The following is a 50,488-nucleotide window of genomic DNA, read 5'->3' as shown; positions in this document are numbered from 1 at the left end:
CCCCATAAAAACACACAAAATCGGCTCGCCCCCTTTTTTTTTTAATACCACCCCCGGCGCCACCCACAAAAACGGCCCCCGGGGGGGGGGGGGGGGGCCCCCCCCCCCCCCCCCCCCGGAAGGGGATCAGCCGGTGAAGTTGTTCAGGATGTAGGTGATGAGCTCCTGCACCGCATAGCCCGGCAGCGCCTTGATGGCCCACTTCGCCGGGTTGAAGTTCGACAGGCTGTCGACCCACTTGGTGAAGCCGGTCTGGCCCTTCTTCGCGGCGTTGAACGCCTTCTTCGCCAGGCCGGCCTTCTTGATGGCATCCCATGCGGCCTTGATCAGCGCGCCGACGCCCTGAGCTCTCACTTCGCCGCTTGCGGAGTTGATGGCGGCCCCGCTCGTGGGCCCGCTGAGGCCCGACGCTGCGGTGCTGCCGGCCGTGGAGAGCGAGAGGGAGCGCGTCGCCTGCTGGGCGTCGGTCGTCTGAGTAATCGAGACGGTCCGGGCCGGTGCCTCTGTGGCAGCGGTGGCTGCGGGCGCGGCAACCCCGAGAGCAACAGCAGCGAGCACCGAGATACCGGCCGCGCGCAGAGTGGTGCGCTTCACGTAGACTCTTTGGTGCGTAGCCGGGGGAGAAGGCATGGCGGAGCGCAGGCGATGGTTCCAAGCAAAACCAGCGCCCCGCAGTCTTCTTCCCCGTTTTATTTCCCCCTGTGTGCCAACCCGGTTGGTCTGGCCGGGGGCGAACTCCAGGAAGATATCCCGCCGTTCCGCGTCTCAGCAATCGAGATGCCGGTGAACAAGATCACGCATGCAAAATCTTGAAACGATTTGCTTTTGCGGCCGCATGATGTGAACCAGGAAGCGCTGCGCGACCATTTGTTCACAGGCGGATCTTATTATCGGCCATCATGGCGCAAAAACGTCTACAGCGCCCTCACGGGAAACCGAACTGGCCGGAATCGGCAGGCTCAATTTGAGCCGTTGCTGAAATTTCGCCTTCACGCGGGCGTGGTTTTTCGCCAGCCGTCTGAGCGTCCAACGGGTCCGACGCGCGCGCCACGACTGCGCGGCAGCCCGACCGGCGCCGCTGTGCGACCTGAGCGCGGGAGGCTGCGCCCTCCGGGTCATGCGGGTCGAGTGCCACCCACTACCTCAGCTGTCTTGCAAAGCAAGACAATCTCTGGCTACCTTGTACCGCATGACAAAGGGACCACCTGCAGCTGGTGACCAGCGACGCAGCCAGCTGCTGCGCGGGGTTCTCGATCTCTGCCTGCTGTCGCTGATCGCTGAACAGCCCAGATATGGCTTCGAGTTCGCAGCAGCACTCAACGCCGACGGGCTGGAACTGGTCAGCGAGGGCAGCATTTATCCGCTGCTCGCCCGGATGGAGCGGACGGGGCTCATCACCTCCTACCGCGCTCCTTCTCCGAGCGGCGGTGCCCCGCGGAAGTACTACCGCCTGACCGAGACAGGCCACGCCGAACTGAGCGGCGGCAGGCGCGATTGGCTTGCCTTCGCCGGACAGGTGACTCACATCCTGACCACTACACACCCCACGGGGGGAACCACACCATGACGAACGCGCAGATCCTCGCGGCGTGCCGCAGCAATTGGGAGTACCGGGGAATCGATGACGCCTCCGTACGCGAGATGCTTGAGGAGCTCGCCGCCCACCTGGAGGATGCGCAGACCGCCGGCCGTAGCGGGCAGGACGTCGTCGGTCAGGATGTTCGCAGCTTCGCCGCAGCATGGGCCCGGGCCCGTGCCCCGTTCTCCCGCCGGGTTGCGCGCACCGTGTCCACGACCTGCTTCGCAGTCGGCTGCGTCCTCATCCTTGCCTACCTGCTCCGGTGGACGTCCGAGCTCGCTGTGACGCCCGCCTACCTGGCCTTCTGGTCCTCCCTTGGTGTGGCCACGGTCGTATGGGAGCTGCGCCGAGGCAGCCTGGGAATGCGTGCACGCTGCGCGGTCGCTGTCGCCATCGCTCTGCCCGCCGCGATCCTCACCGGCCTGCTAACAGGCGACGAGGTGCTCTTCGCCCTGCCGCTATGGGCTGCGCTGGCTCTCCTGGTGCCCGGACTGCCCTACGCCGCAGCCGATGCGCGCGCCAGGAGGAGCAGCCACACGGCCGACGACACCTCAGCCTCTCCGGCACGGTAACGAGTCCCGAGCCCCGCTGGCCGCTACCCGCCACGCATCCGCTTGCTTCCGGAGCGGTACGCCCGCTTCGGCATCGACTCGGCGCCCTCAGCTTGTTCTTCATGGTCCGAGCCGCCTGCAGGCGTGCGGCAAGGCCAATCCATCTCCTGGTTAGGGTTATGGCCAAGGGAATGGGGCGGCGGCCCAAGGTGGATGTGGACAGCGGCGTCGAGGACTCGACGATGCTCATCCTGGAATGGCTCGGTGAGCAGGGGATAGGTGCCATGATCCGGATCGACGCGGAGCGCCTGCGTGACGGTCAGCCGCCGTGGACATTCGCAGCCTCTGGTGGGCCCCTGGAGGGTGGGGTGAGGGCCGATGGTGCCTCGGCCGCCGAGTGCATGGGCAGGGCACTGCTTGAATTGCGAGAAGCCGGGCTGGTCGTTCCTGCATCAAGAACGGCTGGTCCCTGCAGGCTCGGCGCGCTGCGGGCAGCGCGAGTGCCGTGCCCGCGCCTAAGCCAGCGGCTCAGCCGAAGCTCCCGGCCCAGGGGAAGGAGACCAACGCTTCGAAGAGTGCCTGACAACGGCGGCAGGGCCCAACACTGAAGGCCGGCGCCCGGGTCCCCAAGCCCGACACGGCACAACGCGTTCAGCGGCTTGCTCTGTCTGCCCTGTCCTCGACTTCGACAGCCCACACAACGTACGCCCACGGCGTGCAGTCCTCCACCGAGGGCGGGCCGTTGGCGGCGATGTCTTCCAGGGCGGCGTACAGGTCGACGTCCGTGCGCCTGCGCTCCGCCCGCCCCGGAGCCCAGCGACGGTCGTGGAGTCCAGCTGCTGCCGAGTGCTATTGGCGGGGGCCGGCAGATCGGTCGCCGGGGCCCTCCTGGGCGGTCGCGTAGCGGCCTCGCCACGATAGTGAGGGCGTCTAGGGTGTCGGGGCCCGCTTCCCAGCGTGGCAGGGTCGGCAGGATGCCTAGTGCTGGACCGGCGACCACTCCTCGCCGGTCCAGCCCTCCATGCTGGCTGACTAGCGGCCTCAGGTTTTACGGCGTCAAGATGAATTACGTATAGAGCTTCATCTCGTCCCATCCGGTGCGTTCCCACCGCCTGCCCCAGTTCGTCCCGTTCGGTCCGCGAGCAGCAAGACGGCCGCTCCAGCCTGCTTTGGGACCGGTTCGCAGGGTAGGCCGTCAAGGGGCGCCCATGACCAAGCCCTCGATGGTGTGCTTCTGCCTGATAGGCGTCAGTTCATCGACGACCGGGCAGTGAAGATGGTTGCGAACCCTCTGCGGCAGGCTGTCCCAGAAGCCCCGGGTGACGGCCGCGTCGTGGCGGTCATCATTGTGCGCGTCGGGCCCGTCGAGTCCGAGCACAAGGACGGGCCGGGCCTTCAACGACTCGTTCTTGGTCCCGCGGTGCATGGTGAGCGCGGACCGGGCTGAGATGTCGCCGCGCTGGGGGTACTTGCGCACCGCGAGTTGCTCGTAGCGGCTGTAGCGCTCACGGGGCGGGAACATTCCGTGTTCGAAATCGGGTTCCTCGTCCCATTGCGTGCCGGGCGCAATTTCGAAGGGGCCCATGTCCGGGGCTGTGTCGACCGCGGTGAGGTTGAACGCGAGCGAGGTGAGGCGGCGTTCCGTGCGGGTGTGCTCGGGGATAGAGAAGTCGCGGTGCCATGGCTGGTTCACCGCACCTTTCAGCGGTACATCGAATCCGAGTTCGACGATGCGGTAGTCAGGGCCGAGGACAGCGGTGGCCAGCGACCGGACCCAGGGGTGGTCGACGAGTTCGACGAATCCTCGAAGCTGCTCGGGGTGGATCTCCACGTAGTAGCGTTGGGGTCCTCGCCCCACAACTCCGCCAGTCCGGGAGCGCGCCTCTTCGAAGGCGGTCTCGATGTCCTCGCGCAGCCGGTCGGCCCATGCCGCAGTGAAGCCCCCCTTCCTCGCGGTGATGCCGTCCCTGTAGAGGTCGGCGACGTTCTGCGCCACATCGACAGAAGCGTCGGCCGGACTGAGCGCGTCGGCGCTGTCGACGGCGGGCTTTTCGGGGGTCGCGGGCATGGCCATCCTCGCCTTGTTGTGTGGGAGCAGCTATCTCTTTAGATTTACATCGATGCATGCAACGTTGCAATACCCGTGCTGCGGCTCTGTCAGCCCATCGGGTACATGGCAGGATGCAGAGGTGAGCAGTCGTCTGAAGGACGTGGCAGCCCGGGCCGGTGTCTCCGTACGCACCGTGTCCAACGTGGTCAGCGGAGCAGCGCCGGTGGCCGTCGAGACCCGTCGCCGCGTTCAAGAAGCGATCGACGCGCTCGGCTATCACCCCAACCTGGCAGCCCGCAGTCTGCGTGCCGGGCGCACCGGCATCATCGGCCTGGCCATCCCCGAGCTGCACTCCCCCTACTTCGGCGAACTCGCCGGCCTCTTGGTGGATGAGGCCCGGCGCCGCTCATGGACTGTTCTCATCGACCAGACGCGGGGAGACACAGAAGCCGAGCGCCGACTGCTCACGCCGGGCGGCGGACGCGTCGTCGACGGACTCATCATCAGTCCCTGGGCACTGGATCCCGCCGAACTCGCGGCCGCCCAATCGTCGGTCCCCCTGGTCCTGCTCGGCGAGCGCGATCCGCACGGTGCAGCCGACCGGGTCGCCGTCGACAACGTCGCTGCCGCCGACGATGCCACGAACCACCTGATCGGCCTCGGCCGACGACGCATCGCTGCTATCGGCAGCCAGCCCCATCTGGGTAACGGCACCGCACAGCTGCGTACCGAAGGCTACCGGCGTGCTCTCGACCGGGCTGGACTATTCCACGACCAGGAGTTCCAGCGCCCCGTCCGCGCGCTAAACAGGGCGGACGGGGCCCGAGCCATGAACGAACTGCTGGATGGGCCGGCGGTCCCTGACGCCGTGTTCGCCTTTAGCGACGAACTGGCCCTGGGCGCCCTCCACACAGCGCACCAGCGAGGCCTGCGCGTGCCCGAGGACCTAGCAATCGTCGGATTCGACGACATCGAGGACGGCCGCTTCAGCAACCCCCCGCTGACCACTGTCTCCCCGGACAAACAACAGATAGCCGAGCGATCCCTGCAGTGCCTGGCCGACCGCATCTACAGCCCCGGCAACAACGTACCGCCGCAGGAACTCACCGTTCCGCACCGTCTGGTGGTCCGCAGCACCACCTGAGGCCCCTTCTGCAACGTGCCTCCCGGGCCCGGAAGAACCAGCAAGACCTAGGCACTGTCCGGCGGATCATGCTTCGGGGTCGAGGGTCCGGAGGTCGTAGAGGTAGGAGCGGTCGCTTTTGAAGCTGCGCCAGACGTTGGCCGGGGGTTCGGGTTCGTCGCCGTGGGTGTTGAGGGGGTGGGCGGTGACGAGGCCGTCAGCGATCTCGCAGTGCCAGCCGTCGGTGGGCGACCAGACACACCGCACGTTCCCGTCTGCTCGGCGGTAGGCGGGGCGGCCGTTGTGCTCGCCGTCGCGTTCGAAGTGGTAGCGGAGCCGGTCTATGTGGCGCACGAAGGTGAAGGATGCAAGTGCCGTCATACCTTCGGCACTGTATGGGACAACGCTGCTGACGGCTAAGCAGTTCTTGGTGTAACCAGATGCAGGGCGCATTTCACGGGCGGAGCCAGAGCCGGATTGCGGCGACGGTGACGGTGCCGTGGAAGACGTAGGCCCTCTTGTCGTAGCGGGTGGCGACGGCCCGGGAGTTCTTGAGCCGGTTGATCGTTCGCTCGACCTCGTTGCGGCGTTTGTAGATCTCGCCGTCGAAGCTGGTGGGCCGACCGCCCTTGCTTCCGCGTCTTGTGCGGTTGGCCCGCTGGTCCTTCGGCTCGGGGATGGTGTGCTTGATCTGGCGTCTTCGCAGGTAGCGGCGGTTGCGGCGTGAGCTGTATGCCTTGTCGCCGCCGAGGCGGTCCGGCCGGGTGCGCGGCCGGACCGCCCAGCGGTCGGGGAACGGCGATGCGTTCGAGGACCTCAATCATCTGCGGCGCGTCGCCCCACTGGCCCGGCGTGACGAGGAAGGCCATGGGCCGGCATCCACCCTCACCGGCGAGGTGGATCTTGCAGGTCAGGCCGCCCCGGGACCGCCCGAGTCCCTCGTCGGAGCGGTGGTGCCGGGGCGTTCTCCTTTTTTCGGGAAGCGCGGCTTCTGCTTTCGGGCCCCGGCCGCATGCTGATGAGCACGGCAGGACGTCGAATCTACGCTGACCATGCTCCAGTCGATCCGGCCCGCGAGATCGGCGTCCGCCTGGACGGCACGCATCATCCGGTCCCACGTGCCGTCCGCCGACCAACGCCGGTGCCGCTCGTAGACGGTCTTCCAGCTGCCGAAACGCTCCGGAAGATCCCGCCACGGTATGCCCGTTCGCACACGGAACAAGATTCCGTTGATCACCCTGCGGTGATCGCTCCACCGGCCGCCACGCTGCCCCGACGCCGGGAAGTGCGGCTCCAGCCGGCCCCACTCGGCATTCGTCAGATCACCCCGCCCCATGCCGGGAACAACGAGTCAGCAATCCGACAGTCACATGATCCGCCGGACAGGCCCTAGGCGGTGGACCGGTTCGTCGGTGATCGGACGAATCACGGAGCGGGCTCCTCAACGTCACTGGCGCGGATCGCGATCTGGGCGAAGGTGGGCATCCCGAGGTCGACGACAGTGCCGCGCCGAGTCTGCTCAGCATCAAGCTGGGCGAGATTGTCCTCCGCCCGGCAAAACTCACCTGGAGCCCTTCCACCTCGCCGAGCCATCCTTCGCGTTCGGCCTCGGCAACGCGGGCGAGGAGGTTGTCTCGGATCTCGACGAGCCGGTCACGTTGGGCGGGGTCGGGCCAGAGCATAGGGCAGCGGACGCAGGCGTGTTCGTGGATGCAGGGAGTGCCGAAAGCGCGGCCGCATGCTCCGATGGAGACCTTGCGTCGCTCGAAGTGGCCTAGGAATTCATGCCAATCATCGCCGGTGGGGACGCGGTATTCCTCGCTTGGGCGAAGGGACCGGCGGCGGGCGAGGAAGGCCATGGGCGCCTGGATCGCCTCCTCGGGGTAGACGGCCTTGTAGCCGAGAGTCACGTTGATGTCCTGGTGACCTGCGATTACCTGGGCGATCTGCGGCGTAGTCCGCTGAGGATGGCATCGGTGATGAACATCTGTCGGAAGTCGTGCGGTGTGTATCGGAGTGGTTCGCCGACGGCATCGGTCAGCCCGGTGTCGATGAGCGCCTGGTCCAGCATGGTGCGGACGGTTTCGTCGGTGAACGCCCGGTCCTCTCCGCAGATGCGCCGTTGGAACAGCTCCGCAGATGCGCCGTTGGAACAGCAGTGGGGCGGGCTCCTGCCACACGCATTCGCCGCGGTCGTAGGAGGGGACCAGGGAAACGGCGCCGGTGGTGTTCCGGACTCGGCAGATGATCGCGCTGAGGACGTCGGCGAGCTCGGGGCTGACCAGCAGGAGCCGCTCAGTGTCCGTCTTGGACGGAACGATCTGCAGAAGGGGACGAGTTCACTGGTCGGTCACGCCAGGGCAGCCGGGGTGGGGTCGAGGGCGCACCAGTCTCCGTCGAAGAGGGGGGCGATGAGGGCTACGTGGTGGGCGGGGAGTTGGCCTTCGCGGTGTGAGAACGGTACCGGTGACTGCGCTGTGCAGCGCGAAACGCGACGGCAGTGGCAGGCCGGGCAGGTCCGCGGCGAGAACGTCGTGCCGCAGGCGCCGCACAGCCAGTTCGGTCTCGAAGCGCTGGTCCGGTCAGATCCACAGGCGACGCAGCGTGCCGTACCGGAAACGGGCGACCAACTCTCCGGCGTCATGGCGCTCCTCACTCGATTCGCGCTCTGCGCAGGCCGCAATGGCACCGGGGCACGCACCTGCCGTCATGAAGGCGAAACAGGCAAGCTCCCCGCTGTCCAGCACATGTGACTACACCCATCACGGTCCGCAGGTGTGGCACGCCGCTGAGGTCGTCCCTTGGTGTTCGCGGAAGAGGTTGCCGAAGCCGTCCGTGCGGTCGGGACCGAGTACACCGAGCAGCTTCACCAGCTGCTGTTGACAAAGCGGAGTGAGGCTGGTTGCGCACTGAAACTGCAGAATCCTGTCCTAGGCCACGCTGCCGCCACCACTCAGCGGGGGGACGCTCAGGCCTCCCTGACGGCCTGCTCGCCGACCTCGGCCGCCCGATCTGTGTGTAGGTACGGGGCTCTGCCTGAGCATGGTGGGCGACGACATCAGAGGGCTGATTCGGTCCCAGCAAGATGCCGTCAGGGACGGGGTGCCGGTCAGCAGCGCGCATTTCGAGGACCAAGCGGCTTGGGGCAGATGCGGCTTCAGTACCGGGCCTCGGGGGTGAGCACGACGAGTCGCCCGCCGACCAGCCGGACGCCGGCTGAGGTGCGCCGAATACGGCCGGCATCTGCGGTCGGGCGCGGCGGCGGGGTCGATAAGCGCGCGATGCGAGCAGTGAGGATGCCGATGCAGCTTCGTCGGCTGGCGGGATGCGGCGATCGAGGGGACTTGCAAAGTTTCAGGAGGAAGGCGACCGCCCGCCGGAACTGCCCCCGGGTTGAAGGCGGCCGCACCGGCGCAGAGTGTTCGCCGGTACAGCCAGCCATGACCGAGGGTCCAGCCTCGGGCCGGATCATTTCAAGGGGTCGCTTCCCCGGTTCATCAGGAAGTAGCGCCAACGCCTGCTCTCAGTGTCACCGCTCGGACGCTGTTCGGAATGACCGTTCACGTAGCCGACGACTTTGCGCATGTAAGCGAGGTCGTCACCGCTGAGGTCGTCTTTTTTCGTTCACAGGAGGTCGACGACCCGTCTCTCCGAGGCGCTGCCGACGCTATCACCTCCGTTGCTCTGCCCAGCCTTCTTCGAATATTTCGTCTCCAGCCAGCTCTCCAACTCGGCGGGAGGTAGAAACTCTGTCACGGAACTTCTTCCGCCAGTGGTCCCGGTCGACGTTGCGTTGCTGGGGGTCACGAGTTCCTGTCCTTTCTGCGCAGAGCACTGGGCTTATGCACCGCGTCGCGGCCAGACTTATCGCTCTTCACCTCGTACTGAGGCTTTTCCTTGGAGGCCTCTACGGTGCGCCCGGCCGCCTCGGCTCGGCCGGCGATCTTCTTCTTGATCTTTCCGGTGACGGTATGGCCGTGACTTTTCCAGGAGACCTTGTCACCCTTACTCAGATCGTCATTGCTCGGCACAGTGTTCTCCATTCTTTGCGCGCCCTCAAATACTGATGCGGAAGGGAGAGTCGCTGGAAGGATTTTCCGTTTCCTCCGGCAATCCGCGTACCTCGGCCTGCGAACGGCCGCATGGGCTTCCCCGGAGACGCCTCGGCACGCCCGCAAGTCGCCGAGGCGAAGAGCATTTGCCAGAGGACCGCTCCGGCGCACACGTCCAGGATCCACCACTCGGCCTATGCGTGCACCCTGTGCCGCGAGGGACCACGGACTGGGCACGGAGAGCAGAGCCTCTTTCCGTTGGGTGAAGGCGGAGAAGGCAAGTCGGCGAGAAAAGCCAAAGGACCACGTGCGAGCGAGCTGTTCTCGGCGCTGCCCGGACGACGACCCTGCCCACGGATCAACAGTCCACCCCAGGTTGCCTCTCCTTGTGATCTGCTTCGAGCCGCTTGGACTCCTCGAGCAGTCGACGGGCGTGAGGTCCGGCGCGCACTACCTCGACGTAGGCGTGCAGCGCCCGGGTTCGGATGGCCTCGGAGCGGGCCGCTGAGGACAGTTTCTCGGTGGCTCGGTCAGGGCCGCCGAACTGGAATCCGAGCTGAGTCGTGTAGCACTGTGCAGCAGCGGCCTTGTCCGCCAGAACAGCCCCGATGTCGCAGGTCACTTCGCTTGTTTCGCTGCGCTCGCCGCGTGAAGATCCGGAGTCCGGGTTCGGTGCGTGTGCTGCGTAGGGCATGTCGCGCCACCAGACGGTCCGTGAGGGCGGGGCCTCGGCGGCGACCGCCTGAGCGGTGATCACGTGGTCGAGATGGTTACCGATCGCCTGAGGGGCAAGGACAAGGTCTGCGAACTGCAGATGCCGGCGGAGCAGACGTGGCAGCTCGGCAGCGGCTCTGTCGTCGCGGTGCGGTGGCATGAAGAGTTCGCGGGGGCTGTTGTACCCGCGGTGAGGGGCCTCGGGCAATGGCAGGTGGATCGGGGCGAGCAGGCCCAGCTTCTCCTGGGCGGCGTGGTCTTCGGCGCGGCGAAGTGCCATGTAGTCGACGTCGGCCGAGAGCCCCTTGTCGAGCTGGGTGGACAGCGCGAAGGGGCAGGGGTCGTCGACCGACGCGGTGAAGCAGGTGACGACTCGTACGTGCCAGCCCCTTCGGGCCAGCAGTGCCAATACGCCTCCTGCGGAGAAGACCGCGTCGTCGAGGTGCGGGCTGATGGCGAGAGCGGTGCGAACGCCTGGAGCGGTCACAGCAGGTGAGGTTCGCGACGGAACCGGCAGGAGAAGTCCGTGGCGGGTTCTGGAGACGAGTCGGCCGTAGGTCTTTTGGGCGTTGTTCTCGTCGGCCATGCGGCACGGACTTCGTCGTACACGGTGCAGATGCGGGCGGCGGCCACGGGCCAGGACCATTCGTCCGCTACTTGTCGAAGTGCCTCGTGTGCCAGGCGCTGGCGTAGTGGTGCGTCTTCGAGCATCCGGGCGACGGCTTCGGCCAGGGATTCGGGGTCGTGCGGTGGAACCAGGAGCCCGTTAAGGCCGTCACGTACGCAGTCTCTGACTCCGACCACGTCGGTGGAGACAACGGGGAGCCCGGTGGCCATCGCTTCCAGGATGGTGTTGGAGAAGCCCTCGGCCCAGGTGGGGCTGACGAAGATGTCCCCTCTCCGGTAGACGGCCGGAGCGTCATGGTAGGACGTGGGGCCGAGGACCTGGACTGTATCGGCCAGGTCGGGTTGAAGTGCCCGCTGGGTCAGCAGGTTCAGGTCGGGGCCGGTGCCGGAGACCAGCAGCCGCATCCGCCTTCCTCCCGCGCGAAGGAGCCGTGCGGCTTCCAGCAAGTCCATGACGCCTTTACGGGCGTCGATCCGGCCGTGGTAGAGGAGCACCGGGGGGTCGCTGAGGGTTCCGATCTGCCGTTCGGTCGTGGGGTGGAAGAGGTCGGTGTCGGTGGCTCCGGAGATCACGGTGAAGCGCTCGGCCGGCACTTGGTGGCGGGCCGCGACGTCGGCTCTGAAGGAGGGGGAGCCGATCAGCAGGGCCGGTGCTTCCTCAAGAACCCGGCGGATCGCCCTGCGGTGGGTGGTGCAGCAGGTGCCGATCCAGTGGCCGTCGCCGCCCTGGATGGAGACGACAGCCGGGATCCCGAGTTGTTCGGAGGCTTCGAGTACGGCCAGCCCTGTCGGATAGCCGTACTGAGCGTGCAGCAGGTCCAAGGGCTCGTCGGCGTGCAGGCCGGCGATCGTGTCGCGCAGGGTGGCCACATCCGCCTCGAAATCGGCGGGCAGCCCGGCCCCGACGGCCTGCTCTCCCAGAGACTCCAGGGCTACCAGCGTTACGCCGTCGGGAATCCGCTCGGGTGGAGGAGGGCCGCCGCCGTAGACGGAGCGGCCTTGCTGGTCGCCACGGTACTGGGACACCAGGGTGACGTCATGGCCTGCACCGGTGAGCGCGCGCAGCAGGTTCTCCGCGTAGGCGCTCATGCCCGAGACGGCCGGCCAGTAGCGTCGTGAGACGAAGCAGATCCTCATCGCGTCACCTCCGGTACACCGGTGGAGGTGGAGATCGAGGGGGCCAGGCACCCGACGCTTCCCATGCGTTCGGCGTCCTGAAGTGCTGCGAGCGCGGAGCGCACAAGGGTGTCTGCGCGGTGGGAGTCACGGGACAGTTCCAGGCTCACCAGTCCGCCGTACCGCACGGCGGACAGCGCTCCGAGGACTGCGGGCAGGTCCATGTCGCCCTCGCCCGGCGCGCGGTGTTCATGTCGCCCCGAGGGCATGTCCTCCACGGCGACCGCGCCGAGATCCCCTGCGTGCCGCACCACCGCCTCTTCGGGGGTCAGGTCGCCGGTGACCAGGCAGTGTCCGGTGTCCAGGGCCAGCCGCAAGCCGGGAACCAGGGCCGAGAGCCGCAGCCAGTCGGCGCAGTCCTCTACGAGCATCCCCGGTTCCGGTTCGAACGCCGCCGCCACGCCCCGCTCGGCCGCGTACGCCGTCACGTTCCGCACTCCCTCCACCAGGTGGCTCCATGCCGTCCCTCCGGGTGAGGTGTCCGTGCCCTTCGCGGGGACGCCCGCCCAGAACGAGACGGCTTCGCTGCCCAGGTCGGCGGCGATGTCCACGCACCGGCGCAGGAAGGCCACCCGGCGGGCCCGGCCCGCCGGGTCCGCGGTGACCAGGGTCGGCTCGTGCTTGTGCCGGGGGTCCAGCAGGAATCGTGCGCCCGTCTCGACGGTGCTGCCCAGACCGAGGCGGTCCAGGCGGCGGGCCAACGCCGCCGTGCGGGCGGCCAGGTCCGGTGCGAACGGGTCGTGGTGGGCCACGTCCACGGTGAGCGCGACCCCGTCGTAGCCGGTGTCGGCCAGCAGCGCCAGCGCGTCGTCCAGGCGATGTGAGCTCATGCCGTTGGTGTTGTAGGCGTAGCGCAGCTGGTGGTCGGTGGGTGTCATCTCGTCGCTCCTGCGTCAGTGCGGGCCAGCGTGTGCCGGTCGGGTTCGCGGTACAGGGGGTACAGCGCACCGACTGTCCTGCGTGCGTGGTCGATGTCGAACCAGGCGGGTCCGCCCAGCCGTTCGCGTGCTTCAGCCGTGAGGTGCACCGGCCGTGCTCCGCGGTGAGGGAGGGGGCCCACCCCGGCCAGGGGGTGCTCACGCTCCTGGAGCCTGCGTACGCCGCGTTCGCCGATCCGCGCGTACGACATGGTCTCTACCTCCATGCCGGGGACGAGCACCTTGACGGTATGGGCCCCTTGAGCGCTCGCGTCGACCACCAGGACATCGAAATCTCGAAGGCGTCCCAGCAGGTCTTCCAAAAGGTCGCGGGGGGCGTCGAGCGATCCGGCGGACACGGTGGGCAGGGCGGAGAAGGCGATGGTGGAGCGGCGGGACAGCACAGTGGGCTCCAGCAGCTCGCGTAGGCGCGGGGCGTCCAGGGTGCTCCAGGTCCTCATCGCCGCCAGTGCCGCCGGTTCCTGGGACTTCATCGGAACGGACAGCTCACGCTCCAGGTACCCGGGCGGGGCGATCCGGGCGACCGTCTCCAGCGGGCTGTGCGAGAACACCTTCCGCGCGCGGGACGAGACGTACTCCGTCAGCGCCTTGCGCAGCGCCGTTTCGCGGTCGGGGTGTGCGGCCTCGCCGCACGCGGTGAGCGCCAACGCCGCGCTCTCCGCCTCCTGCGAGGTGTCGTCCGTGCCGACGACATGGATGTCGGCGAGGCCGAACTGGGTGGAGGCGAGCTTGGGCAGAACCTGGATGCCGACGTTCCGGAGCCGGTCCAGGATGTGGCGGGTGACCGGGTCACCCACGTCGTCCAGGTCGATGACCACGCCTTGGTCCATGGCGCGGTGGGCGGTGGCGTTGCCGTCGCGCTGGAGGATCTCCAGCAGCGCGTGGGACAGAGCCCGCTCCGGGGAGTCGCCGGCTCCCAGGCCGTTGCAGACCGGAGTGGTCAGCCAGCCGCCGGGCGGGGGGCCGCCGGGCAGGTCCGCCGCGCTGGAGGCGACGAACTCGGCGGGCACCATGACCTCTTCGCCGGTGCGGTACCGACGGGCGGGCACCCAGTCCAGCGGACGCTCGGGGGCGTAGTCCGCACCGGCCGGCAGCACGAGGCCTACGGGGTCGGCGACCCGGTCCCGGCCGCGGGCACGGACCAGTTCCGTGTAGGAGGCGCGACTGCGCTCGGTTCGGGCGAGGTGCCGTGCCAAAAGCACCTCCTCGGCGAGTTCGCCGTAGGCACCGATACGGGCCTGGGTGAGGTCCGCTCCGTATCCGCAGGAGTTCTTGAGGACGCCTGCGGCGTCGGCGTGGTCGGCCGAGACGACCGGGAGACCGGTGCGGTCCCCGGTGCTGATGTCGAAGTGCTGCTGCTCGCCGGGGGCCATCGCGTCCCGGTAGGCGCTGACCACCGGGTGCTCGTCGGCGGCGCTCACCGGTCGGCTCCCAGGAGGAGAGGGGCCGTGTCAGGCCGGCCGGTCAGCTGGTGGTCGAAGAGGCGCAGGACGTCCGCGGTGGTCACGGGGGCGGCGAACTCGAAGGGCGTGGCGACCGCTTCGAAGTCCAGCGCGCCGATCACCGACCGGTAGTGGCGCACTTCGTCGTGGGAGAGCGGGATTTGGGCGTGGTAGGCCTTGTGGCAGGACAGGGCGCGGGGCACGGCGCCGTCCAGGTCGACCTTCAGGGCGTCGCCGCAGAAGAGGATCTTGCGGCGCTCGTCGTGCAGCACGCAGTGACCGGGGAAGTGTCCGCCGGTACGGTGCACGGTCAGGCCGGGCGCCAGCTCGAAGCGCTCGTCCACCGGCCAGGTGACCTGGAACGCCTTCGTCCACACCAGATCCCGCACGCCGACGGCCACGACCGGCGGGGCGAAGCGGTCCTGCAGCTGCCACAGGGCCCCGTAGCCGTGGACATGGCTGGCGCCGAGCCGGCCGATCCCACCGAGCCGCTCGATCTCGGCCAGGGCGTCCGGCGGATAGTAGGGAGCGCCCTCCCAGGCGACGTTGCCGCCCTCGGCCTCGATCAGCCAGCCCGTCGAACCCAGGCCGAAGGAGGGCAGGGTGCGAAATCCGGTGACGCCGGGGACGGGGCGGTGCCAGTCCGCGACCAGCAGGGCTTCGACGGCCTTCTCGTCGGGGAAGCTCCAGCCCTCCTCGGGCAGCGCGTTGCGCACGTCGCAGCAGACCGGGCAGGCGGGTGGGGTGGCGAACCAGCGCTGCCAGTGGCCGCAGTTGGCGCAGGCGTACATCGTCAGGGTCATCGTCAGCCTTCCTCGACGGTGGACGGGACCGGCATCGGCGGAGCGGCGGGCCGGCGGGTGGTGCGGGGCAGGGCGTCCAGCAGCAACCGGTGCAGGGCCAGATCCCGAGTGAGCGGCCACGGCCAGGCGGCCTGCACCGCCTGGCCGTCGCGCACGGCGACCGCGGCTTCGGAGAACTCCCTGACCTGGACGGCGAAGGGGGACGCCGCGGTGTCGAACGGCACGGGCACGCGGCGCGCGCTGTCCACGCCGGTGAACCAAAGCTCTCCCCCGGCGTCCTGGCCGAGTGTGTCGACGGCGGTCAGCTGGCCGAGCGTGCCGATGACCTCCAATCGGCGGCGGGGCAGCGTGTCCGGGGTGTTGTAGGCGACGTGGAGGGAGACGAGGACCCCGCCACCGGTGCGGCCGGCCAGTACAGCACCGTCGTCGACCGCGTAGGGGTGCACCTGGTGTTGCACCAGTGCCGTCAGTTCGGCCACGTCATCCCCTCCCAGCAGGACTCCCACCAGGTCCAGGCCGTGCGGCGCGAGATCGAGGGCGGCACCGCCGCCCGCCCGCACCGGATCGGTGCGCCAGTTGTCGTAGGGGCGTCCGTCCGGCGACCAGGCGGGTGGCAGCCAGCAGCAGTAGGTGATCCGCACCGCCGTCACGGTTCCCAGAGCGCCGGAGGACACCACCTCCCTCCCCGCGCGGTGGCCCGGATGGAAACGCTGGTCGTAGGCGGTGGCCGCCAGGATGCCCGCCTCGTGGCATGCGGCGACCAGGCGCTCCGCATCGGTGAGGTCGGCGGCCAGCGGCTTCTCGCACAGCACGGCGACCCCCGCAGCCGCGGCCGCCGCGGCCACCGGGAGGTGGGCGTGATTGGGCGTCGCTACGTACACCGCGTCGGGCCGGTGTTCGGCCAGCAGGGAGGCGAGGCCGGCGGCTGTCACGGCACCGGGCGCCCGGCCGGCAAGCCGTGCGGCGGCTGCGGGATCGGCGTCGGTCACGGCGACCAGACGCGGCACCACGCCGGCTGTTCCGTCGGCGGCCGCCAGGAGTCCGGGCAGGAAGTGATCCCGGGCGACCCATCCGCATCCCGCGATCGCCCACCGGCACACGGCGGCGGCTCCGTGTCCCGTATTCACCATCCCTCCGGAAGGTCCAGGAGCACCCGGCGGCGGGCCAGGTCGACAACCTCCGGCGTCAGCCGCCCGGCCCGGGCATCGGTGAGCACGGTAGGAGAGAGATCGACACGGTCGGGCAGAAAGGCGCGGGCGGCGGCTTCGTACTCCGCTCGCCAGCGTTCCCCCGGCCAGCGCAGCGAGCCGCCGCTGTAAAGCGGGTTGCGGCGCAGAGGCCGGCCGGCCACGGGCCGGTCCACGGACAGCGGGCCGTACCCGGGGGGCGGAGACGGGACGCTGACCACGGCCATGGCTTCGCAATCGGTCAGCGCCTCCGGCGTGCGAGCACGTGGGCGGGTCCCTGCCAGTGCGGCACGGGTGAGGTCGGCGTCGTCGTAGCAGACCGCCCCTGGCAGGAGGGCAGACCATCCGGCCGGATCCAGCGGCAGGCCGGACACCGGCCCGGGAACGAGGGCGTTGTGGCAGTGGCCCAGCACGACCCCGCCGCCGGCGGCGTACGACAGTGCGCGGCCCACCATTTCCTCCTTGTGCGGCAGAAAGTACAGCGCGTCGTGGCACGCCACGTACGCCGGCGTGCCTGGAGGTTGCAGCGGCCAAGGAGCGGTGACGTCGGCGCATACCAGCCGTGCTTGCGGGACGACGAAGCGACGGGCCAGCCACAGCTTGGCGAAGACCACGTCGATCCCGGTCACGTCCCGGTGCCCGCGCAGCCGCAGTTCCCTCAGCAGATGTCCCGTCCCGCAGGCCAGTTCGAGTACCGGCAAGACACCTGGGGAATGCCGTGCGGTCAGAGCGAGCACAGCCAGCCAGGTCGGATCGCTCCACCGGTGCAGGAAATACGCGCCGACCCTGCCCATACCCAGCAGCGTCACCGCCTCGCGCAGGGTCCGCGCCGTCAGAACGGCGCGCAACGCCTCGGGGGTGGGGGCCGGACCGTCCCACCAGTCGTCGCTGTCGGCGAGCAGAACAGAAGCGGCACCGTCCGGATCGCCCGCCTCGATACGACGTACCGCCTGCTCGCGCAGTTCCTCGCGGCCGGTGCGCAGCCAGGGAATGCCCGCCACGACGGGCCAGCGTCGTTCACCGTCAGACAGCAACCCCGGTCCGCAAGAACGCAGCGGGGCCCCGTTGCCGGGGCTGACCAGAGTGGTGGCCCGGCCCTGCGACGTCGCCTCCGCGACCGTCCGGTCTTCGGCAGCCGCAGAGCCGGCCGCCGCGCCTCCGGCCGCCGCGTGACGGGCCGTACGGCTCATTTCGTCTCCACCGCGTCCAGTACGGCCCGGTGAAAGCCGGACACCGGCGAGGGGTGAACCAGGTCCAGGTCTTCCAGGGCTTGTTCGGCGGTGAAAGCGGCGGCCCGCGCGTGGTGGCGAACCTGAAGGACGCGGTCGAGGACGTCAGCGGCGTGGAAGGCGCGTGCGGCCGGTGCGTCGGCTCCATCGCGCAGTGCGAGCAACGAGGCCACGCGCGCTGCGAGGGTTTCGGGCAGGCCGTCGAGTTGCTGCCGGGTCAGCGCCGAGAGAACGGCGGGCAGGTGTTGGCCCAGGAGTTGTTCTCCGGCGAAACCCGCGTCGGGCAGGACGGTGTTGTGCAGGTGGTGGGCCAGGCCGAGAAGGAAGACGTCGCCAGGAGCGGCGCCGAACGCATCGGCCAGCAGAACTCCGTAGACAGCCACCGCCCAGCAGTGGTCGCCGTGGCTTTCGGGCGGCTCCGCCATCAGCCGTGGTCTGCCCGGGCAGGTGGCGCCCGCCCGGGGCTGGGTGCAGAGCGCCGACGCGAATCCCGGGGCACGGTCCTCGTCAGTGCCCTGCACCAGATCCGGCAGGGCTTCAGCAAGGAGGCCGGCGGTCACCGGGTCGACGAGGCCCGCGTGCTGGGCGACCGACCGTTCCAGCACAGCCACCGCCTCACCGGCGCTCAACCCGCACCGTCGCAGGACCTGGCCGTCGATCCCCGCCAGACGCGCACCGGCAACGGCGGCGGCGCACTCGCGCACGGCAACCCGGTCGGGCTCCTCGTGCCGCACCAGCTGCGCCCATGAGCGGCAGAACGCTCGTTCGGCCATCGAGGCGCCGCTGCCGGCCGTACGCACTCGCTTGAGGTCGCCGATCTCGCGCAACAGCGGAACGACCGCCCGCAGGGCCCCGCGCGGCACTTCCCCGTCCCGCCGCGCGGGGTGGGGAGGAGCCTGCGTCACGACCGCCCGTTCGTCACGGCCCGGCCCGCGTCGTCCAGCCAGTCCAGAAGAGTCTGTTCCTGGATGTGCAGGGCGTGCTCGGGAACGCTGCCGTCCGAGGTCATCGGGGCCTTGAAGAAGAACCCGAACTGCTCCTGCACTCCGCTCTCACCGCGGCGCCGTGCCTCGGCCAGCAACCGGATCAGCTCCAGCACCAGCGGCGCGGCCAGGACGGAGTCCCGGCACAGGAAGTCGATCTTCATTTGCATACGGCGGCCGAGGAAGCCCACGAGGTCGATGTTGTCCCACGCTTCCTTCTCGTCACCGCGCGGCCGGTAGAACTCGATGCGCACCTGGTGGTCCTCCACCGGGTAGCCGAGCACCTCGTCCAGCACCGACTCCTTGGTGGCCATCTTGCTGGCCATCGAGTCGGGGTCCTCCAAGGCCCGTCCGTCGCGGTTGCCGAGCAGGTTCGTGGAGTACCACCCCTCGACCCGCAGCGCACGTGATCGCAGCGCGGGGGCGAGGACGGTCTTCACCATGGTCTGCCCGGTCTTGCCGTCCTTGCCGGCGATCGGGACGCCCTGCTCCTCGGCCATGCGCATGAGAGCGGGAACGTCGGCCCCGCTGCTGGGGGTGAAGTTGAGGTAGGGCATGCCCTCGCGGAGTGCCGCGTAGGCGTAGAGCATCGCGGGAGTGATCGCCTCGTCGCCGGTGTCCAGCGCCGCCTCGAACGCCTCGGTCGAGGCGAGAGCAGGCGAGGCGGGATCGGGCAGGCGTTCGGTCGAGGCGAGATTGACCACGACCACCTCGTCCAGTCCCTGTTCGTCCCGGAACCGCCGCAGGTCCTCCCGGATACGTTCCGTGCGCTCGCGCAGGCTGTCGATGGGCACGACGTTGGCGCCGGTCACCCCCCGGCAGTACTCCCTGTCCGCCACCGCCGGCCACGGCTTCAGCTGCTGCAGCCTGGGCGCGGCAGCTTCGATCTGCGCCGGTTCCAGAACGCCGTGCAGGTGCGCGGCCTTGGCCAGGTCGTCGGCCGAGAGGTCCCAGCCGCCGAACACCAGCTCCTCGTAGGGCACCAGATCCGTACGCGAGGCCAACGGCAGGCCGTCCCGGCCGCTGATGCCCAGCTTGAGCAACTCCACTCCCGCCACGGCTGTGGTCGCGACGGCTCCGCCCAGGCCGACGATGGCGGCACCAAGCCGGCCCGTCGGAGTCTCCGAGCTCTCGTGCCGGGCGGATTGTTCCTTGGTCGCTCCGTGCATCACTTCTCTCCGTTCGTCCGGCCCACGGGACACGACCCAGCTCCGAGCACCAGGCGACGGGCACGGGCAACGGTCCTGCGCGGTCCAAAGAAGCCTTCTCCATGCGGCAGAGGATTCGCCGCACGACGCGACTCAGATTTCGCGCGACCACTGATCGGTGCAACCGCAGAAAAAGTGGCCCTCGCTCGACGTTTCGTCATGTGCTGCGCACCGGATAGGCGCTGCGCGGGGCCCGTAGCCGATGTGCTACGACCAGTCACTCACCTTGAACGGGAGGGCCGAACGGGTGAAGTCCGCCTTGCATGCACGACGGCGGCCCGCATGCCGACCCGGACGGTCAGCATCACCTCGAAAGGCGCGGCATGAGCGGCCGTACGCTGGTCAGATGCACAGTGCTGAGCTGCTGCCGGATGAGAGAACCGAGCGGGCCGTCGGCGACATGTGGTGCCGACTGCTGGACGCCGGCTGTCGAGCCAGGCCGCACATCGGCATCTGGCGATCGCCCGTACCTCGCCCTCGCCACGGTTGAGCACGGGCCGGCGGAGGTGCGTGTGAGGTTGAATCAGCCCCTCGCCGTCCTGCTTGCCCGTGCCCTTGCAACGGGGCGGCACGGTGCGGTTCGCCAGCAAGGTCAAGGTGCTGCCCGAAACCGAGCTGCCGGGTCTGGAGGAGACGGTGTGGCGAACGCTGCAGCGTGCGGACGGCTTACAGCGCCTAACAGAATGAGGTGACGTTGCTGTCGCTCCAGGTAGGAGATGAGTGTCCGGTCCCTCGACGTTGGGCTCTATGAGTATCTGTACGGGTAGCAGCGGTCCGTGCAGCTAGCGAATCATGGCCGTCATGACGACCACCTTCTGGATCGTGATACTCGTCCTGGCTGTTCTTCTGGCTACCATCGCTGCGACCTGGCCCGGTTCGCCGACTCTGAGCCGACAGCGGAGACCCTGGATACGCCGCGTGATCGACTTACCTTTCACTATCGTCTTGGTGCTTGTTCTCGCAGCGTGCGGGCGCGCGACCAGCGAGAAGACCGTGCGCAAACTGGCTGGCAGCCCAGAAGCCCTGAAGGCGCGGCAGGAGGTGGAGTTGGCCAGCCGGGACGTCATCGCCGTCTGGGACGCCGAAACGCCGCTCACGCTGGGGCTGGTTGTTCTGGAAGATGTGTGTGTTGGCGGGAGCGCGAAGGAGCTGTTCCTCCCGACAGGCTCCGACAGGTACAAGATCAAATGCATGATGTCCGTTGCTGCCTACTTTGGGGCAGATCCCCGCCGGATGGCCGACACCATCGACGGAGTGCTCAGCGCAGGAGACCGTACGGGACCTCCCATCCCCTTCAACCATGAGTTCCACTACGCGCGCGCAGTCGTCGACTACTACCGCGGGAAAGCAGGCGACCCGCAAGGACCAGGAACCGGGGAACCAACACACTTTTCCGGCGGCACCACTCTCACCCTCAGCTGGGACCAGGTGCGCAGTGGGAACACAGGTCAGCTGATTGAAGAGCCACGCCCATGCAGCCCCCATGATCCGCCGGTGCGACGTTGCCTCAACGAGCCTGCCTTGACCAGCGTGGCGGATCTGCGACGCGAGTACGGGATGGTTTTCAAGATCACTATGCCTGTCGAGAACTACTTCACCGTCTGGAAGTAGCCAGATTGGTCTCACGGGCCGGCATCGGCCTTCGCAGTGAGTCGATCTGTCGATGGGTGATGAGGCAGCAGGCGAGTTTGAGGAAGGCTTCGTGGATGTCTGCTCGGCGTTCCCAGCGGATGCGGAGGCGTTTGAAGCCGTGGAGCCAGGCGAAGCTGCGTTCGACGACCCAGCGGTATTTGCCCAGTCCGGTGCCGTGGAGGGTGCCGCGGCGGGCGATTGCCGGGACGATGCGGCGTTGCCGGACCTGGTCGCGGTAGATGTCGTGGTCGTACCCGCGGTCGGCGAAGAGTGAGTCCGGCCTACGTCGCGGATGCCCGACCCGGCCCCTGATAGGTGGGATGGCGTCGATCAGCGGCAGGAGCTGGGTGACGTCGTTGCGGTTGCCGCCGGTGAGGATCACGGCGAACGGTGTGCCGTGTCCGTCGGTGATCAGGTGGTGTTTCGATCCGGTTCGGCCACGATCGACCGGACTCGGTCCCGTCTGGCTCCCCCTTTTACGGCTCGCACGTGGCTGGAATCGACCACCGCACGCGACCAGTCGAGACGGGCCGCCGCGTTGAGCTCGGCCAGCAGCACTTCATGCAGCTGCTGCCAGACGCCGGCCTCGTTCCAGTCCCGCAACCTCCGCCAGCACGTCATGCCCGACCCGAAGCCCAACTCCTTTGGCAGGTACTCCCACTGGATGCCGGTGTGCAGCACGAAGAGGATGCCGCACAACACCTGCCGGTCGGGCAGCGACTTGCGTCCAGGGTGCCGAAACCGACGCTTCTTGCGCGGCAGCAGGGGCTCAATTCGCTCCCACAGGTCATCTGACACGATCCACGGCGAAGTCCCGATGCCCGGACAACGCCCAACTCCTGACGCGGACACGGTCAACAGCGCCGATCCGCGTCATTGTGTTAGCCGTTGTTAACCCCTACACGTCACCGAGCGCTGGAAGCCGCACATCACGCTCGACCGCGGACGCTACGCCGCCTGGTCCGGTCCCGACGCCACCCCGCTCCCCCGAGCATTCGGCGGCTCCGAGGCCGTCGTGACCAGCCGGTGGGTGAGCGCCCGGGCATACACCTTCGTCGTTCACTTCGCGCCTGCGCTCGCGACTTCACCTTTCGCTTCCGTAGAAGGAATCCGTACTTCCCACGACCTGTGGTCACGACGCCACCGACAGGCGAGAAATGAACCATTCTGTTCTTCTGAGAGGACCCGCACATAACCAACTGAGGGGTATCACCGTGCCATCAGAAAGTTCCCAGATCCCGTACACCGTGCCGGGAATGAGCACTCAGGACAGCACCAAAATCATCGTCGAACTGCAGATGCGTCCGCACGCGCTCAACGACCTGCACCTCACCTTGAAGCACGTGCACTGGAACGTGGTCGGCCCGCATTTCATCGCCGTGCACGAGATGATCGACCCGCAGGTCGAGCAGGTGCGTTCCATGACGGACGACCTCGCCGAACGTATTTCTACCCTCGGCGGTGAACCCAAGGGCACCCCTGGCTCCCTGGTCGACAAGCGCACCTGGGACGACTACTCGATCGGTCGTGCCGAGGCCATTGAGCACCTTGGCGCCCTCGATCTCGTCTACACGGCTGTGATCGAGGACCACCGCGAGGTGATGCAAGCCACCGAAACGCTCGACCCGGTGACCCAGGACATGCTCACCGAGCAACTGCGCGGTCTGGAACTCTTCCAGTGGTTCGTCCGCGCCCATCTCGAGTCCAGCGGTGGCACGCTCAGCACCCGCGGTGCCACCTCGGAGAGCAGCGCTGCGGGCGAGGCCGCCGATCACGCCCGCCGCCAGCCCTGACGGGTCTCCTTCACCGGGGCGACGCCGGTTCCGACCGGGGATCCCGCCATGGGACCGTCGCAGTCTTTCGCCGACTGGGCCTGGTGAGCCCGGACCGACGGGCCGACGGACCGGTGCCCGGCAGCCGCCCAGGCCGCGCTCTGCCGCATCGCGGGATGAGGGGAGGCTGCGATGGTCACGTATGAGGCCCCGAAGAGGATCTATGCGACTGCGTACCAGTCACCCGTCGGAGCCCGGATACCGGCGTATCAAGCAGGGGCGCGGCTTCCGCTTCGTCGATGCCGATGATCTCCGGATCACCGATGAGCCGGAGCGCCGCAGGGTCAGGGAACTGGTCATTCCTCCGGCATGGCGGGAGGTATGGATCTGCCCTTGGCCCAACGGCCACGTGCAAGCGGTGGGCACGGACGACGCGGGACGCCGTCAGTATCTCTATCACCCACAGTTCAGGGCGCAGCAGGAACAGGCGAAGCACGACCGGGTGCTGGAGGTGGCGGCCGCACTGCCCGCGGTCAGGCGGCGGGTGGCACGGGACCTCGGCGGCCGGGGGCTCACCCGCGAGAGGGTACTGGCACTGGGGGTGCGGCTGCTGGACCTCGGCTTCTTCCGCGTAGGCGATAAGCAGTACACACGCACGAACGACTCGTACGGGCTGACCACGGTGCGCCGGGACCAGGTCACCTGCCGCAGCGGGGAGATCGGCTTCGACTACCCGGCCAAGAGCGGGCGGCAGTACTGCAGGGAACTGGTCGACGACGAATCCTTCACCGTCGTACGGGCTCTACTGAGGCGACAGGGCGGCACCGACCGGCTGATCGAGTACTGGGAAGAGCGGCGCTGGCACCAGGTGGAGGGCAGCGACCTCAACGAGCACCTGCACACCCTGTCCGGCCACTCCATCACGACGAAGGACTTCCGCACCTGGCACGCGACAGTGCTAGCCGCCGTCGCGCTCGCCGTCTCCGCAGAAGCGTCAAAGAACTCGAAGGCAGCCCGCAAGCGCGCGGCTTCACGTGCAGTGCGGGAAGTAGCCAACTACCTCGGCAACACACCGGCCGTGTGCCGCGCCTCCTACATCAACCCGAGGCTGTTCGAGCTGTTCGACGAAGGGGTGACCATCGAAGCCGCACTCCCGGATCTCGGCGCCCGCGGCCGGAAGGGGCCGCTGGCCACGCAAGGTCCCGTGGAGAAGGCCGTCCTGCGCTTGCTGAGCTGAACCAGAAACTTGGTCGGCGCGGCTGTCACCGGGCATACGCGCTGGACGGTCCGCTGCCGCAGGCTGACTTCCCGTGCTGACGGCAACGGCACGGTGCGCATTGCTGCCGCGCCCCTCGTTCGGGCCGGCAGGATTGCCGTCACCGTCGGCCGCAAGCCGAACCGCTGCGTCGTAGACAGGTAGTGGAACACCCAGCGTCCGTGAGCGAGCGAAGCGCGGTCACGGGCAACAGACCTGTGGTGCGCCGCCTGCTCGCAGCCCGCGAAGGGTGTCCGAGAGACTCCTGCATACCGGCCTGGCCCGGGGGCACAGGGGGTGCGTCAGCGGTGCGTGGGCCGACGGTGCTGCGGGTGGCCGGTCAGCTTGCACCGGCACTCGCTCGGAGTGAGGAGACGCGATGCGAGACACCAACCTTTACCGATACCGAGCTCCCCGTGCTCCCGGCTCTCCTCTGTGCGGGCGCGTTGCGGTCGTCACTGGCGCCGCGCGCGGTGTCGGTGAAGCCCTCGCACGAAGCCTCTCGGATGCTGGGATGCACCTGGCTCTGCTCGGACGGGAGAGCAAGACCCTGGAGGAGGTCGCCGCGAGTCTGCCAGGTCCGAGTATCTGTATCGAGGCGGATGTCACCGACTGTGCGGCGCTCGTGGGCGCCGCCCGTCGGGTAGAAGCGGAGCTCGGCCCCGCCAGTGTCGTCGTGGCCAACGCCGGCATCGCGGTGAGCGGCCCATTCAAGGGCACCGCCGCCGAGCTCTGGCAACGGGTCATCGACGTGAACCTCATCGGCTCCGCCAACACGGCCCGCGCGTTTCTGCCTCAGCTCACCGCCACCCGGGGGTACTTCCTGCAGATCGCCTCGACCGCCGCGTTCGGCGCAGCGCCCATGATGAGCGCCTACTGCGCCTCCAAGGCCGGGGTGGAGTCGTTCGCCCTCGCGCTGCGCGGCGAGGTCGAACCTGACGGGGTCCAGGTCGGTATCGCCTACCTGCACTGGACCGGCACCGACATGCTCACCGGCATCGATGGCCACCCCGTCCTGGCGGCACTGCGGCGTAACCAGCCCCGCCCCGCCCGCCGCGTCCACACCTCCGGCCAGGTCGCCCAGTGGCTCACCCGGGGCATCACCCACCGCGCGCCGCACACCTACGCCCCACCCTGGCTCCGCTGGTGCCAACCCCTGCGCCCGCTGTTCCCCGCACTCGTCGCCCGAATCACCCGGCGCGAACTACAAGAACTTCCCAGCGACACGATGCACCTTCCCGCTCAAGTCCTCGGTAGCGGAGGGCGTGCGGACTGGGAGTCCTACCAGGCCTCCCGCTCCTCCTCCCCGGACGGCGAATAGCCCGGACGAGGCGACGGTGGGCCGAGCAGGAATCCGGCGTGGTGACCTACTGGGCGAGGAAGGCGCTGACGGTCTTGCCGCCGGAAGGGCGGTGGATCACCGCGGTGGTGCGTGCGAGACGGGTGACCATGCGCCAGCCGCCGGTGGCACCGCTCTGGTCGGGGGTGCGCAGGCACGGGACCCGTGAGCTGGCGTCGTCGACGGCCACCTCGATGAGATCGGGGTGGACGCCCAGTCGGAGGGTGTAGGTTCCGCCTCCGTGGCGAAGGGCGTTAGTGACGAGTTCGGAGACGACCAAGACCACGGAGCCGGCCGCTTCCGGGGCGACGGCCGGCTTCCGGAGGCTGTCGAGGAAGCTCCGGGTCCTCTCGCGCGCACCGGCGACGGTGGGCGTGGGGCGGATGGCGGTAGCGTCGACGCACACCGTGTTCGTCAGGTTTACCCTGGTCTCCTCGGCTCGCCGCTGCACCGCCGACCTACCCGGGAATCTCCATCTGCCCCGCCCCCGCCTCCCTTACCGCGCAACACTCGACTTCCTCTGCGTCAGGCAAGCGAAAAACTGTCTTGGCCGCAGTAGACATTGGGCTTCGGGTACGGCTTCTCTCGTAGTCGAGATCAATAAGGCTCGGCAGAGACGAACTGGCAAGCAGTCGTGCCGCAGTTGCCCTCCTGACGATGCGAGAACCGGGCTATAGAGGTAGGAAGTGCCCTATGTCTGATATCAAGCCTTTGGCCGTGGTCACCGGTGCGTCGAGCGGGATCGGCTTCGAGCTCGCGCGGCAGCTCGCGAAGCGCGGCTTCGACCTCGTCGTGAACGCCGAAGATCATGACCGTCTGTACGCAGCGGCGCAGCGGTTTCGCGAGGCGGGCGCACAGGTGGAGGTCGTCCAGGCGGACCTGCGCGCCTATGACGAAGTCGAGCGCTTGTACGCGGTGGTGGCCGCGGTGGGGCAGCCGGTGGCTGTCGCGGCGCTGAACGCGGGCGTCGGATGCGGCGGGGCGTTCCACGACAACATGCTTGCCGACGAGCTGGAGGTCGTCGACCTCAATGTCCGGTCCACCGTGCACTTCGCCAAGCGCGTGCTGCAGGACATGGTGGCCATCGACGCCGGCTACGTGCTCATCAGCTCCTCCATCGCGGCGATGATGCCCGGCTCCTACCAGGCGGTGTACAACGCGTCCAAGTCGTTCCTGCAGTCCTTCACGCAGGCTTTGCAGAACGAGCTCAAGGACACCGGAGTCTCGATCACCGCACTGATGCCCGGCCCCACCGAGACGGACATCTTCCACCGCGCGGGCATGGACGACACCACGGTCGGCCAGCAGGTCAAGGACGATCCGGCACAGGTGGCCGAGCAGGGCCTGGACGCTCTCTTCGCCGACAAGCACCGGATCGCCGCCGGGTCGGTCAAGACCAAGGCGCAGGGACTGGCCCTCTAGCTCTCGCCGGACGCGTCCAAGGCCGAAATCCACCGCAGGATGGCAGAGCCCACATCGCGCGACCACGACAGCACGGACTGAGGGAGAAGCCCATGAAGGCGTTGACCTGGCACGGCAAGCGCAACGTGCGTATCTACACCGTGTCCGACCCGGAAATCCAGGACCCAACCGACGTGATCATCAAGGTCACGACGACCAGACTTTGCGGGTCCGACCTGCACCCCTACGAACTGTTCGGACCCTTCCTCGAAACCAGCGACATCCTGGGCCACGAGCCGATGGGCATCGTGGAGGAAGTCGGCTCGAAGGCGACGAACGTCCGGGCCGGCGACCGCGTTGTCGTCCCCTTCGAGTGGGAAGCCTTGCCGCCGGACGTAAGGCCTTTTCCTGGGACTCTCAATCAGTGCTGTTCACGTATTGACTGAGGGCTGCACCCGGCCGCAGAGCCGGCTGCGTTTCCTCGATGTGGAAGTCCCCGAAACCGAGAAGAGCGACTGTCTCTCCCCTCCTAAGGCCTTCCGCGATGGCTCCGGCCCTCTCCACCGTGCCGAAAAGGGCATCGATAACCTGACCGATCGTCTCCGGGGGCACCTCGGCACCGTGATCTGCCGTCTTGCGCGCGACCGTCTCAACCAGCTCACTCTTATCCACTGCTGCTCTCCCGTTCTGGGTTCTGCCAGTTCAACGGTTTTCCCCTCATGGTGTTCGGAGGTTGCCGCTGGACGCCGCGGCAGGTTCGGGGGCGGACGAAAGCTGAGGTCGGTCAGGCCACCGGCTCGGCGGCGGTTTTCGCATGGAGGCCCTGGCCTGCCGACCTACCGTCGGCCTACTCTCGGCCGGATGGCAAGCCGCTTGCCGCTTCGTTGTTTCGTGAGCGTTGACAGCGGCGGAATGCCTAGTGCTCGGCGCTCTCGACGGCGGACTTGATACCCGTCAGTGCCTCCCGCAGCCCGTCTTGTACCGGCGGGCCGTCCGTCTGCTCAGTATGCAGTTCGACGGTCAACACGGAGTGGGATGCTTCGTCGCCGGGGGCGACATGCAGTCGGCCACGGTAATGGTGCGGACCGGCCGCACCCCACTCCAAGCTCTTGCTTTCCTCGACGACGCGCACCCAGGCCTCGCTGGTGACGTCCTGTTCCGGAGCGTCTGGCGGGTCGATGTGAGCGGTGACGGTGACCTGCTCGCCACCGTGAGGGCGCGCGGATGTCAGACGGGGCATATAGGCGGGCAGGTTCTTCACGTCGGCGAGGTAGGAGAAGAGCCGATCGGCTGGAACCGCAACCGTGATCTTGTTGTCGTAGTCACCCATGGATTCCGCAGTCCCCCGAGCGGCAGACGACGAAACCCGCGCCGCACCAGCGCCCTCCGTATGGCGTACGACACGGCGTCGCCCGGTCGGCAAAGCAGCGCCATCTCCCCCGGAGGCCAGCCAGTCGGTCGGGGATTGCGTACGTGCGGTCTTCTGGCAGACGTGGCCTGACGACGACGGGCGCGTATGCAGAGTGATCGTCTTCGGGCGGCGCTCCCGTGTGCGGAGACCCGAAAGCCCGAGAACCTTGCCCGGGTCGCCGCGTGGGCGACGGCCTCGCTGTGGTCCTATTTCGCGGGGTCGTGTCCCCAGTTCATCAGCGAGTAGCGCCAACGGGTATCGCGGACGTCCCCTCCGGGACGCTGGGCAAGGTGCCTCCGCACGTAGCCGGAGACCTTACGCATGTGTGCAAGATCGTCGTCCTTGAGCTCGCCTTTGCGGGTACGTAGCAGCTTCACGATCCTTCGGCCGGATGCATGGCCGGTGGACTCTCCACCGTCCTTCTGACCGACTTCACGGGACTGATCGGTATCGAGCCATTCCTCCAGCTCGTCCGCAGTCATGTTGACTGCCTCGCCGAAGTGGTCGAGAGTTTCCTGCCGCTCCTGGTCGCTCCCTGCGCTCATGATCCACCCCTGTTCTTCTTCCGGGTCAGAGACTCCGGACGGTGGACGGCCCTCTTTTCCGTCTTGGCACACTTCACCTCGTACTGCGGCTCCTCCAGCGACGCGCCGACCATCTCGCCGGTCGCCTCGGTCCGCTCATCGACTTTCCGAGTCCCAGATCGCTCGACGTCGTGCCCGTGGCTCTGCCAGGAGACGTCGAGTCCCTGGGACAGGTTCTTCCTTGCCTTCACCATGGACAGCTGCCTTCCGATCATTGACTGTTGCCCGACTCCGGGCTGCCGGGTGCTTGCGCGGCTCTGCCAGGATCTTTACGGAGCGCCTTTCTCGCACGACGAGCGAACGCGAGCCTCCGCTCGGTTCACCACGCCGCACAGCTCTCTCACGGCGGATATAGGGGAATCCGTGAGCCGAACACCGTACGGCGAACGAGGCTTTTTGTCATCGTGGCGGACCGGGGTACCCACCTCCAGAAATACATGCATCCGACCTCCGCGCGACTCCCGACGCCTTGCCAGGATTCTGCCTGCAGCTGCGAGCACCCACCGGCTCCGGGCTCACGCCTTGCGGCAGCCAGCCGCGGGTCCGCCGGCCCTATCCGTATGCGTGCTCTCGGGCGGCGGCTGAACGGGGACCGGGTACCCGTCGACCTGCGACGTGCCGGCCCCGGTGCGCCTACCCGAGGAAAGGAGTGAGCCCATGCCGTCGACCCATGCCACCCGAGTGACACCGGTGCGCCGCAGGAGCTGGCCCACGCTCGTTGTGCTGCTCGTGCTCTGCTACGGCGTTGCCGCCGTCGGTGCGACCGCGACCGGTGACGCGGGCAGCACCTACGCTGCGCTCGACAAGCCCATCTGGGCACCGCCCGGTTGGCTTTTCGGCCCGGTCTGGACCGTGCTGTACGGGATGATCGCGGTCGCGGGCTGGCTGGTCGCCCGCAACCCGGTCCCTGCCCGTCGGCCGGCGTTCGCCGCCTGGGGTGTTCAGTTGCTGCTCAACGCACTATGGACCCCATTGTTCTTCGCCGCCGAGAAGTACGGCCTGGCCTTCGTCGACATCTGCCTGCTACTGGCAGCCATCGTCGCCACCGTGCTGATCGCGGGCCGGGTGGATCGCCGGGCGGCCTAGCTGCTGGCGCCCTACCTGGTCTGGGTCGGCTACGCAGCAGCTCTCAACCTCGCGCTCTGGCTGACCAACTGAGGCGACCGTCTCTCCCCGCCGTCCCGTGCCGACTGCTTCGCACATCGAAGCGGATCGGGTCCGCGCCTTTCCGGACTCGGCGCATCCCGCCCGCCCACGTCACATCGGTTCGCGCCCAGTGTTCATCTGCTTGATCATCTGCTGCCTGCGATTCTGTCTACGCCCCATCTGCGACCGTTGACCTTCCATGATCAACTGAAGTGGTTTTGTTCCTGGTGTCAGGGGTTCCTTCTCTTGGATGGTCACTTCTCTCCGCGTTCGTCCACAGTCGGAGGCAGTTGGTCGTGGTCCTGTTCTCTGCCAATCCCTGGGGGCACCAAAAGTGGGGCAGTTGATGCGACAAACGCTCGAAAGGGAACAGCGTGGCGCGGGAGGCGTGGTGGATGGTCGCTTGGCGGTGGGCGGGTCTCGAACTGGCGGAGGTACGCCGGTCAGTCCGCAGCGCGTGTGTTGAGCCCGGTCCGGAGCGGGACACGCTCGTCCAGTCGCTGAAGGCAGCGGGGGCGGCAATAGCTGCCTGGGCGGTAAGCGGGTGGTGGTTCCAGGCGCCGATGGCCCTGTTGGCTCCGTGGACGGCGATCGCGATGGTCGGCAGCACGGTCTACCAGTCGGTGCGGACGGGGATTCAGCAGTTCGCCATTATCGCCCTGGGCACCCTGTGGGCATCCGCGGCGATGGCCTTCACCCGTGATGAGACCATGACCGCCATGCTGCTCACGTTGCCGTTCATGATGTTGCTCGGCAACTACCGGCGCTTCGGGAGCCAGGGCATCTACGGTGCCACGACGGCGCTCTTCGTCATCACCGGTGGGGTGTCCAGCACGTCCACGGTGGGGCACCGGCTTCTGGAGACGCTAATCGGTGCGGTGATCGGTCTTCTGGTCAACGCCCTCGTCTTTCCGCCGGTTCACCTGCGCAGCGTTCGTGACCGTCTGGTCCGTCTTGTGCGGGAGACGGCGGACTTGCTCGACGCTATGGCGGAAGGGCTCCGTGAGGAGGACGGGCTGGAGAAATCCGAGAAGTGGCATCACTCGGCCGGCGGCCTCATGGTGTCGCTGCAGAACGTCGGCGAGGCCCGCCGCTGGGCCATGGAGGGGTCGCGCTGGAATCCGGGAGGCCGGCTGCGGCGCACGGGCCCGAAGCCTCCGCCATTCGCCGAGGACACCCGGTGGGGTCGTGTCTGCACCTGCGTCCTGGCCCTCACCCGCACGCTCAAGACGATCAGTGACGACAGGGAACTTCCCCCGCCGTCGCCGGACTTTCTCCGGCTGCTGTCCGAGATGCTGGGCCAGGCCGGCCATATCTGCGCCATCGAAACCGGACTGCTCTCCGGCTCCGGGACCGGAGCGCTGCGCGAACGCCGCGAGGCAGCATTCAAGGAAGCCTGGAGCACTCTCGGCTCACTCACCGACACCTTCCACCGTCAGGAACCATCAGCGGCGGCCGTCGGGGGCGAACTGCTACTGGAAGCCCGCCGGCTGATGACGGAACTCGCCCCCTCTGCCTGAGTCGCGGGCAGCCCACCTCAGATGCGTCGCGTGACTGGGGGTTCCGTACTTGGCACTGGGCCTCGACGAACGGCGGTGAGGAACCGGAACTGATCCTCGCCTGCGCGGGATCTATTCCGACGGTTGAGACCCTCGCGGCGCTCGACCTGCTGCGCCGCGATGTGCCCGATGCGCGGATTCGGGTGGTCAACATTGTGGACCTGCGCTCTAGCCCCACCCGGCCGCCACCCCCGCGGCCTGCCCGACGCCGAGTTCCGCGCCCCTGTTCGACACCGCCACCCCCGTCGTCCTCGATTTCCACGGCTACCCTTCCGCCGTCCACCAGCTTCTCTATGGGCGGCCTGGGCCGGGCCGTTTCCACGTGCGCGAATATGTCGAGGAGGGCACCACCACCCCGTACGACCTCCTCGCGAGCAACGGTGTCTCCCGGCATGACCTGGCCATCGCCGCGCTGGGTCACCTGCGCGGACGCGCCACGGTCAGCGGCGACCTGGCTGCCGCCCACGCGCACCATCGCGACCGGCTGCGCGAGGAAGTCCGGCGTGCCGGCACCGACCCGGCCGAGATCACCCAGTGGAAGGGGCGACCGCGAACAAGCCGGACATCCTGGTCGTCGACGCCGACTCCTCCAGCCTGCACCTCACGATCATGGACGGCGACAGCCGCGAGAGGGCCGCGACACACGTCAACGAACCTCCCGGTCTCCAGGCCGCCGATATGATCGGGATTTCTTGCGCGATTCGTCCGCGGTGGACGCGACCGGGCACCGCATCGTCCACGACGGACCGCACCTACTGCGCGCCACCGTCATCGACGAGGACGCGCGCGCCGAGCTCGACCGCGCTGCCGACCTTGCCCCACTGTACGTCCCCCGGCGCCGGCCCCCTTGGACGCGACTCGGGCCCTGTTGCCCGATGTGCCGCACGTCGTATGCCTGGACACCGCCTTCCACGCCGGCCTCCCGCCCGCCGCCCGCGCCGCTGCCCCGCGCGTGGACCGAACGACACAGGCTGCGCCGGTACAGGTTCCACGGCCTGTCCTACGCGGAGGCCCTGCGCCGGACGGCCGAAGTGCTCGGCCGCCCGGCCGGCTCCCTGCACGTCGTCCTGGCATACCTGAGAGGCGGCTGCTCGGGCAGCGCGGTGCGCGAGGTACGCAGCGTCGACACCACCATGGGCTTCGCACCGTTGGAAGGGCTGGTGACGAGCAAGCGCAGCGGCAGCGTCGAACGCGGCCGGCTGCTCTGGCTGCAGACGTCGACCGGCATGACGGTCGAGCGGATCGAGGACGTCCTCAACCACGAGTCCGGCCTCTTCGGCCTCTCCGGCACGTCCGGCGATACCCGGGGGCCTCGTCCGGGCCAGGGCCCGCGGGGGACGGCGAAACGGCCCTCGCCCTCGACGTGTTCGCGTTGAGCGTGCGGCGCGGCATCGCGAGCGCCACAGTTCTCGGCATCCTCTCGCGTCATTCGCAGGTACTGGCCCGGCAAGGTACCTGGTGTCTGCGCTGACGGACGCCGGGCAGAAGGACCTTCCTGCAAACGCGTTAGCGCGCTGGGCCGGGAGGGTGGCCGCGGGGCTCGTCGGCTTTGACCGCTTCAGCGCGGCAGCCACATTGAGCCGCAGTCGCGTGGGCGGCGCCGGGCCATACCCCGGGGCAGCCCACGCGGCCTTCCTGCTGGACCTCGAAATCGTTCGGGACCGGAGGCGGACGTATCCATGGCCACAGAGGACCGGCGTGCCGGAGACGCGGAAACGAAGGAGTGGTTCCGCCAACTTGCTGAGCTTCCCGTTGGCGCCGAGCGGGAGCGGGTCCGCCAGGAGATTATTCACGCCTGGCTGCCCATGGCCCACCGCCTGGCCGCCCGGTACCGCAATCGCGGGGAGACGCTGGAGGACCTGCGGCAGATCGCGGCCGTCGGTCTGGTCAGCGCCGTCTACCGCTTCGACCCGGACCGGTCCCGCTCTTTCGTGCCTTTCGCCGTGCCGACGATCACCGGCGAGATCAGGCGGCATTTCCGGGACCGCATGTGGTCCGTGCACGTCCCGCGCCGAGTCCAGAACCTCCGCAATGTTGTACGCGTCGCCACCGCCGAACTGGCCGCAAAAAGCGCTCCCGCTTCGCTCGCCCGCCTCGTCGAGCACACCGGTCTGACCGAGGACGAGGTGCGGCAGGGCAGCGAGGCCCTACACGGCTTCAACACCCTGTCCCTGGACGCCGAGACGTCCGCAGTCACTGGCGGGGGGCTCGGCGAGTTCCTCGGCGCATCCGACGGCGCTTTCGACCTGGTCCTTGGCAGAGAGGCGGCGAAGCCCGGGATCCTGGGCCTCGCCGAACGTGAGAAGCGGGCGCTCTACCTGCGGTTCTTCGAGGGGATGACGCAGAGCGCCATCGCCGCCGAACTGGGCGTTTCGCAGATGCACGTATCCCGTCTGATCGCCGGATCCTGTCGCCGAATCCGCGAGCACGCCCTTGACGAACCCGATGCAGACAGAGCCCACCGCCATCCGCACGGTGACTGCCCGCTCAGCGACGTCCCCCGGGCCACGGCCTGGGGCCGAGGGCTGGCCGGCCTCAGGCGTCGCGCGGGGAGAGCGTGAACAGACTTTCGTCCGGGTCCTGCAGGGCCGCCACCAGAACCCCGCGGGCGCCCAGGTGGCCGCCGAAGGCTAAGGCCTGGTGGCTCCAGCGCCCGTGGCGGCGGCTGCGGCCCGCTCGACGTCGTCGACGGCGAAGTTCACCAGCCAGCGGGGACGCAGATGAGCCAGCGGAGAGGTCTGCACACCGCCACTCCGCAGAGAGAGGATCACCCGGCCCCGGAGCCTCACCAGAACATGGTCCTTCCGGTGGACGACGTCGACGTCCTCACCCTCCGCCCAGCCGAGCACCTCCCCGTAGAACACCGCGGCGTCGAACGCGTCACGGGTCTGCAGGTCGATCCGGGGGGGTGCCTGGCCCTCCCCCGGCGACCAGGCCAGCGTGTAGCCCTCCCAGAAACCGAACGTCGACCCGTCCCGGTCCGCCGCCAGACCCACCCGCCCATCGCCATCGGCCCCACCGCGACCGTGGCACCGCGCTCACGGATCCTCGCCGCCGTCACATCGGCATCCCGCACCACGAAGTAGGGCGTCCACACAGACGCCGGTGCCAGCCCGGGCATACGGGCCCCGATCCCCGCCACAGGGTTGTCTTCAGCCGTCGCGACCAAGAACAGATCGTCCAGCGAACTCGAGCGGAACTTCCAACCGAGAACGTCGCCATAGAAGGCGCGGGCCACCGCCAGGTCAGCGTGACCGGGTCAGTCGACTTCGTACCTGCCGACTTCCAGGAAGTGGCGCAGTGCTTCCGGGGTGTTGTCATCGAGGGCAGCGCCGGCCGCGGCTCGGAGAGCGGGGCTGCTGGTCGGGTCGGCGAGGATGCGTGTGATGGCGACGCGGTCGTCCTCGGCCTGCGCGAGCCGGTAGCCGCTCTCCAGCCACGCGCGCATCGCCTCCGGGTCGTTCGCATCCAGCAGAGCGTTGATCTCCGCGACGACCCGCCTGCCGCTGTCGGGGTCGGCCAGGATGCGTGTGATGGCGACCCGGTCGTCCTCAGCCTGCGCGAGCCGGTAGCCGCTCTCCAGCCACGCGCGCATCGCCTCCGGGTCGTTCGCATCCAGCAGAGCGTTGGCCTCTCGTATCACGCGCTTGCCGCTGTCCGGGTCGGCCAGGATGCGGGCTATCGCCACCCTCAGCTCGTCCGCGTCCGGTTCGCCCGAGGGGACTGCCGCAGACACGGCAGCCGGTGCCGAAGCTGCCCCTGCGGCGAATGACGGAGTGGCGAGCAGCAGAGCCGGAGCAAGGATGCCCGCGGCGATAACGGGGGCTACGCGATGCAGTTGCAACGGAAGAGCTCCTTCGCAGAGTTGCGATGAGTGAGTCGATGACCTCACGGTCGCGCGAGCGGCCAACGACTCCGGTGAACCGGTGTGTTCACAGCCCTAATATTGCCATCGTGGTCTGACAGTGCCCGCGGGAACGTGACCCTCAGCGCAGCGCACACCGCACCGTTCGCGCGCAGGGCTGCTGGCTTTGTTCACGAGTCTCGGATCTGGTCGTGTGATCCGTGGACTGTGAGGGACGGCTCAACTCACCGTTTGCCCGCCATTGCACTCGCTCGCCCACAACACTGTCCCCGTAGACCGTGACCGCGTTGCAGACGAACGTCCTCGCGGCCTGCGATGCGGTAGCGATGCGCCGGGCGTCGGCCGGTTGTGCGATCAGGTTGCCGTGACTGAAGCGCCCGCTCGGGCGAGCACGGAGAGGAGCAGCTGGAGTTCGATCTCGGCAAGGTCGACGGCGTCGGCCGCTGTTCCCTTGTCCGTGTTCTGCGGTGCGAGGAAGACCGAGCGGGCCAGGGTGGTTCCGATCACCACCAGCGTCAGGACGTCCATCTGCGCGGTGTCCACGGCATCCTTCAGCTCTCCGCGGCGGACGGCCTGGGCGATGACGGTTTCGAGCTGTTCGCGGACTGCCAGGTAGACGTCGTCGTGGAGGATCTGGCGGAGCTCCGGGTCGTGTGCGGCCTGGCCCATCAGCGAGAGCAGCGCGGGGCCGGTAGCGGCTTCCAGGATCCGCTTCTTGCGCGTGAGGAGTTCCCGGACGTCGCTTTCGAGAGACCCGGCGTCGATGCCGCTCAGCTCGTTCACGGCGATGTGCCGGGCGACAGCTCCGGCAAGTGCCTGCTTCGACGGCCAGCGCCGGTAGAGGGAGGCGGTGGAGGCGCCCGCCCTGCGGGCGACGGCCGTGGTGGTGAAGGCGGCCCATCCCGATTCGCTCAGGACCTCGATGGCCGCTTCGATCAGGGCCGCGTCCACGCGCGGGTCCTTCGGTCGCCCCTGTGGCGCGGTGTCGGGCTGTGGCGTCATATCCGGGGTTCTCTCGGGTCGTGGACGTGGATGCGTTCAGCCTATCTGAATAGAAACGAAAAGGATTCGTTTCGTAATGAGGTACGGTGGTTCCATGCCCACGACGTCCCTCGAGATCACCTCCCGGATTCCCCAGGCCGTGTCCGATGCGCGCACACTCTTCGAGTCCGGTGCGACCCGCTCCCTGGCCGCCCGCGTCAGCCGCCTGAAGGCCCTGAGCGCGATGCTCACCGAGAACCAGACGGCCTTCGAGACCGCCTTGTGGAACGACCTGCACAAGGGCGCGGGCGAGGCGCAGCTGACCGAGATCAGCGTGGTCCTGGCGGAGATCAACCACACGCTGCGCCACCTGCGGGGGTGGGCGCGGCCCAAGCGCGGACCGGTGCCGGCGGCACTGTGGCCGGCGAGGGCCCGGCTGGTGTCCGAGCCGCTCGGTGTGGTGCTGGTGATCGCCCCATGGAACTATCCGGTGCAGCTCCTGCTCGATCCGCTGGTCGGAGTGCTGGCCGCGGGTAATACGGCCGTCCTGAAGCCGAGCGAGCTCGCGCCGGCGACCTCCGAGCTGATCACGCGGCTCGTGCCCCGCTACTTTCCCGACGGCGCAGTGCGTGCTGTTGGGGGAGGCATCCCGGAGACCACCGAGCTTCTGGCCGAGCGTTTCGACCACATCGTCTTCACCGGCAGCGGAACGGTCGGCCGGATCGTGATGCGGGCCGCGGCCGAGCACCTGACGCCGGTGACGCTGGAGCTGGGAGGCAAGTCGCCCGTCTGGTTCGACGACGACGCCCATCTGCACCAGGTGGCGCGGCGTCTGGCGTGGGCGAAGTTCACCAACGCCGGCCAGACCTGTGTCGCCCCCGACTATGTGATGACCACCCCCGACCGCATCCCGGCGCTGGTCGACGCGCTCGAATCCGCGATCGCGGACCTGTGGGGCACCGACCCCCGCGCAAGCCGGGAATACGGCCGCATCGTCAGCGAGCGCCAGTTCGACCGCCTCGTCTCACTGCTGGACAGCGCAGACGTCGTCATCGGCGGCGACAGCGATAGGGCCGGACGCTACATCGCGCCCACGGTCGTGACCGTCCCCGCCGACGAGGCCCGTCCGGTCGTCGGCCCGGACGCGGCCCACCCTGTGCTGCGGGAGGAGATCTTCGGCCCCATCATGCCCATCGTCCCGGTCGACACGGCCCAGCAGGCGGTCGAGGTCATCAACGGCTGGGACAAGCCGCTGGCCCTGTACGTCTTCACCTCCTGCGCCCGCACCCGCCGCCTGTTCGAGCAGAACACCTCCTCCGGCGCGCTGGTCCACGACGCGGGCTTGGTCCATGTCGCCGCGAGCGGACTGCCGTTCGGCGGCGTCGGCGCCAGCGGGATGGGCGCCTACCACGGCGTCTACTCCTGGCGCGCCTTCTCCCACCTCAAACCCGTCCTGCACAAGCCCCACGCCCCGGACACACTGCGCCTCGCGCAGCCGCCCTTCACCGATCTCGGACTGCGACTCGTCAAGCGCCTGATGCGCCACGGCTGAGGGGGCCCGCCCCGCGCACACCACCGAGATCCGACCTCTTTCAAGGAGAAAGACGCATGCCAAACGCGGAACGGAACGAATGGGCGGCGCACGATGCCGAGCTGGAGGCGACGGTGGTCGTCGTGGGCGCGGGGCTGTCGGGGCTGACAGCCGCCCGCGACCTGCACCGCCGCGGCATCGACGTGATCGTGCTGGAAGCCGCCGACCGGATCGGCGGACGCGCCATGGCCGAAACGACCGTGCTGGGCTCCCGGCTCGACCTCGGCGGCCAGTGGATCGGCCATGACCACCACCGGATCATGGCCCTGGCCGCCGAACTGAGCGCCACCCAGTACCCGATGCATACCGGCACACTGCCCCAGGTCATCGACCAGGGCCGCAAGCTGCCGATCGCCTCCCCGTCGCTGCTGCCGGCCCAACTGGCCCTCGCCTGCCTCGGCGTGCTCACCCAGACCGGAACCCCCGACCGGTGGAACAACACGACGATCGACGCCTGGCTGCGCCACGTACCCGCACACACCTCGCGCAGACTGCTGGAAGTGATCGCGTCGATCTCCTGGACGGCCGACCTCGACAGGTACTCCGTGCACGCGATGACCCAGATGGTCCGGCAGCAGGGCGGGCTGCGAACCATCCTGTCCACCAAGGGCGGGGCACAGGACTCCCTGCTCGTCGAAGGAGCCGGAACGCTCACCGACCGCCTGGCCGCCGACCTCGGCCCGCGCGTCCGCACCGGCCACCAGGTCACCTCGATCACCCGGGACGACACGGGCGCCACCGTGCACACCCAGGCAGGCACCTTCCGGGCCGCGAAGGTCATCATCACCGTCCCGCCACCGGTCGCCGCGCGCATCCAGCACACCCCGCCCCTGCCAGCTCACAGGACGGCATTGGAGACCAATACCTACATGGGCTCCGTCTACAAGGCCATCGCGGTCTACGAACGGCCGTTCTGGCGGGACCGCGGACGGGCCGAGTTCATGATCCTGGATGCCCCCGGCCGGGCGGTGTTCGACACCACCGCGCCAGACGGCCCCGGTCACCTGTGCACGCTCGTGGCCGGCCCCGAGGCCCGCACACTGGACGACATGGATGCCGACGCGCGCCGCCAAGCGTTGCTCAGCCCCCTGGTCCCGCACCTCGGACCCGACGTCGTCAAGCCCGCGGGCTGGCACGAGAAGGCGTGGCACCTCGACGAACACGCGGGCGGCGGATACAGCATGCTGCCTGAGCCCGGCACCACCGCAGGAATCATGCCCGTCCCCCACACGCCGATCGGCAACATCCACTGGGCCGGCTCGGAAACGGCCAGCGCGCACGCGGGATACCTGGAAGGCGCCATCGAATCAGGCCAGCGCGCCGCCCAGGAAATCACCGACGCACTGCCGCTGCCCCAGACCCCCTGACAGCAGAGAGCAAGAGACCTGGACACCGTCGGCCAGACGGCATGAACGCGCTCCGCGCTGATCGACGGCCGCGTCTTGCCCGTGGCCCGGCACTCGCCCCGATGCCCCGGCAACCTGTTGGAGCAGGGGGATGCGGCGCCGGTGTATGCGGGTTCTGGGCTGGTGTTCGTGGTCCTTACGATAAGTGCGGTTGTCGTCGGTCGCTTCGTAGGGAGGAAGCTGCGGGTGCTCTCGGTGCCGGTCGTGGAGGTGGAGCGGGGCGTGGTGTTCGCGCTGCGCGGCGAGCTCGACTTCGACAGCGTGGTCCAGCTGGAGGAGGCCGGGGAGAGTGCGCTGACCAGGGGGCTGGGTGCGGGGCCGGTGGTGGCCGATTGCGCGGGCCTGGCGTTCTGCGATTCTTCCGGGACCAATGCTCTGCTGCGGCTCAGGCAGCGGCTCGCGGACCAGGATCGGGGGTTGCGCCTGTCGGGCTTGCCCGCACCGGTGGCCAGGCTGTTCGCGGTGACCGGCCTGGACCAGATCTTCGATGTGTACCCCGACAGGCATCAGGCTCTTGGGGGCGGGCCTTGACCGGCGTGACATCGTGGCTGCCAGTGCAGACGAGCCGACACGGCCAACGGAGAGGCAGAATTCATGACGCGCGTTCCGGGGCAGCAGGGCCCCCAACCTGCCGAAACGGCGGGAGCGCGCACCGCGTACCTGGAAGGCGCGGATCGTGATCTGCGGGCGCTGTTCGGCGAGTCCTCTGCCATCTTCGCCTATCTTGCGGGTCCCGCTCACATGCTGGAGACGGCGAACGATGCCTTCTTCGCCGCGATCGGCGGCGGGCGTACCGAGACCGGGCTGCCGCTGGGGCAGCTGATGCCGGAGCTTGCCGAGCAGGGCTTCCTCGCGCTCTTGGACCGGGTCTACCGCACCGGAGAAGCCCACACCGCCCGGGACGCCCGCGTCCTGCTCGGTGAGGGGCAAAGTGCCCGGGAGGGGTTCTTCAACTTCACCTACGAGCCGCGCCTGGACGTGGGCGGGAACGTGATGGGGGTGCGGGTGGTCGGGGTGGAGACCACCCAGGTCAAGCACGCTCAACGGCTGACGGCCGAGCACCGGGTGCTGCTGGAGCAGATTGCCCGTCAGGCCCCGCTGCCAGACGTGCTGGAGGGGATGGCCCGCGCCATCGAGGGACTCGCGCCCGAGGAGGTACTGGTGTCGGTGCTGCTCGCCGACTCCGACGGCCGGCATCTGCGGCACGGGGCGGCCCCGAGCCTGCCTGACTTCTACAACCGGGCGATCGACGGCATCGCCACCGGAGAGGGCGTCGGATCGTGCGGCACCGCCGCCCACCGCCGCCGCCGTGTGATTGTCACCGATATCGCGACCGACCCGTTCTGGGACGACTTCCGCGCGCTGGCCGGCCAGGCCGGCCTCGCCGCGTGCTGGTCCACCCCGATCCTGGCCCGGGACGGCGCTTTGCTGGGCACCTTCGCGATGTACCACCGCACGCCGCGCACCCCCCAGGAGGCCGACCTCGCCCTGGCGCGGGTGTTCGCCGACACCGCGGCGCTGGCCATCGAACGCCACCGTGCCGAAGAGGCCCGCAAGGCGGCAGAGGCACGGGAGAAGGCCGTCCGCGACGACCTCGCTTTCCTCCTGGAGGCGAGCAGCGCGCTCACCTTCGGCCTGGACGCCGCGCAGGTGCTGTCCAGGCTGGCCGCCTCCTGCGCGCCGAAGCTGGCGCCTTTGTGCGCGGTCGACATCATCGAGGCCGGGCGGGGGCGCCGGGTCGCCGCTGCTGCCCCCACCCGGCGCGAGCGGGACCTGCTCACCTCGCACATCCCGGTCTGTGACGGAGCGGACGATGCCGTTGCCCGTGTCCTGGTCTCCGGGACCAGCGAGGTGGCCCGTCGTGCTCCTACCGGGCCCGGCCCCTGGCACGACCTGCACGTCACCGGCTACCTGTGTGTCCCCCTCATGGACCGCGGCCAGGCATTCGGCGCCGTGACACTGCTGTCCACCGGTGACCACGTCTTCGACGGCCACGCCGTTGCCCTGGCCGAGGATCTCGCCCGTCGCGCCGCCTCCGCCGCGCGCAACGCCCGCCAGTACGCTCAGCGGGCCGCGCTCGCCCGCGACCTCCAAGCCGGACTTCTCCTGCCCGAGCTGCCCGACGTGCCCGGCACCGATGTCGCGACCTACTACCACCCCGCCGGCGAAGGACTCGACATCGGCGGCGACTTCTACGACGTCTTCCCCCTGAAGGACGGCAGCTGGGCCTTCCTGCTCGGCGACGTGTGCGGCCGCGGCGCCATCGCCGCCACCACCACCGCCCTTGTGCGCCACACCGCCCGCGCTGTCGCACCCCGCCTTCCGGGCCCCGCCGACGTCGTCCGCGCCATCAACGAAGCTCTCACCGACCGCCCGGGCAGCCACGGCACCGGCTTCGTCACCCTCGTCTACGGCCAGCTCACCCCCGCCCCTACCGGTCTCGACATCGAACTGGTCCGCGCCGGGCACAACGCCCCCCTGCACCGGGACTCCCGCCAGTCCGTGCACGTCCTGGACACGAAAGGGCTGCTGCTCGGCGTCACCCCCGACCCGCACGTCACACCCCACCGCCTTCACCTGCAACCCCACGAGAGCCTGGTCCTCTACACAGACGGCATCACCGAGGCCCGCCGCGCGGACGGTGAAATGCTCGGCGACGAGCGCCTCGCCGAGGCCGTGGCACACCTCCCCGGCCAACCCCGGGCCCAGCACATCATCGATGGGATCATCACGGCGCTCCACACCTTCACCGACGGCGGCACCATCGACGACGACCAAGCGGTCCTCGTTCTGACCGCCACCTCGGGGCGCACTGAGTGAGCGCGGTGACACCGCGGGAGAGTTGTGCCGTTGTACCGCGAGCCCATGTCGAACACATCTGGACGGGCCGCCCGGGCTGGGCACCTGGGTCAGCAACACCCGCAGCAGGCGGAACAAGCTGAGCAGCGCCCAGCGCGAGCCGCGCTCGGCGCCGACTGGGCCGCCGCCTGACACCCGGTCCATCTCCCGAGCGTCCCGTCCCGCGCCCCGAGCCCGCCGCCCGGGGCGCGGGCCATGCCGCCAGTGCCCGAGGAAACGTGACCCTCAGCGCGGCGCACACCGCACCGGCCGCACACACAGGGGGTCCGGGGCACCCGGCCCCGAGTCAGCACTGCGGCAGAGCTCCCTGCGCGTGCTGACTGCTGCGGAGGGTCCCGGGTCGTCAGGCTGCCGGGTAGGGGCTGTCGGCGAGAAGTCGGGCCAGGTGGACGGCGTTGGCCGCGAGGGCCTTGGTTGTGGAGGCGACGGCCTCGGGTGTCTCGTCCAGGTCCTGGTAGTCGGTGCCCTGCATGGCTTCGCCGACCCAGTACGTGACGGCGCCGGGCGCCAGGGAGAAGCCGACGTCGTTGAGGCCCTGGAACACGTCGGCACTCACCTTGTGAGCGCCGTCCTCGTTGCCGACGACGGCCACGGCGGCGACCTTGCCGTACGTGTGCGGGCGGCCCTGGTCGTCGGTCTCGGAGGACTCGGCGTTGAGGCGTTCCAGGACCCGCTGGCAGACGCTGGAGGGGTGGCCGAGCCAGATGGGTGTGGCGATGAGGAGGATGTCGGCGGCCAGGACCTTCTCCCGCAGGGCGGGCCAGGCGTCGCCGTCGCCCATGTCCACCCCGATCCCCGGGCGGACGTCGTGGTCGGCGACCCGGATGACCTCGCCCTGTACGTCGTGGCGGGCGAACTGGGCCATGACCTGCTCGGCCAGGTGCTGGCTGCTGGAGGGGGCGGGCGAGGCGTTCAGGGTGCAGACGAGGGCTAGTGCACGCATAGCGGGTAGTGCTCCTTCTGATGGGCTTGATGGAAAGCACACGATTCAGGTCGTGAGGGTCAGGGAAGTGGCGTGCCGCCGGTGGCGTTCATGATCTCGCCGGTGATGAACGAGGCGCTCGCGGAGGCCAGGAAGACGTAGGCGGGCGCCATTTCGGCGGGTTGCGCGGGGCGGCCCATTGGGCTCTGCTTCCCGAACTCGGCGGTGTCGGGCATCGTCGCCGGAATGAGGGGCGTCCAGACGGGGCCCGGGGCGACGGCGTTGACGCGGATGCCGTCGGAGGCCAGCATCTGGGCCAGGCCCTGCGTGAAGGTGACGATCGCCCCCTTGGTCATTGCGTAGTCGAGGAGATGGGGGCTCGGTTTGTACGCCTGCACCGAGGTCGTGTTGATGATCGATCCGCCTGCCGGGATGTGCGGCAGGGCGCTCTTGCACAGCCAGAACATGCCGTAGAGGTTGGTGCGCATGACGCGGTCGAATTGCTCGGTGGAGATGGCGGAGATCCCGTCGGGCTGCGACATCTGATACGCCGCGTTGTTGACCAGGACGTCGATGCGGCCGAACTCGGATACCGCGCGCTCGACGAGGGAGCGGCACTGCTTGTCGTCCCGGATGTCGCAGACGACGGGCACCGCCCTGCGTCCGGATTCCTCCACCAGGCGGACGGTCTGCTGGGCCTCCTGTTCCTCCTCCGGAAGGTAGGTCAGCAGGACGTCTGCGCCCTCGCGGGCGTAGGCGAGCGCCACCGCGCGGCCGATCCCGGAATCACCGCCGGTGATCACGGTCTTCCGGTCGGCAAGGAGCCCGGAGCCGCGGTAGGACTCCTCGCCGTGGTCGGGCGGCGGGTCCATGGGGCCGGTCCAGCCGGGATGTGCCTGGTCCTGCTGGGGAAAGTCGGGGCGGGGGTGGAGCGTATTGGGGTCCTGAGGCTGTTCACTGCTCGCCATGGTGTTTTCCTTCTGGTCGTCGCGGAAGCCCGGTGCACCGGACGCGCCCGGAGCATGTGGTCCGTGCCGACCCACAGGTTCTCCGCCGGCGGCGCGACTGGGTGGCTGGTCAGCCGATCTTTCGGCCTTCCAACGGTTCGGTGTTCTCGCCCGCGCCGGTGCGAACACCGCGCAGAAAGGCGCTCAGTGCGTCTTCGGCCGTGCGGGTGGGCTGCCAGTCCAGTACGTCGCGGGCCCTGCCGGAGTCCAGTACGGGCAGGCGCAGCACCGCGTCGAACAGGTGCGGGGAGGCCGGTACGGCGTGGGCCCGCCAGGCGGCCGCGAGCGCGGTACGCACCAGAGCCCTGGGGATCCGTACGATCCGGGCGCCGAGCAGGTCCGCCAGCCTGCGGGCGTCGATGACCGGGTCGGCCGCCAGGTTGAAGGAGCCCCGTACATCACGGAGCACGGCCAGCCGGTAGGCCTCGGCCGCGTCATCGGTGTGGAGGACCTGGAAACGCAGCCCATCCAGGTCGGGTACGAAGGGCAGCAGGTCAGGCCGCAGAAGGGGCCCGGGGGCGTACCGGCCGGCGAAGATCCGCCGCTGCTCGGGAGCGGCGGTCTCCTTGAAGAGGAAGCCGGGCCGCATCCGGACCACGCGGATCTGCGGGTGGCGCAGCTCGAAGGTGTCGAGGACCCGCTCCAGGTAGGCCTTCTCCCGGCAGTAGGCCGCGTCCGGCCAACCGTGCGTGGGCCACTGCTCGTCGACGCCGGGTTCGTCCTTGGGGCCCGGGGAGTAGGCGCCGACGGAAGAGGCGTGGACCAAAGCGGGAACCCCGCTGCCTGCCACGGCCTCGAAGACTCGCTGGGAGCCCAGCACATTGCTCCGCCAGGTCACCACGGGATCGTGGGTGGGCTGGAAACGCCACGCCAGGTGGACGACGGCGTCGGCACCGTCCAGGAGTCCCGCGAGACGATCCTCGCTGTCGGCCCGGGACAGATCGACACTGTCCCACTCCACCTTCGGAATCTGAAGCGCGGGCTTTCTGCGGGCCAGCCCGAGGACGGAATCGATGTCCGGGTCCGCGGCGAGCGCACGGACCACGCTGGTTCCCACATTGCCGGTGGCACCTACGACCACCACCCGCTTGCCCGGGTGCCGACTGCTGTTCTCCACGCGGAAGTTCCTTCCTCTGGTCGCCGTGCCGTTCGCGGGCCTCAGGGGATGAGCAGGGTTTTGATCATGCCGTCGGCCTTCTCCCTGAACGTGTCGTACGCCTTGGGTCCCTCTTCGAGCGGGAGGTGGTGGGTGGCGAAGGAGTCCACACCCAGCGGGTCGTCGTCGGTGAGCAGGGGCAGCAAGTCATCCACCCAGCGCTTGACGTTGGCCTGGCCCATGCGGAGCTGGATCTGCTTGTCGAACAGGGTGAGCATCGGCATCGGGTCGGCGGAGCCCCCGTACACCCCGGAGACGGAGATCGTGCCGCCCCGGCGTACCAGGTCGATCGCCGTGTGCAGCGCGGCGAGGCGGTCGATCCCCGCAGTCTCCATCATGCGCTGCGCGAGGGCGTCGGGCAGCAGCCCGACCGCTGTGTGTGCCGCCTTGGCCACGGGGGAACCGTGAGCCTCCATGCCGACCGCGTCGATCACCGCGTCCGTGCCGCGCCCGTCCGTGAGGTCGCGGACGGCATCACCGAGGTTCTTGCCGTAGCGGCGCGCGTCGAGGCAGGTGGCGCCGTGCCTGCTCGCCCTGTCGAGCCGTTCGGGGACCAGGTCCACGCCGATGACGAGGCCGGCACCGCGGTGTCGGGCGATCCGGGCGGCCATGGCGCCGATCGGACCGAGGCCGAGGACCGTGACGCTGCCACCGGGCGGGATGTTCGCGTACTCCACGGCCTGCCAGGCGGTGGGCAGCACGTCGGAGAGATACACGAACCGGTCGTCCGCAGGGCCGTGCGGGACCTGGATGGGTAGATCGTTGCCGAAGGGGACCCGCAGGTACTCGGCCTGGCCTCCGGGCACCTGCCCGTAAAGCTTGGTGAACCCGAACAGGGACGCGCCCATACCGCGCTCGCGCACCTGGGTCGTCTCGCACTGCGAGTGCAGCCCCTGCCCGCACATGTAGCAGTGCCCGCAGGAGATGTTGAAGGGGATCACGACCCGGTCCCCCGGAGCGACGGCGGTCACTTCACGGCCGACCTCCTCCACCACCCCCATCGGCTCGTGACCCAGAATGTCGCCCGGGTCGAGGTAGGGCCCGAGCACCTCGCACAGATGAAGATCCGAGCCGCAGATCCCGGTGGACGTGATCTTGACGATGATGTCCGTCGGATCCTGGATCCGCGGATCCGGGACGGTCTCCACCCGGACGTCCCGCTTTCCCTGGTAGGTCAATGCGCGCACGGCCCGCTCCTTCCGTCGCTGGCAGTCGTGGACGAGGTGTGCCGGGTTCCCATCAGGAACCTCATGAAACACGCAGATAGATCGCGGCGAGCCGTTGAATCCGGGCGCCCAGGGCGGGACGTTCCACGAGACGACGGGGATGCCGTGAGGGCGTAATGGCCCAGTTGAAGCGGCCGACCACGACCTCTTCCAGCGTCACCGCTCCGTGTCCCTGCGATGGGGATAAGGGGCTACCAGGCAATGACGATGTGGGCATCGCCGCCCTTCTTCCCGCTCTCGCCCTCGTAGCTGGTCCTGCCCTTCGTGGGGCTGGTGCGGGGCAGCCCGCCGCCGGCCTCGCGGCCCTTACCGCCCGCACCGCCGGATCCCGCAGCGCCGTCGCCGCCGGAGGTGGTGCTGCCGTCGCGCGAGCCACACGCGAGAACATGCGTAAACGGATCATCGTCACCCTTGAAGTCAGCAGGGCCCATCGGCTCCACGGGACCCCATGCATAGGGCCTGACCTGGACGAACATCCCAGCCAACACGGGAAGGGGCCAGAGCGCACCCATTCGCCGACCACCTGCTGCCCCGCGTGGGCCACACCCCTGCCCCGCCCGGCGTCAGCGCTGCGGCAGGCCCCCCTGCTCACACACCAGCAGGGCGACCTCGCGGAGCTTGACGTTGTTGTCCTGCGAGTAACGGCGCAGCCTGTCGAACGCCTCGTTCTCGGGGATGTGGTGGCGGGCCATGAGGATGCCCATCGCCTGACCGATCTGATGGCGGGTGGAGACGGCCTGTTCCATCTGGGCGTGGGTGCGGGCGGCGGACAGGGAGACCGCGGCGTGGGAGGCCAGCAGGACACCGGCCCTCTCGCTGTCCTCGGTGAACGCCCCGGGCCGGCGGGAGTAGAAGTTCAGCGCGCCGAAGTCCTCGTCCTCGGTGAACAGCAGGAAACCCATCATGCTGCCCACCCCCAGCTTCAGGGCCTCGGGCACAAAGGCCGGCCACCGCGACTCGGCTTCGGTAAAGTCGCCGATCCGGAACACCCGCTCCCCTGTGGAGCGGCGGGCGGCGTCGAAACAGGGGCCGCCCTGGTCCAGCTTCCGCTGGAGCTGGTCGAGTTCCGCCACGAGCGGCTCCGAGGGTGCCAGCGAGAGGGACTCTTGCCCGCTCAGCACCAGGATCCCCGCCGCGTCACACCCCGCCACCAGCTCGGTCGCCGAACCCGTGATCCGCCCCAGCGACGCCTCCACCGACGACTGCCCCAGCAGATCGTGCGCCATGACCCCTATCTGCTCCGCGAACCTCTGCCAGTCCGTGTCATCACGTCCCTTCCCCCGCACGCCTACCCGGGCAATTCGCCCGCAACAGCCCCTCCCGCTCCGGCCCGGCGCAGTATCCCGAGCAACGTGCCCCCTCAGCGCACGCCACACCGGCCCGCCCAGGCCAGGGAGCCTCGTACGGCCTCGGCCACCCCACGCGCAGCCAGGTCTGGGCCGACTCCGCTTACGCCGGCCAGCTCATCAACTGGTCCGGAGACTTCCTCGACATGACCCTCAAGACCGACTCCCGCCCCCGCGGGGCGAAAGGCTTCGTCGTTCTGCCCCGGCGCTGGAAAGTCGAACGCACCCTTGGACCTGTGCACTCATCACCCTCATGACGCGCAGGCTTAGCAGAACCGGCACGCGTGTCGACTGGGCGAAGAAGCAATGACCGGCAGTCTCTATCTGCCCGCTTGCGCTCCTGACTCGACCCGCCGCAGCCGATCGAGGACCTTTACACCGCATTGCCACGGCTCACCTATGATGCGTTCATGCCACCGCTCGGACAGGTTTCGGAGGGCCCCATCGAAAGGGCTGGGCCTCGTGATTCGGCCGTCTCACAGACGGATCGGATCATCAAAGGCCTGTCTTGGTGGTGGGCTTCCGCACCACTCCTTCTGGCTGGCCCGGGACTCATACACGCAGCCGGATGGATGGAACAGACACCAAAATACGCGTGGATCTTCGCTCTGAGCGCGTTGGTCACAGCCGTGCTCGCACCAGCAGCGGGCCTCAGCGTTGCCCAGGTCGCACATCATCGAAGGGCGCGTAACCGGTTCCTGATCATGGCCGGAGTATCAAGCGTGCCAATCCTGTGGTGGTTGATCTTCGGTGTACTACTTCGCGAGTGTCCCGGATACCAATGCTGAAGGCGGCTGGCGGCGCCGCCCAGTCTTGGTCCTGAAGTATCCAAAGGCTCACTCAGACCCGCATACCGCCGGCCAGCTCCGCGCGGGCACGCTCCGCACTGACCTGCCGCAGCGACCGGCCCCGGGCCCAGCAGTCACCCCGGAGAATCTCAGATATCGGCGAAGGGAAAGCGGTCCATCCACCCGGGGCGAGCTCACGGTCCCGCGCCCGTATCCGGTCGATGAGATCTTGGGTGTCAGAGATCGACATCCCGAAAGCCAACACGATCTCCCGGTAGGTGGCCCCCGCCTGCACCGCCTGGCGGACGCCGTCCCGGCAGGCGTAGCGGTAGACGCTCGAACTCAGGCTGATCAGATCCAGCGCATCGCGAGTGTCCCCGCCCCCGGGGGCGTCCATGCGCCGCGCGTCCGCAGCGAGCCGCTCGGCCGCATCGAGCTGCCTCCACCTGCGACGGGCCATCCAGCCGGCGTACGGACCAGCGGTCACACCTCCACCGTACGCCGGGCACTATCACCCGCACCGGCGGTCACGACCTGGTGAGCACGGTGTCCGGGCGGCACACCGCGCAGGCCCGCATACCGCCGGCCAGCTCAGCACGGGCACGCTCCGCACTGACCGGCCGCAGCGACCGGCCCCGGGCCCAGCAGTCGCCCCGGTGAACCTCAGCGGCAGACGTCCCCACACCGGTATCGGCGATGCCCCAATCGGGCGTCCGCCCACGGCGCGGCCCAGCGGCGGGCGGCGCAGACGCGGCCGTGGGAACCGGGGTCTGCTGGGGCGGTGCCTGCTGCCGCTCGACGGCCGCGATCCGCGCCCGGACCCGCTTCAGGTACAGGACCGCCCAGGTTTCCAACGTTCGCAGACGCTCCAGGTCAGGGGGGAGGTCGTCGTCCATACCGGTCCGCCCCTCCGCCGGGCCCACGGCTCCGCAGCCCCGGCCGCCGCACGGGCATCTCCTCCCCCAGGACGCACGTGCTCCAGTCCCGGCCGGTCCGGGTGATCAGCCCGCATGCTTCGAGCCGGCCGAGCTGGTGGGCGACGGAGCTGGTGCTGGAGAGACCGACCCGCGCCCCGATCTCCCGGACAGTCGGCCCGTGCCCGTGCTCGGCGAGCCACGACCGGATCACCACCATCACCGCCTCCTGCCGCGCCGTGAGGGGGCAGGGCTCCCGCCTCACGCCGCACCCGCCTCCCGGTCCCCGGCGGTCAGCCGGCGCAGCTCCACCCGCGCAGCGGGCGACCGCCCGGCCGGGGTGGACCACCAGGGGTGCCAGTGGATCCGGACGGACAGCAGGAGCAGGAGGCGGCGCAACTCGGCGGCGTGAGGCGGGCGGGGTGCGGCGAGAGCGCGGTAGGTGGCGTGCCACTGCCGTTGTACTTCGATCAGGCCTTCGGGATAGGGGTAGGCGTCCACACCCTTATTAGATCGTGTGTTCGAATCTTTGTGCCAGTGCCCAGGTCAGCGCAGGGTGCCCGTGTCCTGTTGGTGAAGTCGGCCCGGGGCGCGGTTCCGGTCTTTCGACCGGCCCGTTTCCCCGGAGCCGCTTCCCGAACCGGGCATGCGACTTGGCACCGCACC

The 50,488-nt window shown here is 68.8% G+C and carries 50 protein-coding genes and 5 pseudogenes; 20 read left to right on the top strand and 35 right to left on the bottom strand.

Annotation, left to right across the window (positions count from 1 at the left end; all coding sequences use genetic code 11):
• Positions 1–126: 126 nt before the first annotated feature.
• A complete protein-coding gene (locus ACFWRV_RS20125) occupies positions 127–594 on the bottom strand; it encodes a hypothetical protein (protein WP_384336359.1) in 468 nt (155 codons plus the stop codon).
• A 595-nt stretch (positions 595–1,189) separates the two neighbouring features.
• Between ACFWRV_RS20125 and ACFWRV_RS20120 the strand changes: the two genes are divergently transcribed.
• A complete protein-coding gene (locus ACFWRV_RS20120; RefSeq protein WP_384336357.1) occupies positions 1,190–1,567 on the top strand; it encodes a PadR family transcriptional regulator in 378 nt (125 codons plus the stop codon).
• Positions 1,564–2,151: a hypothetical protein gene (locus tag ACFWRV_RS20115; RefSeq protein WP_384336355.1), complete on the top strand. Its 588-nt coding sequence runs from the start codon at positions 1,564–1,566 to the stop codon at positions 2,149–2,151. The genes ACFWRV_RS20120 and ACFWRV_RS20115 overlap by 4 nt, the downstream gene beginning before the upstream one ends.
• A 1,174-nt stretch (positions 2,152–3,325) precedes the next feature.
• Here the strand turns inward: ACFWRV_RS20115 and ACFWRV_RS20110 are convergent.
• Positions 3,326–4,204 (bottom strand): phytanoyl-CoA dioxygenase family protein, encoded by an 879-nt coding sequence (locus ACFWRV_RS20110; RefSeq protein WP_384336353.1) that lies wholly within the window; start codon positions 4,202–4,204, stop codon positions 3,326–3,328.
• Between the two features lie 115 nt (positions 4,205–4,319).
• Here ACFWRV_RS20110 and ACFWRV_RS20105 point away from each other — a divergent pair, with 115 nt between their 5' ends.
• Entirely contained in the window at positions 4,320–5,324 is a 1,005-nt protein-coding gene (locus tag ACFWRV_RS20105; protein WP_384336351.1) for a LacI family DNA-binding transcriptional regulator, read from the top strand.
• A gap of 66 nt (positions 5,325–5,390) precedes the next feature.
• Here ACFWRV_RS20105 and ACFWRV_RS20100 read toward each other — a convergent pair whose 3' ends face one another.
• On the bottom strand, positions 5,391–5,684 hold the full coding sequence (locus ACFWRV_RS20100) for a hypothetical protein (protein WP_384336349.1): 294 nt from the start codon (positions 5,682–5,684) through the stop codon (positions 5,391–5,393).
• A 73-nt stretch (positions 5,685–5,757) separates the two neighbouring features.
• Positions 5,758–6,639 (bottom strand): annotated as a pseudogene (locus ACFWRV_RS20095) (IS5 family transposase).
• A gap of 1,141 nt (positions 6,640–7,780) precedes the next feature.
• Here ACFWRV_RS20095 and ACFWRV_RS20090 point away from each other — a divergent pair.
• Positions 7,781–8,056, top strand: coding sequence for a hypothetical protein (locus ACFWRV_RS20090; protein WP_384336347.1), 276 nt, complete (start codon positions 7,781–7,783; stop codon positions 8,054–8,056).
• Positions 8,057–8,771: 715 nt separating this feature from the next.
• Here ACFWRV_RS20090 and ACFWRV_RS20085 read toward each other — a convergent pair.
• The 11 genes and pseudogenes from ACFWRV_RS20085 to ACFWRV_RS20035 form a co-directional block, all read right to left on the bottom strand.
• Positions 8,772–9,059: pseudogene (locus tag ACFWRV_RS20085) on the bottom strand (DUF3140 domain-containing protein).
• A gap of 47 nt (positions 9,060–9,106) precedes the next feature.
• Positions 9,107–9,334, bottom strand: a complete 228-nt coding sequence (locus tag ACFWRV_RS20080; protein ID WP_384336345.1) for a DUF2945 domain-containing protein — start codon at positions 9,332–9,334, stop codon at positions 9,107–9,109.
• Between the two features lie 379 nt (positions 9,335–9,713).
• Entirely contained in the window at positions 9,714–10,556 is an 843-nt protein-coding gene (locus tag ACFWRV_RS20075; protein ID WP_384336343.1) for a PIG-L deacetylase family protein, read from the bottom strand.
• Positions 10,553–11,833, bottom strand: a complete 1,281-nt coding sequence (locus ACFWRV_RS20070) for a glycosyltransferase family 4 protein (protein ID WP_384336341.1) — start codon at positions 11,831–11,833, stop codon at positions 10,553–10,555. The genes ACFWRV_RS20075 and ACFWRV_RS20070 overlap by 4 nt, the downstream gene beginning before the upstream one ends.
• Positions 11,830–12,750: a sugar phosphate isomerase/epimerase family protein gene (locus ACFWRV_RS20065; RefSeq protein ID WP_384336339.1), complete on the bottom strand. Its 921-nt coding sequence runs from the start codon at positions 12,748–12,750 to the stop codon at positions 11,830–11,832. Before ACFWRV_RS20065 ends, ACFWRV_RS20070 begins: the two co-directional genes overlap by 4 nt.
• On the bottom strand, positions 12,747–14,231 hold the full coding sequence (locus ACFWRV_RS20060; protein ID WP_384336337.1) for a YcaO-like family protein: 1,485 nt from the start codon (positions 14,229–14,231) through the stop codon (positions 12,747–12,749). The genes ACFWRV_RS20065 and ACFWRV_RS20060 overlap by 4 nt, the downstream gene beginning before the upstream one ends.
• A complete protein-coding gene (locus tag ACFWRV_RS20055; RefSeq protein WP_384336335.1) occupies positions 14,228–15,055 on the bottom strand; it encodes an MBL fold metallo-hydrolase in 828 nt (275 codons plus the stop codon). The genes ACFWRV_RS20060 and ACFWRV_RS20055 overlap by 4 nt, the downstream gene beginning before the upstream one ends.
• Positions 15,056–15,057: 2 nt before the next feature.
• Positions 15,058–16,185, bottom strand: coding sequence for a Gfo/Idh/MocA family protein (locus ACFWRV_RS20050; protein WP_384336333.1), 1,128 nt, complete (start codon positions 16,183–16,185; stop codon positions 15,058–15,060).
• Positions 16,179–17,243, bottom strand: coding sequence for a class I SAM-dependent methyltransferase (locus ACFWRV_RS20045; protein WP_384336331.1), 1,065 nt, complete (start codon positions 17,241–17,243; stop codon positions 16,179–16,181). The genes ACFWRV_RS20050 and ACFWRV_RS20045 overlap by 7 nt, the downstream gene beginning before the upstream one ends.
• 185 nt (positions 17,244–17,428) lie before the next feature.
• Entirely contained in the window at positions 17,429–18,298 is an 870-nt protein-coding gene (locus ACFWRV_RS20040) for a hypothetical protein (RefSeq protein ID WP_384336329.1), read from the bottom strand.
• 74 nt (positions 18,299–18,372) lie between these two features.
• Positions 18,373–19,623 (bottom strand): inositol-3-phosphate synthase, encoded by a 1,251-nt coding sequence (locus ACFWRV_RS20035; RefSeq protein WP_384336327.1) that lies wholly within the window; start codon positions 19,621–19,623, stop codon positions 18,373–18,375.
• 840 nt (positions 19,624–20,463) lie between these two features.
• On the opposite strand from ACFWRV_RS20035, the gene ACFWRV_RS20030 reads away from it, so the two are divergent.
• The gene (locus tag ACFWRV_RS20030; RefSeq protein ID WP_384336325.1) at positions 20,464–21,273 is read left to right on the top strand and encodes a hypothetical protein; all 810 of its coding nucleotides are present in this window, start codon (positions 20,464–20,466) and stop codon (positions 21,271–21,273) included.
• On the opposite strand, the pseudogene ACFWRV_RS20025 reads toward ACFWRV_RS20030, so the two are convergent.
• A pseudogene (locus ACFWRV_RS20025) lies at positions 21,257–22,130 on the bottom strand (IS5 family transposase). The gene ACFWRV_RS20030 and the pseudogene ACFWRV_RS20025 sit on opposite strands and share 17 nt — an antisense overlap.
• A 420-nt stretch (positions 22,131–22,550) precedes the next feature.
• Between ACFWRV_RS20025 and ACFWRV_RS20020 the strand changes: the two are divergent.
• The 3 genes from ACFWRV_RS20020 to ACFWRV_RS20010 all read left to right on the top strand — a co-directional run bounded on the left by ACFWRV_RS20020 (position 22,551) and on the right by ACFWRV_RS20010 (position 25,642).
• Entirely contained in the window at positions 22,551–23,087 is a 537-nt protein-coding gene (locus ACFWRV_RS20020) for a Dps family protein (protein WP_384336323.1), read from the top strand.
• Between the two features lie 202 nt (positions 23,088–23,289).
• Entirely contained in the window at positions 23,290–24,303 is a 1,014-nt protein-coding gene (locus tag ACFWRV_RS20015) for a DNA topoisomerase IB (protein WP_384336321.1), read from the top strand.
• A 397-nt stretch (positions 24,304–24,700) separates the two neighbouring features.
• Entirely contained in the window at positions 24,701–25,642 is a 942-nt protein-coding gene (locus ACFWRV_RS20010) for an SDR family oxidoreductase (RefSeq protein WP_384336319.1), read from the top strand.
• 46 nt (positions 25,643–25,688) lie between these two features.
• Here the strand turns inward: ACFWRV_RS20010 and ACFWRV_RS20005 are convergent, their stop codons facing one another.
• Positions 25,689–26,066, bottom strand: coding sequence for an ATP-binding protein (locus tag ACFWRV_RS20005; protein ID WP_384336317.1), 378 nt, complete (start codon positions 26,064–26,066; stop codon positions 25,689–25,691).
• Positions 26,067–26,377: 311 nt separating this feature from the next.
• Between ACFWRV_RS20005 and ACFWRV_RS20000 the strand changes: the two genes are divergently transcribed.
• A complete protein-coding gene (locus ACFWRV_RS20000; protein WP_384336315.1) occupies positions 26,378–27,082 on the top strand; it encodes an SDR family NAD(P)-dependent oxidoreductase in 705 nt (234 codons plus the stop codon).
• Positions 27,083–27,174: 92 nt separating this feature from the next.
• Positions 27,175–27,432 (top strand): annotated as a pseudogene (locus ACFWRV_RS19995) (alcohol dehydrogenase catalytic domain-containing protein); the annotation flags it as partial.
• 46 nt (positions 27,433–27,478) lie between these two features.
• Here the strand turns inward: ACFWRV_RS19995 and ACFWRV_RS19990 are convergent.
• From ACFWRV_RS19990 to ACFWRV_RS19975, 4 genes are all read right to left on the bottom strand, one after another.
• Positions 27,479–27,733 (bottom strand): HU family DNA-binding protein, encoded by a 255-nt coding sequence (locus ACFWRV_RS19990; protein ID WP_384336313.1) that lies wholly within the window; start codon positions 27,731–27,733, stop codon positions 27,479–27,481.
• Between the two features lie 244 nt (positions 27,734–27,977).
• Complete coding sequence (locus tag ACFWRV_RS19985; RefSeq protein ID WP_384336311.1) at positions 27,978–28,391, bottom strand: SRPBCC family protein; 414 nt, start codon at positions 28,389–28,391, stop codon at positions 27,978–27,980.
• A 287-nt stretch (positions 28,392–28,678) separates the two neighbouring features.
• Positions 28,679–29,017, bottom strand: a complete 339-nt coding sequence (locus tag ACFWRV_RS19980) for a DUF3140 domain-containing protein (RefSeq protein WP_384336310.1) — start codon at positions 29,015–29,017, stop codon at positions 28,679–28,681.
• Complete coding sequence (locus ACFWRV_RS19975) at positions 29,014–29,250, bottom strand: DUF2945 domain-containing protein (protein WP_384336308.1); 237 nt, start codon at positions 29,248–29,250, stop codon at positions 29,014–29,016. The genes ACFWRV_RS19980 and ACFWRV_RS19975 overlap by 4 nt, the downstream gene beginning before the upstream one ends.
• Positions 29,251–29,713: 463 nt before the next feature.
• Here ACFWRV_RS19975 and ACFWRV_RS19970 point away from each other — a divergent pair, with 463 nt between their 5' ends.
• From ACFWRV_RS19970 to ACFWRV_RS19945, 6 genes and pseudogenes are all read left to right on the top strand, one after another.
• Positions 29,714–30,142 carry a TspO/MBR family protein gene (locus ACFWRV_RS19970; protein ID WP_384336306.1) on the top strand — a complete coding sequence of 143 codons (429 nt, stop codon included), beginning with the start codon at positions 29,714–29,716 and terminating at the stop codon, positions 30,140–30,142.
• A 455-nt stretch (positions 30,143–30,597) separates the two neighbouring features.
• Positions 30,598–31,722, top strand: coding sequence for an FUSC family protein (locus tag ACFWRV_RS19965; RefSeq protein ID WP_384336437.1), 1,125 nt, complete (start codon positions 30,598–30,600; stop codon positions 31,720–31,722).
• Positions 31,647–31,868 (top strand): annotated as a pseudogene (locus ACFWRV_RS19960) (hypothetical protein); the annotation flags it as partial. The gene ACFWRV_RS19965 and the pseudogene ACFWRV_RS19960, both read left to right, overlap by 76 nt.
• Positions 31,869–31,984: 116 nt before the next feature.
• Positions 31,985–32,443 carry a hypothetical protein gene (locus tag ACFWRV_RS19955; RefSeq protein ID WP_384336435.1) on the top strand — a complete coding sequence of 153 codons (459 nt, stop codon included), beginning with the start codon at positions 31,985–31,987 and terminating at the stop codon, positions 32,441–32,443.
• 10 nt (positions 32,444–32,453) lie between these two features.
• On the top strand, positions 32,454–33,137 hold the full coding sequence (locus tag ACFWRV_RS19950; protein WP_384336304.1) for a hypothetical protein: 684 nt from the start codon (positions 32,454–32,456) through the stop codon (positions 33,135–33,137).
• A gap of 303 nt (positions 33,138–33,440) precedes the next feature.
• Complete coding sequence (locus ACFWRV_RS19945) at positions 33,441–34,322, top strand: sigma-70 family RNA polymerase sigma factor (protein ID WP_384336302.1); 882 nt, start codon at positions 33,441–33,443, stop codon at positions 34,320–34,322.
• Between the two features lie 69 nt (positions 34,323–34,391).
• On the opposite strand, the gene ACFWRV_RS19940 is transcribed toward ACFWRV_RS19945, so the two are convergent.
• From ACFWRV_RS19940 to ACFWRV_RS19930, 3 genes are all read right to left on the bottom strand, one after another.
• Positions 34,392–34,757, bottom strand: coding sequence for a VOC family protein (locus ACFWRV_RS19940; protein ID WP_384336300.1), 366 nt, complete (start codon positions 34,755–34,757; stop codon positions 34,392–34,394).
• A gap of 263 nt (positions 34,758–35,020) precedes the next feature.
• Positions 35,021–35,605, bottom strand: a complete 585-nt coding sequence (locus tag ACFWRV_RS19935) for an ALF repeat-containing protein (RefSeq protein WP_384336298.1) — start codon at positions 35,603–35,605, stop codon at positions 35,021–35,023.
• Between the two features lie 375 nt (positions 35,606–35,980).
• Positions 35,981–36,577, bottom strand: a complete 597-nt coding sequence (locus ACFWRV_RS19930; protein ID WP_384336296.1) for a TetR/AcrR family transcriptional regulator — start codon at positions 36,575–36,577, stop codon at positions 35,981–35,983.
• A gap of 145 nt (positions 36,578–36,722) precedes the next feature.
• Here ACFWRV_RS19930 and ACFWRV_RS19925 point away from each other — a divergent pair, with 145 nt between their 5' ends.
• The 4 genes from ACFWRV_RS19925 (at position 36,723) to ACFWRV_RS19910 (ending at position 42,424) form a co-directional block, all read left to right on the top strand.
• Positions 36,723–38,159, top strand: a complete 1,437-nt coding sequence (locus ACFWRV_RS19925; RefSeq protein ID WP_384336294.1) for an aldehyde dehydrogenase family protein — start codon at positions 36,723–36,725, stop codon at positions 38,157–38,159.
• Between the two features lie 56 nt (positions 38,160–38,215).
• A complete protein-coding gene (locus tag ACFWRV_RS19920; RefSeq protein WP_384336292.1) occupies positions 38,216–39,565 on the top strand; it encodes a flavin monoamine oxidase family protein in 1,350 nt (449 codons plus the stop codon).
• A gap of 225 nt (positions 39,566–39,790) precedes the next feature.
• Complete coding sequence (locus ACFWRV_RS19915; RefSeq protein ID WP_384336290.1) at positions 39,791–40,135, top strand: STAS domain-containing protein; 345 nt, start codon at positions 39,791–39,793, stop codon at positions 40,133–40,135.
• Positions 40,136–40,198: 63 nt separating this feature from the next.
• Positions 40,199–42,424, top strand: a complete 2,226-nt coding sequence (locus tag ACFWRV_RS19910; RefSeq protein WP_384336288.1) for a SpoIIE family protein phosphatase — start codon at positions 40,199–40,201, stop codon at positions 42,422–42,424.
• 382 nt (positions 42,425–42,806) lie between these two features.
• Here ACFWRV_RS19910 and ACFWRV_RS19905 read toward each other — a convergent pair whose 3' ends face one another.
• From ACFWRV_RS19905 to ACFWRV_RS19855, 11 genes are all read right to left on the bottom strand, one after another.
• Positions 42,807–43,406 (bottom strand): flavodoxin family protein, encoded by a 600-nt coding sequence (locus tag ACFWRV_RS19905; RefSeq protein ID WP_384336287.1) that lies wholly within the window; start codon positions 43,404–43,406, stop codon positions 42,807–42,809.
• A gap of 59 nt (positions 43,407–43,465) precedes the next feature.
• Positions 43,466–44,353: an SDR family oxidoreductase gene (locus tag ACFWRV_RS19900; RefSeq protein WP_384336285.1), complete on the bottom strand. Its 888-nt coding sequence runs from the start codon at positions 44,351–44,353 to the stop codon at positions 43,466–43,468.
• A 109-nt stretch (positions 44,354–44,462) separates the two neighbouring features.
• Positions 44,463–45,509 carry an NAD-dependent epimerase/dehydratase family protein gene (locus tag ACFWRV_RS19895; RefSeq protein WP_384336283.1) on the bottom strand — a complete coding sequence of 349 codons (1,047 nt, stop codon included), beginning with the start codon at positions 45,507–45,509 and terminating at the stop codon, positions 44,463–44,465.
• A gap of 41 nt (positions 45,510–45,550) precedes the next feature.
• Positions 45,551–46,735 carry an alcohol dehydrogenase catalytic domain-containing protein gene (locus ACFWRV_RS19890; protein WP_384336281.1) on the bottom strand — a complete coding sequence of 395 codons (1,185 nt, stop codon included), beginning with the start codon at positions 46,733–46,735 and terminating at the stop codon, positions 45,551–45,553.
• A 61-nt stretch (positions 46,736–46,796) separates the two neighbouring features.
• On the bottom strand, positions 46,797–46,934 hold the full coding sequence (locus ACFWRV_RS19885) for a hypothetical protein (RefSeq protein WP_384336279.1): 138 nt from the start codon (positions 46,932–46,934) through the stop codon (positions 46,797–46,799).
• A gap of 31 nt (positions 46,935–46,965) precedes the next feature.
• Entirely contained in the window at positions 46,966–47,205 is a 240-nt protein-coding gene (locus ACFWRV_RS19880; protein ID WP_384336277.1) for a hypothetical protein, read from the bottom strand.
• A gap of 132 nt (positions 47,206–47,337) precedes the next feature.
• Positions 47,338–48,000 carry a GAF and ANTAR domain-containing protein gene (locus tag ACFWRV_RS19875; RefSeq protein WP_384336275.1) on the bottom strand — a complete coding sequence of 221 codons (663 nt, stop codon included), beginning with the start codon at positions 47,998–48,000 and terminating at the stop codon, positions 47,338–47,340.
• Between the two features lie 960 nt (positions 48,001–48,960).
• A complete protein-coding gene (locus tag ACFWRV_RS19870; RefSeq protein WP_384336273.1) occupies positions 48,961–49,395 on the bottom strand; it encodes a hypothetical protein in 435 nt (144 codons plus the stop codon).
• A 40-nt stretch (positions 49,396–49,435) separates the two neighbouring features.
• Positions 49,436–49,804: a DUF6233 domain-containing protein gene (locus tag ACFWRV_RS19865; protein WP_384336271.1), complete on the bottom strand. Its 369-nt coding sequence runs from the start codon at positions 49,802–49,804 to the stop codon at positions 49,436–49,438.
• Positions 49,782–50,087, bottom strand: a complete 306-nt coding sequence (locus ACFWRV_RS19860) for a LexA family protein (protein WP_384336269.1) — start codon at positions 50,085–50,087, stop codon at positions 49,782–49,784. Before ACFWRV_RS19860 ends, ACFWRV_RS19865 begins: the two co-directional genes overlap by 23 nt.
• Positions 50,084–50,323 carry a hypothetical protein gene (locus tag ACFWRV_RS19855; protein WP_384336267.1) on the bottom strand — a complete coding sequence of 80 codons (240 nt, stop codon included), beginning with the start codon at positions 50,321–50,323 and terminating at the stop codon, positions 50,084–50,086. Before ACFWRV_RS19855 ends, ACFWRV_RS19860 begins: the two co-directional genes overlap by 4 nt.
• Positions 50,324–50,488: the final 165 nt, after the last annotated feature.

Origin of the sequence: Streptomyces sp. NPDC058576 (genome assembly GCF_042718715.1) — a bacterium.
Lineage (GTDB): Bacteria > Actinomycetota > Actinomycetes > Streptomycetales > Streptomycetaceae > Streptomyces.
Note: the sequence above shows the minus strand (reverse complement) of the source record. Positions and strands in the feature narration are given on the sequence as shown.

Bases quoted from the DNA above. Each gene is read 5' to 3' on its own strand.
- ACFWRV_RS20055 (WP_384336335.1), bottom strand. From the start codon at position 15,055: ATGACCCTGACGATGTACGCCTGCGCCAACTGCGGCCACTGGCAGCGC.
- ACFWRV_RS19970 (WP_384336306.1), top strand. From the start codon at position 29,714: ATGCCGTCGACCCATGCCACCCGAGTGACACCGGTGCGCCGCAGGAGC.
- ACFWRV_RS19910 (WP_384336288.1), top strand. From the start codon at position 40,199: ATGACGCGCGTTCCGGGGCAGCAGGGCCCCCAACCTGCCGAAACGGCG.
- ACFWRV_RS19925 (WP_384336294.1), top strand. From the start codon at position 36,723: ATGCCCACGACGTCCCTCGAGATCACCTCCCGGATTCCCCAGGCCGTG.
- ACFWRV_RS19975 (WP_384336308.1), bottom strand. From the start codon at position 29,250: ATGGTGAAGGCAAGGAAGAACCTGTCCCAGGGACTCGACGTCTCCTGG.
- ACFWRV_RS19985 (WP_384336311.1), bottom strand. From the start codon at position 28,391: ATGGGTGACTACGACAACAAGATCACGGTTGCGGTTCCAGCCGATCGG.
- ACFWRV_RS19945 (WP_384336302.1), top strand. From the start codon at position 33,441: ATGGCCACAGAGGACCGGCGTGCCGGAGACGCGGAAACGAAGGAGTGG.
- ACFWRV_RS19920 (WP_384336292.1), top strand. From the start codon at position 38,216: ATGCCAAACGCGGAACGGAACGAATGGGCGGCGCACGATGCCGAGCTG.
- ACFWRV_RS20110 (WP_384336353.1), bottom strand. From the start codon at position 4,204: ATGGCCATGCCCGCGACCCCCGAAAAGCCCGCCGTCGACAGCGCCGAC.
- ACFWRV_RS20050 (WP_384336333.1), bottom strand. From the start codon at position 16,185: ATGGTGAATACGGGACACGGAGCCGCCGCCGTGTGCCGGTGGGCGATC.
- ACFWRV_RS19865 (WP_384336271.1), bottom strand. From the start codon at position 49,804: ATGGACGACGACCTCCCCCCTGACCTGGAGCGTCTGCGAACGTTGGAA.
- ACFWRV_RS20065 (WP_384336339.1), bottom strand. From the start codon at position 12,750: ATGACACCCACCGACCACCAGCTGCGCTACGCCTACAACACCAACGGC.
- ACFWRV_RS20015 (WP_384336321.1), top strand. From the start codon at position 23,290: ATGCGACTGCGTACCAGTCACCCGTCGGAGCCCGGATACCGGCGTATC.
- ACFWRV_RS19880 (WP_384336277.1), bottom strand. From the start codon at position 47,205: ATGGGCCCTGCTGACTTCAAGGGTGACGATGATCCGTTTACGCATGTT.
- ACFWRV_RS20020 (WP_384336323.1), top strand. From the start codon at position 22,551: ATGAGCACTCAGGACAGCACCAAAATCATCGTCGAACTGCAGATGCGT.
- ACFWRV_RS19875 (WP_384336275.1), bottom strand. From the start codon at position 48,000: ATGGCGCACGATCTGCTGGGGCAGTCGTCGGTGGAGGCGTCGCTGGGG.
- ACFWRV_RS20120 (WP_384336357.1), top strand. From the start codon at position 1,190: ATGACAAAGGGACCACCTGCAGCTGGTGACCAGCGACGCAGCCAGCTG.
- ACFWRV_RS19980 (WP_384336310.1), bottom strand. From the start codon at position 29,017: ATGAGCGCAGGGAGCGACCAGGAGCGGCAGGAAACTCTCGACCACTTC.
- ACFWRV_RS20070 (WP_384336341.1), bottom strand. From the start codon at position 11,833: ATGAGGATCTGCTTCGTCTCACGACGCTACTGGCCGGCCGTCTCGGGC.
- ACFWRV_RS20010 (WP_384336319.1), top strand. From the start codon at position 24,701: ATGCGAGACACCAACCTTTACCGATACCGAGCTCCCCGTGCTCCCGGC.
- ACFWRV_RS19900 (WP_384336285.1), bottom strand. From the start codon at position 44,353: ATGGCGAGCAGTGAACAGCCTCAGGACCCCAATACGCTCCACCCCCGC.
- ACFWRV_RS19965 (WP_384336437.1), top strand. From the start codon at position 30,598: ATGGTCGCTTGGCGGTGGGCGGGTCTCGAACTGGCGGAGGTACGCCGG.
- ACFWRV_RS20035 (WP_384336327.1), bottom strand. From the start codon at position 19,623: ATGCACGGAGCGACCAAGGAACAATCCGCCCGGCACGAGAGCTCGGAG.
- ACFWRV_RS19905 (WP_384336287.1), bottom strand. From the start codon at position 43,406: ATGCGTGCACTAGCCCTCGTCTGCACCCTGAACGCCTCGCCCGCCCCC.
- ACFWRV_RS20030 (WP_384336325.1), top strand. From the start codon at position 20,464: ATGACGACCACCTTCTGGATCGTGATACTCGTCCTGGCTGTTCTTCTG.
- ACFWRV_RS20100 (WP_384336349.1), bottom strand. From the start codon at position 5,684: ATGACGGCACTTGCATCCTTCACCTTCGTGCGCCACATAGACCGGCTC.
- ACFWRV_RS20115 (WP_384336355.1), top strand. From the start codon at position 1,564: ATGACGAACGCGCAGATCCTCGCGGCGTGCCGCAGCAATTGGGAGTAC.